We start from the raw sequence: 57,127 nt of genomic DNA on the forward strand, positions 1-57,127 counted from the left end.
TCTACGACACCCGGCACCGGTTTTACTCTTCCACTATTGAATAACTTGGCACTACATTGCGATTTTCGGCCGGCGTGTACATAAAGATCAGATGGTTAGATGCCATCTGGGGGTGTTTATCAATGGGTTATGTTAAAGATGGGTTAGGATGACAGCCACGTTCAGGGATACGCCGTTGTCCCGGGATCGGCTGACCTGTTAGCCTTGCCGACCGCCTTCGCTGACGCGGTCTATTCTTGGAGAGTATGAACGATCGATCGTCCCTGCCGCAAAATCCTCGCCTCCCGCGACGCCCCTTCGCCATCGGCCCTTACCAGTTCGCCAACAATCTGATTCTGGCGCCCATGGCGGGGATTACCGACCGCCCCTTTCGCACCCTCTGCCGGCGACTTGGCGCGGGGCTGGCGGTCGCCGAGATGGTCGCCGCCAACACCGCGCTCTGGGGCAGCCGCAAATCGCTCCGTCGACTCGATTATCGCGGCGAGCAAGGACCGATCGCGGCGCAGATCGTCGGTTCCAACCCAGCCGAGATGGCCGAGGCTGCGAAGGTCAACCTGGGACTGGGTGCGCACATCATCGACATCAACATGGGCTGCCCAGCGAAAAAGGTCTGCAAGGTCGCCGCCGGCTCCGCCCTGCTACGCGACGAGATCCTGGTGGGACGGATTCTGGACGCAGTGGTCGCCGCCGTCGACGCGCCGGTGACGCTCAAGATCCGCACCGGTTGGTCGCCCGAGAACCGCAACGCGCTCCAGATCGCCCGCATCGCCCGCGAGGCCGGGATCGCCGCGTTGACCGTGCATGGCCGTACGCGCGCCTGTCACTATGGCGTCCCCGCCGAATACGACACCATCCGCGCCATCCGGGAGTCGGTCGCTCTGCCGCTGATCGCCAATGGCGACATCGCCACCGCCGAACAGGCCAGACGAATTCTGGACTACACCGGCGCCGATGCTATTATGATCGGACGCGCGGCCCAGGGACGCCCATGGATCTTCCGCGACATCGCCGCCGGCCTCGCGCCCGACGCGCCCGACGCGCCCGCAAGTGACGGGATCCATGCACCATCCGGGATCCCACCAAAAGACTGGATCAAGGACATTCTGAGCGCGCACCTCGAAGAGCTGTACATGTTTTATGGTTCCCACGGGGTCCGCATCGCTCGCAAGCATATCGCCTGGTATTGCCGGCACCTGCCCGGCGCGGCGGGCTTTAGAGAAGACATCAATCGAACGGAGACCCCGACGGACCAGTTGTCCAGGGTGCTCGCGTTTTTCGACCAATGCCCCGACACGGAGAACGAAGCAGCATGAAGACAGCGGCTGCGCAACACGCATCGGAACCACCGCAGTCGGCGGGGCTGCGGGTGGTGGAGACGGATCGCACGGACCCCCTGAGCCTGTGCGTTCGGAGCGCCCTGCGGTTTTACCTCGACAACATGGCGGATCACGAGATCACCGGACTTTATGGTCTGGTCATGGAAGAGGTCGAACGGCCGCTCTTCGAGACCGTCCTGAACCATACCGACGGCAATCTGAGCCACGCCTCCAGAATGCTCGGCATGACGCGCAGCACGCTGCGCAAGCGACTCAGCGACTACGGCATCGAACGCTGAATGGAACTTTAAAAGTAACCCCAAACCCGGACCTCCCAAATGCAACCCATTCATCGTGCCCTGATCAGCGTTTCCGACAAGACCGGCCTGGTCGACTTTGCCCGGGCATTGGCCGCTCGTGGCGTGGAAATCCTTTCCACCGGCGGAACCTCGCGACTGCTCATCGAGCAGGCCATCCCCGTCATCGAGGTCTCGGACTACACCGGCTTTCCGGAAATGATGGACGGGCGCGTGAAGACGCTGCATCCGCGCATCCATGGCGGGATTCTGGGGCGGCGCGGCATCGACGAGCGGGTGATGCGCGAGAACGAGATCAAGCCCATCGATCTGGTCGTGGTCAACCTCTATCCCTTCGAGCGGACGGTCGCGAATCCGGACTGCGATCTGGCGACTGCCATCGAGAACATCGACATCGGCGGTCCGACCCTGTTGCGCGCCGCCGCGAAGAATCATGCCAGCGTGACCGTGGTCGTGGATGCCGCCGATTATGCGCGGGTACTGGCCGAGATCGCGGAGACCGGCGGGGTGAGCGACGCGACCCGCTTCGATCTGGCGGTCAAGGTCTTCGAGCATACCGCCCGCTACGATGGCGCCATCGCCAATTATCTCGGCACGCTGACCGCGACCGACGCGGACGCCACTTTCCCGCGCACCCTGAGCCTGCAATTCAAGCGCCAGCAGTCGATGCGCTATGGCGAGAACCCGCATCAGAACGCGGCCTTCTATGTCGAGCACGAGGTGGTCGAGGCGGGGATCGCCACCGCCCGACAGATCCAGGGCAAGGAACTTTCCTATAACAACATCGGCGATACGGATGCCGCGCTGGAGTGCGTCAAGCAGTTCGACGAGGCGCCCGCCTGCGTGATCGTCAAGCATGCCAATCCCTGCGGCGTGGCCTTCGGGGCAAACCTGCTGGAAGCTTACAACCGCGCCTATCGGACCGACCCCGAATCCGCTTTCGGCGGCATCATCGCCTTCAATGGCGAACTCGACGGCGAGACCGCGCGCGCCATCGTCGAGCGTCAGTTCGTCGAGGTCATCGTCGCCCCGCGCCTCTCGGCGGACGCCCGCACGGCGGTTGCGGCCAAGCAGAATGTAAGGCTGCTCGAATGCGGCGACTGGAACGCGGAGTCTTTACATCGGCTGGATTTCAAGCGCGTCAATGGCGGACTGCTGGTGCAGGATGCGGATCTGCGCCTGACCGAAAACGTGCGGACCGTCTCCAGCCGCGCGCCCACGGACCAGGAACTGGGTGACCTGCTCTTTACCTGGCGCGTGGCCAAGTTCGTCAAGTCCAACGCCATCGTCTATGGACGCGAACGGATGACCGTCGGCGTGGGTGCCGGGCAGATGAGCCGGGTCAATTCGGCGCGGATCGCCCGCATCAAGGCCGAGCAGGCCGGGCTCGCGGTGGCCGGCGCGGTCATGGCATCCGACGCCTTCTTCCCCTTCCGCGATGGCATCGACCAAGCCGCCGAGGCGGGCATCACCGCCGTCATCCAGCCCGGCGGCTCGATGCGCGACGAGGAGGTCATCGCCGCGGCCAACGAGCACGGCATGGCCATGGTCTTCACCGGGATGCGGCATTTCAGGCATTGAAACCGCGTCCGGTCTGGCATGCGCGGCTTTGCGCATGCATTCCAGCTTCATCCACACCAATACAGGTCGTCACTGACGCGGTTTGAATGATTGATCAACTTCATTTTTTGAACCGCGCCAGCGCGGACCTTCATTGGCGGGCGCAAGACCGCTCCAGCGCTCGGGGCCAGCGGGTCACGGAGGGTGTGGTTCAATGAGAATCCATCCGACGGCCATCATCGAGGATGGCGCCCGCCTGCATGAATCCGTGACGGTCGGTCCCTATTCGATCGTCGAGTCCGGGGCTGTGATCGGCGAGGGTTGCCGTCTCGAAAGCTGCGTGCGCATCTATGCCAACACCCGCATGGGCGCGGAGAACCGCGTCTGTCATGGCGCGACACTCGGATCCGAACCGCAGGATCTCAGTTACACGCCCGACAAGGCCCGTCCGCTCGTCATCGGCGACCGCAATCACTTCAAGGAAGGGGTCAACATCAGTTGCGGCATCAAGTCTGAGGAAGGGACGCGCATCGGCGATGACAATTATTGGATGACTTTTTCGCACGCGGGCCATGACTGCGTCGTTGGGAACCGCAACATCTTCGCCAACACGGCCACGCTGGCCGGACACGTCGAGGTCGGCGATCGCGTCTTTCTGTCCGGTCAGGTCGCCGTGCATCAATTCTGCCGCATCGGCTCCTATGCCATGGTGGCCGGTGTCACCGGAGTGGCTCAGGACGTTCCGCCCTTCGCCCTGGCCGACGGTCATCGCGCCAGAATCCTTGGACTCAATGTCGTTGGGCTCAGACGCAACGGTTTCAGCCAGGAACAGCGCAAACGAATCAAGGAGGTCTATCGTCTGGTCTTTCGCTCCGGTCTGCGGTTGGCCGAGGCGCTGGTCCGCGCCGAACACGAGTTCCCCGGACCGGAAACCGAACAGATCGTGCAATTCATCCAGTCCAGCCGGCGCGGTCTGATTTCGTTTGCTTAAATTCGAGCATTACCGGGGCATTCCGGAGCTACGTTACTATTTTCTGCTCGATCAGGAGCGCCCCCACGCCGAGCTGTTCACGCGCGCTTCCGAACCGGATCGCTGGGTGTTGAGCGAGGCGAACGGGATGGATGGAGGCATCGATCTCCCTGACTGGAACCTCCGCCTGCCGCTGGCCGATCTCTACCGGGATGTCGAGCTAACCCCTGAAATCGCATGAGAGCAACCATGAACATTCTGATCGTCGGCAACGGCGGACGCGAACACGCGCTGGCCTGGAAAGTCGCGCAGTCAACCCTGGCGGACCGGATCTTCGTCGCGCCCGGCAACGGCGGAACCGCCCGCGAACCCGGCGTGGAGAACGTGTCGATCACTGCTGACGACATCCCAGCCCTGCTGCGTTTCGCCACCGAGCAGGCGATTGGACTGACCATCGTCGGCCCCGAGGCACCGCTGGTCGCCGGCATTGTCGACGCCTTCGAGGCCGCCGGCCTGCCCTGCTTCGGACCGAGCAGGGAGGCCGCTCGGCTCGAAGGCTCGAAGACCTTCGCCAAGGATTTTCTCGCCCGCCACGCCATCCCCACGGCGGCCTATGGCGCCTTTACCGAGCTGGAACCCGCGCTGGCCTATCTGCGCCAGGTCGGCGCGCCGATCGTGGTCAAGGCCGACGGACTGGCAGCAGGCAAGGGCGTCATCATCGCCGCCGATCTAGCGACCGCCGAGAGCGCGGTGCGCGACATGCTCGATGCCGGCCGTTTCGGGCAGGCCGGCGCGCAAGTGGTGATCGAGGAATTCCTGACCGGCGAGGAGGCCAGTTTCATCGCGATGGTCGATGGCGGGGATATCCTACCGCTGGCGACATCCCAGGACCACAAGGCGCGCGATGACGGTGATCGCGGACCCAATACCGGTGGCATGGGTGCCTATTCGCCGGCGCCGATCGTCACCCCCGAGATCCACGAGCGTATCCTGCGCGAGGTCATGCAACCGACCGCCGACGGACTGGCCGCCGAGGGGATCCGCTATCGGGGCTTCCTCTATGCCGGTCTTATGATCGGCGCCGACGGCACGCCCAGGGTGCTGGAGTTCAATTGCCGACTGGGCGATCCCGAGACCCAGCCGTTACTGATGCGTCTGCAATCGGATCTGGTCGAACTCTGTCTGAGCGCGCTCGCGGGCCGGCTCGACGAGACGGCGGCCGTATGGGATCCGCGCCCCGCCGTGGGCGTGGTGTTGGCGGCTGGCGGCTATCCGGACCGCTATGAGGTTGGACGCATAATTTCCGGACTGGATGAGGTGTCGCCTGCCGAGGCCAAAGTCTTTCACGCCGGCACCCGCCTGGAGGGCGACGCCGTGCTGACCAACGGCGGGCGCGTACTCTGCGTGACGGCGCTTGGCGACAGCGTGTCGGCGGCGCAGCGGCTGGCCTATCGGGGGGTCGATCGCCTGCGCTGGGATGGCGGCTATTGCCGGCGCGACATTGGCTACCGCGCCATTGCGCGCGAGACAAACCAGCCGCCAGCGCGCGATGTTTCTTGATGGCGACCGACAGGGAGGGGTAGCATCCAGGCAATCGGTGGTCGGGACAGGCGGATTGACGAGCGCGCGGAACGCAGCAAGATGGCAGATGTATTTTCCCAGAAGCATTACCTGGTCATCGACGACTTCAGCGATATGCGCGCGGCGATCAGAAGTATCCTGCGCTCGCTCGGCGTCAATCAGATCGATCAGGCCCGAGATGGGAATGACGCCATCGCGCAGATGGCGAAAAAGCGGTTTGATGTCGTGTTATGCGACTACAACCTGGGGCCCGGCAAGGATGGCCAACAGGTACTCGAAGAAGCGCGGCATCGTCAACTGATCGGAGTCGACTGCATCTTTATCATGGTCACGGCCGAAAACACGCGCGAGATGGTCATGAGCGCGGCGGAATACGCGCCCGACAGTTATCTGGCCAAGCCGTTCACCAAGGAACTGCTGAAAAACCGTCTCGACAAGCTCTTCGAACGCAAGGCCCACCTCGCCAAGGTCAATAAGGCGCTGATGTCCAAGGATTATGGCGCCGCCATCGGCGAACTGGATCAATTGATCGCCTCCTCGCCCAAAAACCTCGCGGATCTCCTCAAGCTGAAGACGGAAATCTGTCTCACGGCAAACCGTTATGACGAGGCCAGGGCAGTCTATGAACAGGTGCTGGCCGCGCGGGAAATCGTCTGGGCCCGCCTCGGGATGGGCAAGGTTCTCTACTGGGGAAAAGAATATGCCCAGGCCCAGGAAACCTTCAGGCAGTTGATCGCACTCGATCCCAACTTGATCGCGGCCTATGACTGGCTGGCGAAAACGCAGACCGCCCAGCAACAGTTCGCCGCCGCCGAACAGACTATCCAGAATGCCATCCAGCTCTCGCCGCGCGGACTCAAACGCCAACAGCTACTCGGCGATCTGGCACTGAGCAATGGGCACATCCAGGAGGCGGAAACCGCATTCGGTCACGCCGTGGCGCTGGCCAAACACTCGATTTTGAACCACCCGTCGCTCTTCGCGAGTTGGGCGAGATCCAAGTCATCGAACAAGAAACATGTCGAAGCACTGAAAATTATCGGCGAGATCGATAAGAAGTTCCCGGACATGCCCGAGGCGACCTTTTACAAAGCCACCGCAACGGCTTCGGTGAAACAGCATCTGGGCGACTCCACGGGCGCGCAGGAGGCGCTGCGCACTGCCGAGCAGGTCATGGCCCAATTCAGCGAAATATCGAACTCCAGACTCGCTCTCGACATGGTGAAGACCTATGCCCAACTGGGCGAACAGGAAAAGGCCATATCTCTGTTGCAAGCCTCCATCGCTAACAATCACGACGACGACGAGTTCCTCACGGAAGTCGTGCGGGTTTGCCACGAAGCCAATGTGGAGTATGACGCCGAGAAAGCCATTCGCGACATCCAGCGCAACGTCGTCAAGACCAACAACGCGGGAGTCCGACTGATCAAACAAGGTGAATTCGATGCGGCCATAAAGCTTTTGCGCGAAGCGGCCGAAGAGATGCCTGGCAATAAGACCATCAACCTGAACGCAGCCAAGGCCATCATTATGAAGATGGAAAAAATGGGCTCAGCCAACGAGGATATCCAAACCATCCTCCGCTATGTCGGGAGGGTGCAATCAGTCGCTCCGAACGACTGGCGGCTGAACGACATCCTCTCCCGCCTGCGCAAGCTCGCTCCAAAAGTTTAGCTCCGGTCGACACCATGGACTTTTCCGACATTCTTGCCTCTTCCATTCACGACATCAAAAACTCGCTCGGATTGATCCTCAACAATCTCGACGAGCTGATTGCCGATCCTGACAATCACCTCGCCAATCCACGGCAGGCCAGCCTGTTGCAACATGAGGCGCAACGGGCCAACAGCAACCTGATTCAACTGTTGAACCTATACAAGCTCGGGAATGGACAGCTTGCGGTGCACATCGCCGAACACAACCTCGACGATTTCCTCGAAGAGGTCATCGCCGACAGTCAGGCCGTCTGCAATGCCCTCGGCCTCGACCTGAGTTACACCTGCGATCCGGGGCTGACCGGCTATTTCGACGCAGAGCTGATTCGGAGCGTACTGGATAGCACGATCGGCAACGCGCGACGCTATGCTCGCCAAACCATTCTGCTCAGTGCCGATTCGCAAGACGGCTATCTGGTGATTCGCGTGGAAGACGACGGTGCAGGCTTCCCAGGCCAACTCCCGCAATGGCTATCCGATGAAAACGAGCAGACGCTGAATTCGACCGACCCATCGAGCGACCCATCCAGGACGCGTCTGGGGATCTATTTTGCCGCCCGCATCGCCCAGCAGCACAAGACTCCTGAACGAATGGGGAAAATATGCCTTAAAAACGGCCACACCCTGAAGGGCGGTTGTTTCGAATTGTGGCTGCCTTGACCTAAAGCTGGGCCAGCAGCACTCAAGGTTTGCTGCGGTCGGCCGCTAATCTCATGATGCGCGACATTCCTGTTCACCTCCCCCTCCGGCCATTTCTCATGGCCTGTTTGCTAGCGCTGCTGGCGACCGCCGGCACCGTGTTCGCCGCGCCGCCGGAGGTGCGGATTCTGGTCGATGTCTCAGGCAGCATGCGACGCAATGACCCCCAAAATCTACGGATTCCGGCGCTACGACTGGTGAACGAATTGCTGCCGGACGGAGCCAGCGCGGGCATTTGGCTGTTTGCCGAGAAACCCGAAATCCTGGCGCCTCCCGGAAAGGTCGATCAGAAATGGAAGACCCGGACAGGCGCGCGTCTCGAACGCGTGCATTCGCGCGGCCTGTTCACCGACATCGAACAGGCGATCGCCGCCGCCATCGCCGGCTGGGATGCAGCGACCGAGGCCAGCGATCGCCATCTCGTCCTCTTGACCGATGGTCTGGTCGATGTCTCCAGGGAGGCGGACAAAAGCGCGGCGTCCCGCGAACGCATCGTCTCCACCCAGCTCGAACGCCTGAAGGCATTGCATGTCAAGGTACACGCCATTGCCCTGTCGGATGAGGTCGATGCCGAACTCATGCGCCTGCTCACCAGTCAGACCGACGGCTGGCTGGAATCCGCCAAGGACGCGGATACACTGCAACGTGTCTTTCTGCACATGATGGAGCAGGCCGCGGCGTCAACGACGGTCCCCCTGGAAGGCAACCGTTTCGAGATCGACGATCAGGTCTCCGAATTCACCCTGCTTGCCTTCCGCGGCGCCGAAGGAGCGACAACCCTGGTCTCTCCCGATGGCGTAACGATCTCCGCCACGCAGCAGCCCGCGGGAACCATCTGGCGTACCGAGGCCGGCTATGATCTGGTGACTCTGACCAAACCCCAACCCGGACAATGGCAACTCCAGGGCGTGGAGGATCCGGATAACCGAGTGGTGGTCGTGACCGATCTCGGGATCGCACTGACTCCCCTGCCGAGCGCCCTGCGTCACGGCGAAATCCTCCGCATCGAAGCCTGGCTGACCGATCACCAGGAACCGGTCACGCACAGCGATCTCCTGCGGTTGCTGACCGCCAAGGCGATGCTGACGCCCATCGCGGAAACGATCCCGCCACAGAAGGAAGGGGCGGAACAGACGCCGCTCCAAGAGGCAGGAGAGAATCGGCAACCGCTCGAACTCGCCCTTGAACTCGATCCGGAAAGCGGACGTTATCGAGGCGGCCTGGAAACGCCTTCGTTGGCCCCAGGCGTCTATCAATTGCAAGTCACGCTCGATGGGGGCACCTTCAAGCGCCAAGCGGCGAAGCGGATCAAACTCGTCGGTTCGCCCGTGACCATTCGGTATGCTCAACAGCTCCCATCGGAAGCGACACCAGCCGCGGCGCTCATCCCGACCTTGGACGCCGAACCCGACCTGATCGATCCGAGCAGTCTGTCCGGCTACCTGCTGATGCGCGGCCCCAAGGGCAACGATTCGGTCATCGATATCCCCAAAACGAAGACCTTGCCCCTGGTGCTGACGATTCCGGTCAAAATGCCAGGCGACTATCAGATCCAGGGACGCCTGCTGGCGCGCACCCTGACCGGTGAAACCATCGATATCGAGCCAGAACCCAAACACCTTGTCTTCGAGTTCGACGCGTCATCTCTGCTTGCACACGACGACAGCGAGCAGGATGTCGCCGGCCAGTCGATCTCGTGGATCGAGCTTAGTGTGTACGTACTCGTCGGCAACGCCATCCTGAGCTTGCTACTGGGACTCACCTGGTGGTGGCTGCATCGATCGAGAAACAGCATCGTTGCCGTCAAGGCGAAGCAAACATCAGGGCAACCGGCATGATGAGCGCACTCGAACTTGGTAGCCTCATCCTGGCGGTGGAATTCGCTCTGGTTGCCTGGGCGATTCTGTTTTTCCTGCTGCGTCGACAACGCCAGCAGCTCCACTCCGATCAGACCCATGCCGGCGCGGCGATCGAAAAACTTGCAAAGACCGAGACATCGCGACGCGATGACTTGACAGCCCTGTTCCAATCGAACTATCAGTTGGAAGGCGAGGAATTGGCGGCCCGGGTCGACGAGTATGTCGCGCGCGAGAAAGCCTTTTACAATGCGATGCTAAGCCTCTATCTGGAGCGCGATGGCGCAAAACTGAAGGACATTCCAGCGGAGTTGACCAAGGTACTGAGCCCCTGGACAAATTTGACGCCCAGCGGACTGGTGCCGGCGGGCGAACTCGATCATCTTGAAAGCGAAAAGTCCGAACTCGCCGCGGAACTGGAAAGCACGCAACGGACCTTGGATGAATTGATGCAGGAATATTCGGCCGCCTTCAGCCGATCCCACCAACCGCCCGAGTCAGCACCGCCTCAAGCGGCTCCGCCAGACAAATCCATCGCGGATATCGTGATCGAGGAAGAAGCCATGGACATGGACCAGGACGGTTTCGACGTCCGGGCGGAAGAAGAGGCTGACCAGCACGAGTTCGAGATCGCAGACACCCTCGCGGAGACGCCATTCGCAGCACCCGAGCCGGAGAAGACTGCCCCGGAATCAGTTGTCGACAGTGCGCAAACACCAGCCCATCCATCCGGCGACAGCGACCCTAACGACGACGCCGATGAGGCGCTTGCGTGGGAAGAGCTGGAAGGACTCGCCGATCTTTTCGAGCCCCCGTCGTCATCGAAGAACGGCGCGTGAAGTTGACCGCTAGCGACTGACCGAGTTTTCCAGGGTCAGAGGCAAGACCCGCTCCGACAGAAATCGGCAAAACTCGTCTAGTTCTCCGTATTTACCCGTAACCTCGATCACATATTCAAGGGTTCGGGGAATATCGCCCAGATAGTGCGGTTTGCCGTCGCGGAGATTCAAGCGCGCAAAGATCCCGCACGCCTTCAGGTGCCGTTGAATCCCCATGAGGTCGAACCAGCGCGGGAAGCGTTCGGCATCACTCTGGCGCAGGATTCCCGACTGAATGGCAAGCTGACAATAGCCCAGCGCCCAGTCAGCAACTCGCTCCGCGGGCCAGGCGATGTAACAATCCCGAAGCAACGAGACCGGATCGTAGGTGACCGGACCGATCACCGCGTCCTGAAAATCCAGAACCCCGGGGTTTGCCGTGTCGCTCAACATCAGGTTACGGGAGTGGAAATCACGGTGCACGCAGACCCGCGGCTGCTCCAGTGCGCTCGCGACCAGAAGCGCATTGGCCCGAGCAAGCGTCGACAACTCCTCTGCGCCGAGACTCAGGCCAAGCTGTTTCCGCACAAACCATTCATGAAACAGATCCAGTTCGCGGTGCAAAAACGGGGCATCGTAAAGCGGCAGGCCATCGAGCGGTCCGCAAGCCTGAATGACCGCCAGCGCGCCCAGGGCATCGCCATACAGGCGGTCGGCATTGTTGGCGTCAAGCTGATTCAGATAAACGCGGTCTCCAAGATCGGCGATCAGCAGAAAACCCTGGTCACGATCTTCCGCGTGGATCTCAGGGGTATTAATGCCGATGGCGCGAAAGCGCCCGGAGAGATCGGCGAAGCGACCGCAATCCTCGAACGCCGGTGGCGCATCCATGGCGATCAGGGTTCCGCCGGCATGACTCACTCGCCAATAGCGCCGAAAGCTCGCATCCGACGAGGCGGGCGCGAGTTCGAATGACTCACCATCGAGCTGAGTCGCCAGCCAGTTTCGCAACCTCTCATTCCGATCTGACATATCCACCACTCACGACACCTAAACCACGTCCGCCGTCATGCGCTCCGCGACACGCCGACTCAGACGCGGGCGAACCGCTCGCCATGCGAGACGCGGTTTCAATGATCACCAATAAAAAACCTGACCTGCGTCAACCGCGACGCCGGTTCGGTTCGTTGAGTCCAGGCCGGTGCGCTAGCCATCCATGCCACGCCGAACGCGATTTGGCGCATGTCAAGATTGCTGGCAGAGCCTGGATATGACATGGTTACAGGTTGAAACCAACTCGTCCACTCATTCAGCCTCGTGTTCATTCAGCCGCGTCAGTGACGAAGCCTGTCGATTCAGGCGGGACCGAGCCGTTGCAGAAACTACGTATGCCATGCTGGACGCGGTTTAGACGGATGCCAACCATGGCCGATCTTACGTGCGGCGTGCGCGCGGCCGCGCTGCCGATTCTCATCGCGCTGTCGACGTCAACCTTCGCGGATGTTCCGAGCGCCGCCAGCGCGGCTCCCTGCCCCGATCGACCCAGTCGTCGCGCGGGCGATGACTGCCAACCGCCATCAGGCCCGCACGAAGCCGTAGCGCCGGTCTCCGCTCAGCCTCCAACCCCACAGAATCAAACCGCCGCGGCGGATGACGCGTCACGGCGGTCGGTGTCGGAGACGCACGCCGACCTTTTCGTTCCGTCGACCATCGAGCCGGATCGCCCATCTCCACCAGAACTGCTGCCGAACAGACCAAGCTCCAATGAATCCTTCACGGAGTTACGTCGGCATGGACCGGCTGGAGAAGACGCCCAGCTGCCGCCGCCCCGAGACACAGGAGAACACGAGGGTACGATCTCCCGCGACATCGATCCGAACAAACCCATCGGCGCCGGAGATGTGGAGCGCCAGGAACGGCGCCTGCATGCCAATCTGACCTGGGACTATTGCGGACCTCGGCCCGGCTCAAGCGGGATCGACAGCGCGGCCCCATTGGACAGTGCCAACGCCATGCCGATCGATATGACGGCGGATCGCGTCGACGGCGACCAGCACACCACGCTCATCCAGCTACAGGGGAATGTCGAAATACTCCAGAACGATCGACGTTTGGAGGCGGATCGCTCCACTTATCATCACGGCAGCGGCGAGATCAAGGCATTCGGCGACCTCTATCTCGACTTTCCAGGACTCCGCCTGACCGGGAACAGGGCCGAATACAATCTGGAGACCAAGCAGGGAACCATCGAACAGGTCCGCTATCGCGTGTCGGGCAATGCCAATCTGCGCGGCGAGGCAACGCGCGCCTGGATGCTCTCGGAACAGTTGAGCCGCTACCAGGACATCATTTACACCACCTGCCAGCCCGGCCATGCGGACTGGTCCATCAAGGCCAGCGAACTCGAACTCGACCAGGCGAGCGGCATGGGCACGGCCCGTCATGCGCGCATCCGCATCGCCGACATCCCGGTGCTCTACAGCCCCTATCTGTCTTTTCCCATCGATGGCCGGCGCCGCAGCGGCTTGCTGATCCCGACCTTCGGCTCATCGGACGAGACCGGGACGGATATCACCCTGCCCTATTACTGGAACATCGCCCCCAACCTGGACGCCACCCTGATCCCCCGCTACATGAGCACGCGGGGACTGATGCTCGGAGCCCAATTACGCCATCTCGCCAGTTTTCAGGAACTGGAAGTCAACGCCGAGGTTCTGCCAAGCGACCAAAAGGCGCCCGATCAGGGCGCGAGGGGCGCGCTGCGGGTCGAACAGCAGGGTCATTTCGGCACGCGCTGGTTCTCCGCCGTGGACTATGCCGCCGTTTCCGACGACCAGTATCTTCAGGATTTCGGCAATCGGCTGGATGTCACCAGCCTCCGCAATCTGAGCCGACGCGGCGATCTCGCCTATGCCGGAGACGGCTGGCGCCTGCTCGGACGGGTCCAGGAATTCCAGACCGTCGACACCAGCGTCGCGCCCGCGGATCGACCTTACGGCCAGTTACCGCACATCGAGCTGAACCTGGACCCGAAACACTGGAAACAGCTTCTCGAATACCGCTTCGAGAGTCAATACGACTACTTCGATCATCGCTCGGCGGTGCATGGCAGCCGTCTGGTCGCCATCCCCTCCGTGCGTATTCCGTTGCGGCGCAGCTTCGGCTATCTCATCCCGCGCGCGCGTCTGTTCTACACCGACTATGATCTCATCGGCCAGACCGAGGGATTGGCGGACCGGCCGTCGCATCTGATCCCGAGTCTCGACCTCGACGGCAAGCTCATTTTCGAGCGCACGACCAACTGGCTCGGCACCCAGGCGCTACAGACCCTGGAGCCGCGTCTGTATTATGTCCTGACGCCTTTCGAGGACCAGTCGGAGACGCCGCTCTTCGACACCACCGCGCTCAATTTCAGCTTCGCGAGCCTCTTCCGACCGAACCGCTTCACCGGCTATGACCGCATTGGCGACGAAAACCGCCTCACCCTCGGTCTCACCTCGCGTACCATCGCCAATCGCACCGGCGACGAATTGTTCCGCGCGAGCATCGGTCAGGTGTATTACTTCGACAACCGGCGGGTGCAACTGACCGGAGACAGCGTCGAAACCGACCTCAGTTCCTCGGTCGCTGGCGAACTCGCGGCACGCCTGCATCCCGACTGGGCCGCCCTCGCCAGCGTCCAGTGGAATCCGAACCAAACCGAGCAAGTCTGGGAGAAACAGATTCTGCAACTTCGCTATGTCCCCGATGAAAACCGCCTGCTCAACCTGGCCTATCGGTACAATCTTGGCACGCAGGCCGCCGAGCAATACGAAGACACCGATCTCTCTTTTCAGGTACCGATCGGTTCGCAGGTTAAACTCGTCGGACGCTGGCTCTATTCGCTACTCAACCACGAAACCGTCGAGGCCTTTGCCGGCCTCGAATTTGGCCGCTGCTGCTGGCGTCTGCGCGTGCTGGGACAGCACCTGAAACGGAGTTCCGACAACACGGGCAGCACCAGCGTCATGCTACAACTTGAGTTGGCCGGTCTCGGTTCATTCGGCAACCGGATCGACAAACTCCTGGAACGAGGAATCTATGGTTATCAAACGGACTAGCCGCCGAGCGCCGCGGCCTGCAACTCTTGGCCGCCTGGGGGCCATCCTGATCCTGTCGATGAGCGCCGTCCTCGCCCAGCCGGGCGCCGAGGAGTTGGACGCCATTGTCGCGGTCGTGAACGACGATGTGGTCGTGCGCAGCGAACTCAGCCGGGAGGTCAGCCTGGTCCTCCCGCAGTTGCGACAACAGGGCACCGCCGAGCCCCCGCGCGCGCAGTTGGAAAAACAGGTGCTCGACCGGCTCATCCTGAAGCGCTTGCAGCGGCAACGGGCCAAGGAGTTGGGGATCGAGGTGGATGAAGCCACCCTCAACGAGGCGCTGACCAACATTGCCGGCCGCAACAATCTGTCGCTGGAGGAATTGCAAACCACCCTGGAGGCCGGCGGCATCCGCTTCGCGGATTTCCGCGAGGATACCCGTACCCAGATTCTCACCAGCCGTTTGCAGAGTCAGGAGGTCGTCAACAAAATCACGATCACCGACCAGGAAATCGACCGCTTTCTGGCGAAGGAGTCGAGTCGCCTGATCGAGCGCGAACAGGTCAGATTGCAACACATCCTGGTCGCGCTGCCGGAAAATCCTACGCCCGAGCAGGTCAAAACCGCCGAGGCCAAGGCCAATCGCCTGGTCGCACAACTGCGCCAGGGTGCCGACTTCGGCGAGATGGCGGTGCGCGAATCGGACGGCCGCAACGCGCTCGAAGGCGGCGATCTCGGCTGGTTCGAGATGGGCGCGGTGCCGGTCCTGATCGGCGATCTGGCCATTTCGATGGCCGAGGGCGAGATCAGCAATCCGCTCAGTAACTCCAGCGGTTTCCACATCATCAAGATGCGCGAAATCAAGGGCGCCGCCGCCCAAAATGTCACCCAGACCAAGGCGCGTCACATCCTGATCCGCACCAATGAAATTGTCTCCGACGACGATGCCAAGCGGCGTCTCGCGCAATTGCGCGAGCGCATTCTGGGCGGCGAGGATTTCGCCACCCTGGCGCGCGCGCATTCCGACGATACCGGATCGGCGCTCAAGGGCGGCGATCTTGGCTGGGTCAACCCCGGAGACACGGTCCCCGAATTCGAGGAGGCGATGACGGCGCTCGCGATCGGCACCACGAGCGAGCCCTTCAAGAGTTCGTTCGGCTGGCATCTCGTGCAGGTTCAGGAGCGGCGCAGCCAGGATGCCAGCATCGACATCCTGCGGGTCAAGGCACGCGAGGCCCTGCAGCGACGCAAGGCGGAAGAGGCCACGGAAGAATGGCTGCGCCGACTGCGCGACGAGGCCTATGTCGAGATCCGGCTCGATCAGGCGTCATGACGCGGCGTCTTGCCATCACGCCGGGCGAGCCGGCGGGGATCGGTCCCGATCTGGTCGCACGGCTCGCGCAACGCCCGCAAGCGGCCCAACTCGTTGCCGTGGCGGACCCGGACCTGCTGGCGGCGCGTGCCCGCAACCTTGGCATCGACCTCCGGCTCCAGACCTTCGATCCGCGCGCCACGCCCGTCGCCTCGCCGCCCGGCCATTTGACCGTTCTGCCGGTGACGCTGCACCAGCCGGCCATCGCTGGCCAGCTCAACGCAGCCAACGCGACCTATGTGCTGGAAACGCTGGCAAGCGCCTGCGATGGCTGTCTTGACGGCACCTTCGACGGACTGGTCACGGGGCCGGTTCACAAGGGCGTGATCAACGACGCGGGACTGCCCTTCACCGGACACACCGAGTTTCTGGCCGAGCGCTGCGGCGCGGTTCCGGTGATGCTGCTGGCCACTCCTGGTCTGCGCGTCGCGCTGGTCACCACCCACCTGCCGCTCTCGCGGGTCAGCGGCGCGATCACGCGCGAACGTCTGACGGAGGTCATCGGCATCCTGCATCGGGATCTGTCGCGACGTTTCGGCATCGAGCGGCCACGCATTTTGGTCTGCGGTCTCAATCCGCACGCCGGCGAGGGCGGACATCTGGGGCGCGAGGAAATCGAGGTCATCGCCCCGGTTTTGGACGAACTTAGAAAGCAAGGGATGCGGTTGACCGGCCCCCTGCCGGCCGACACCGCCTTCGTGCCGGAACGGCTCGCAAGTGCCGACGCCGTGCTCGCCATGTATCACGATCAGGGGCTGCCGGTCCTCAAGCATCTGGGGTTTGGACGCGCCGTCAACGTCACGCTCGGCCTGCCCATCGTGCGTACCTCGGTCGACCACGGCACCGCCCTGGATCTGGCGGGAACCGACCGCGCCGATCCCGGGAGCCTGCTCGCGGCGGTCGACATGGCCCTCGCGATGATACGAAACGCACGGAAAGTGCATTCAACCTCATCACAGGATGTGGTTTAAGGCGTTTCGCGCCGCCGTCTGGCGCGGCTCTGCCGGAGCCGCAGCAGGGTCCAGACCGGTCCGGAAAGGGCATAGGTCAACGCGAGCAGAAACAGCACCAGCGGCGGATAGATAAAGACCACGGCGAATCCCAGCATGACGCCCACCGCCAGCAGAAAGGGCACCCGCCCCTGCAGATTCAGTTGCTTGAAACTCAGATAACGGAAGTTGCTCACCATCAGCAGACCCGCGCCGGCGGTCAGAAAGGCGGCAAGCCAGGAAACATCGGCCCCATCGATTCCCAAATCGCTGGCGGTCCAAATACCGCTGGCGACGATCGCCGCCGCGGAGGGGCTGGCGAGACCCTGGAAATAGCGCTTGTCGGCAATCCCGATCTGCGTATTGAAGCGGGCCAGCCGCAGCGCGGCGGCGGCGGTGAAGACAAAGGCCGCGAGCCAGCCGACCTTGCCGAGTTCGCCCAGCGCCCAGTGATAGGCGACCAGCGCGGGCGCCACGCCGAAGGCAACCATGTCGGAGAGACTGTCGTACTCGGCGCCGAAATCGCTCTGGGTGTGCGTCATGCGGGCAATCCGCCCATCGAAACCGTCCAGGACCATGGCCGCGAAGATCGCCAGGGAGGCGGCCTCGAAACGGTTCTGGGTGGCCGCGAGCACGGCATAGAAACCTGCGAACAAGGCCGCGGTCGTGAAAAGATTCGGCAGCAGATAAATGCCGCGCGGGCGTTTACGGGGAGGTTGTGTTTCGTCCATAGTCTTTCCAAACAATGATGATGGCCGGCGGCAGTCATGAGTATATCGCCGCCACGAATCTGTTATACACTCGGGTCAAGATATCCGCTGTCCGAACTGACCGATTCTCCGAACATTCGCCAAACAGGCTGTCAGACGCCAGCAACCGGGCCATCAACCTGGTAGCTCGCGGATCTTTCGCGCCCAAAGACCGTCCGCCAAAGGAGGCGACATGACCCAGCAGCAAGCCAAGCCGCCGTTGCCGAGCGATGACAAACGCTGGAAGCTCGTCAACGCCACCATGCGCCGCAACGGCTACGCGGATCACGCGCTCATCGAGACCCTGCACAGCGTCCAGGACGCCTTCGGGTTTCTCGACGAAACCTCGCTGCGCTTCGTTGCCGCCTCGCTCGATCTGCCCTTGAGTAAGGTCTATGGCGTCGCGACCTTCTACCATATATTCATGCTCAAGCCGAAGGGCCGGCATGCCTGTGTGGTCTGCACCGGCACCGCTTGCTACATCAAGGGAGCTGGAGCACTTCTGGAAGGCATCCAGGGGCGCTATGGCGTCAACCCCGGCGATACCACCGAGGACGACCGGCTGTCCGTACTCACCGCGCGCTGCGTCGGCGCCTGCGGTCTGGCCCCGGCGGTGGTCCTGGATGGCGATGTGCTGGGCAAGCTGGCCACCGATACCCTGATCGCCAAGCTGGAGGAGCTGAACTGACATGCACCTGGAAGATCTTGCCGAGAAGGCTGCGGAATACCGCGCCGAAGAGGCCGCTGTCCGGCGCGAGGTTCGCGTCTGCGTGGCGGCCAGTTGCCAGTCCTCCGGCTCCCTGCCCGTTCTGGAGGCGCTCACCCAGGCGTGCGGGGACGGCGGCGGCACCTGCCGGGTCAAAGGGGTCGGCTGCATGGGGCTCTGCTCCGCCGGCCCGCTGGTCGCGGTGGCGGACAAGGACTGCGGTCTGGCCGATTCCGTCCTGTATCGCGACGTGACTCCCGCCGACGCTTCCGACATCATTGGGAGCGTGTGCGGCGCTCCTGTGGAACGTCTGCGCTGCCCGACCGACCAACCCTTCTTCGCCCGTCAGCAGAAAGTCGTGCTGGAAAACTCCGGGGTCATCGACCCCGACAGTTTCAAGGGCTATGTCGCCGTGGGCGGCTACGCGGCTCTGGTCCAGGCGCTGAGCGAGATGACGCCCGCCGATGTGCTGCGCGAGGTCACCGCCAGCGGTCTGCGCGGACGCGGCGGCGGCGGCTATCCGACCGGACTCAAATGGTCGACCGTCGCCAAGATGCCGGCCGCTCAGAAATATGTCATCTGCAACGCCGACGAGGGCGATCCGGGCGCCTTCATGGATCGCGCGGTGCTGGAGTCCGACCCCCATCGGGTGCTCGAAGGCATGGCGATCGCCGCCTATGCCATCGGCGCCAACAAGGCATATGTCTATGTCCGCGCCGAATATCCGCTCGCGGTGGAAAGGCTTCAGACCGCGATTCGCAAGGCCAAACGGGCGGGTTTCCTGGGAACCAAGGTCGCCGACACACAGTTCGCCTTCGATGTCGAAATCCGGCTCGGCGCCGGCGCCTTCGTCTGCGGCGAGGAAACCGCCCTGATGGCCTCCATCGAGGGTCTGCGCGGCCAGCCGCGGCCACGCCCGCCCTACCCCGCCGAATCCGGCCTCTGGGGCTGTCCGACCCTGATCAACAATGTCGAGAGCTTCGCCAATATCGCCCCCATCATCCGCAACGGGGGCGACTGGTTCGCCGGCATCGGCACCGAGAAATCCAAGGGCACCAAGGTCTTCGCGCTGGCGGGCAAGATCCAGAACACCGGCCTGATCGAAGTCCCCATGGGCACCAGCCTGCGCGACATCATCGAGACCATCGGCGGCGGCATTCCCGATGGCAAGGCGTTCAAAGCGGTCCAAACCGGCGGCCCGTCCGGCGGCTGCATCCCGGAACAACATCTGGATATTGCGGTCGATTACGACAGTCTCAAAACGCTGGGCACCATGATGGGCTCCGGCGGCATGATCGTCATGGACGAGACCTCCTGCATGGTCGATGTCGCGCGCTATTTCATGGAATTCTGCATGACCGAGTCGTGCGGCAAGTGCATCCCCTGCCGCGCCGGAACCCAACAGATGCACGGTCTGCTGGACAAGATCGCCAAGGGACAGGGCGCCCACGCGGATCTCGCCCTGTTGGAAGAACTCTGCGAGGTGGTCCAGGCGACCAGTCTCTGCGGACTGGGTCAGACGGCGCCCAATCCGGTGCTGAGCACCCTGCGGTATTTTCGCGATGAGTATGAGGAGAAACTGGCGGGCGGTTGACGGCGAGGCAGGGATGTGACGGCTCCTGGCCTGACAAAAGATCTGATTGCCCGCTCCAGGGTCATCGCCAAGGGACAACGCATTCGCGATACGAGGTCAAGCTGAAAAGGTTGCCCCAATGATTGTAAAACTGAAGCAAGCCAATCCCGACTACCCCGATCTAACCGCCGGGCAGACGTACTGCGTGATCGGAATCGAGGCCGATGACTATCGTGTGCTGAACGACCGGGGCTTGCCCTATCTGTTTCCAGCGTCGCTGTTCATGCTGATCGATGCCAACGAACCCACGGATTGGGTGAGCGATGTCGGCACGGACGGCGAGCGCTATGCTTACCCACCGCTGCTGAACGAACCGGGTTTTTTCGAGGACTTTTTCGATGGGGTCCAGTCATCGGTCGCCACCTTCTGGCAGGTCGTCAATCAGCGATTGTCGCGTGCGGCTTGAGCGCGACCCAGAGAAACTGACGATGGCGACTCAAACCAATATTCCAGCCAGCCACGACCGGGACTTCTACGCCTGGGCGCTGGAGAGCGCCAACCGATTGCGCGCGGGAAATCTGGCGGGCCTGGATCTGCAACGCATTGCCGAGGAAATCGAAGACATGGGTCGCGCCGAAAAGCATGCGCTCGCCAGTCATCTCAAGATCCTGATCCTACACCTGCTGAAATGGCGTTATCAACCGACCTTGCGAAGCCTGAGTTGGCAACTTTCGATCACTAATGCCCGCGACGAGATCGCGGAATTGCTGGAGGACAGTCCCAGCCTGACAGGGAAACTGCCCGAGATTCTGGCGAGACGCTATCCGGCCGCGCGACAAGGCGCCATCCTCGAAACCGGATTGCCCGCGGCGACCTTCCCAACCGAATGCCCGTTGACCATCGAGCAACTGCTCGATCCTGAATACTGGACCTGACGACAGAGGCCGTCTAACGGTATCCCGACGACCACCCTGGAGGCACAATGGCTCAACCCGCCACCATACCCAACGTTCGCGTCGTCACGCTCCGGATCGACGACCGGGATCTGTCCGCCCGCGAGGACGAGACCATCATCGAGGTCTGTCGCGAAAACCGCATCCCGATCCCGAGTCTCTGTCACCTCGACGGGCTCTCGGTGTGGGGCGGCTGTCGCCTTTGCATGGTCGAGCTGGAGGGACAGAGCCGACTCTACGCGGCCTGCTCGACCCGCGTCGCCGAGGGCATGCGGATCCAGACCAATACCGAGCGGCTCCAGCGCTATCGGCGCACCATCATCGAACTGCTGTTCGCCGAGCGCAATCATGTCTGCTCGGTCTGCGTCTCCAACGGTCACTGCGAACTGCAATGGCTCGCCCAGAAATGCGGCGTCGACCATGTACGCATCCCCTACCGACAGGTCGCCTATCCGGTCGACAGCTCGCACGAGATGTTCCGACTCGATCACAACCGTTGCATCCTCTGCACCCGCTGCGTGCGGGTCTGCGACGAAATCGAGGGCGCCCACACCTGGGATGTCATGAGCCGCGGCAGCGACTGCCGGATCATCAGCGACATGGCGCAACCCTGGGGCGACAGCGACACCTGCACGAGTTGCGGCAAATGTGTGCAGGTCTGTCCCACTGGCGCCCTGGTCAAACAGGGCACCTCGGTGGGCGAAATGGTCAAGGATCAGCACTTTCTGCCAATTCTCGCGCGCCGGAGACATCTCCAATGACCGCACCAACCAAGATCACGGTCGCCACCACCTGGCTGGACGGCTGCTCGGGCTGCCATATGTCCTTTCTGGATCTGGACGAGCGGCTGATCGAACTCGCCCAGAAGGTCGACATCGTCTACAGCCCGCTGGTCGACACCAAGAAACTGCCGGATCGAGTCGATGTCGGCATTCTGGAAGGCTCCATCAGCTCCGAGGACGATTTGGAAAAAGCGAAGCTGTTCCGCGCGCATTGCAATCTGCTGATCAGTCTCGGCGACTGCGCGGTCACCGGCAACGTCCCGGCCATGCGTAATCATTTCAAACTCGCCGATGTGATGGATCGCGCCTATCGCGAAAACGTCACCCTGCAACCTCAGATCCCAACGCGCGGCGTCCCGGCCCTGCTCACGCCGGTCAAGCCGATCCATGGCGAGGTCAAGGTCGATGTCTTCGTGCCGGGCTGTCCGCCGAGCGCGGATGCCATCTGGTATGTCCTGAACGAACTGATCGAAGGACGCACCCCGGACCCGAGTTCGGTGACGCGCTTTGGGGCCTGAACGGCGACTTAGGTGATTTCCTGAAAACAACAAACTTTCCCGGAAATCGCCTTACACATCAAGAGGCAGAGGCTGCTCGCATGAACGACACAAACGACGACGCTGGCATTATCGTGGCTCTGCTGGACCGGATGCGCACTCAGCGCCTGCCGCGCGCCCTGGACATCAAGTCAAAAGTCGACCGCGGCGAGCGGCTCGACAGCTTCGACATCCAGTTTCTCCAGGAAGTCTTTGAGGATTCCAAAGCCCTACAGCCTAAATGGGAGCAACACCCCGAGATGAATACGATCATCGGCACCATCATTCATCTCTATCACGAGATCACCGCCAAGGCGTTGGAGAACGAGGAGCGGGCCGCTCCTGCGTGAAGTCGTCGCTTTCCGCGCGAGAACGGGCAGTCATCCTTGAGCACCATAAACGAAGGAACACAAGCATGGAACTTTCCGCGATCCTGACGCCCGCACTGGAAGGTGGATATGTCGCCTTCAATCCTGAAACAGGAACGACAACGCAAGGCGAAACAGTCGAGGATGCTCTAGCGAACTTGCGCGAGGCTACCTCGCTTTATCTCGAAGAATTTCCGCTAACCAATCTGCGGCGATCGCTGTTGACGACCTTCGAGGTTGCGGAATATGCCTAAACTGCCCCTCGTTTCAGGGGCGGAGGCGATACGAGCGTTGGAGCGGTTGGGGTTCGTCACGTTACGGCAACGAGGAAGTCATATTGTGCTCCGCCGGGAATCGTCCGGTTGTGTTGTACCAAACCACCGAGAGATCAAGCCTGGTACCCTCCTCGGAATTCTCAAACAAGCCGGCGTATCGGTCGAGGATTTCGTCACGGCATTGCGTACGTAACCGACGGTCGACCGGGAGACTCCGGCCAATCGCAACCCACAGGGGACTTTCCACCATGAGCCGCACCATCGCCATCGAACCCGTCACCCGCATCGAAGGCCACGCCCGCATCACCCTGCAACTCGGCGATGATGGCGCGGTCGAGGACGCGCGCTTCCACCTCACCCAATTCCGCGGCTTCGAGAAATTCTGCGAGGGCCGCCCCTACCGCGAAATGCCCGCGCTCACCGCGCGCACCTGCGGCATCTGTCCGGTCAGTCACCTGCTCGCCTCCAACAAGGCGTGCGACCACCTGCTGTCGGTCCGCATCCCGCCGACCGGCGAGCATCTGCGCCGGATCATGAATCTCGCGCAGCTCACCCAATCGCATGCGCTATCTTTTTTCCATCTGTCCTCGCCCGACCTGCTGCTCGGCTGGGACGCGGATCCGGCCACGCGCAACATCTTCGGCGTGATGCGTCAGGATCCCGCGCTCGCTCGGGATGGCATCCGGCTACGCCAGATCGGCCAGAGCATCATCGAAACGCTTGGCGGCAAGAAGATTCATCCCACCTGGGTGGTGCCCGGCGGCGTCAACGAGCCGCTGACCCTGGAGAAGCGTGACGCCATGCTCAAGCTGCTCCCGGAGGGGTTGGAGATCGCCAAGCGCACCTATGACTTCTTCAAGACCCTGGTGCCTAAGTTCAAGGACGAGGCGACGCACTTCGGCAGTCTGCCGACGATGTTCCTGAGCCTGGTCACGCCCCAGGGCAACTTCGAGCACTATGACGGACTGCTGCGCATCAAGGACGCCAAGGGCCGCATCGTCGAGGACATGGTGCCGCCCGAGGACTATGAACGGGTGATCGGCGAGGCGGTCGAGGACTTCAGCTACATGAAGTTCCCCTACTACAAGCCCCAAGGCTATCCCAAGGGGATCTATCGGGTCGGACCCCTGGCACGGCTCAATAACGCTCAGGCGTGCGGTACGCCCTATGCGGATGTCGCTCTCGCCGAGTTCCACATGCTCCAGGAGGAATCCGGCCCCATTGCCAGCAGTTTCCACTATCACTATGCCCGGCTGGTCGAGATCATCCACGCACTGGAAATGATGGAACGCCTGCTCAAGGATCCGACGATCCTCGATCATCGGGTGCGGGCGCGAGCCCGCAGCAACCGCGACGAGGGGATCGGTGTCTCCGAGGCACCGCGCGGCACGCTCATCCATCATTATCGGATCGACGACGATGGACTCATCACCTGGGTCAACCTGATCATCGCCACCGGTCATAACAATCTCGCCATGAACCAGTCCATCCGGCAGGTCGCGGATGCCTATGTCGACGGCAACAACCTTCAGGAAGGCATGCTCAACCGGGTCGAGGCGGTCATTCGCTGCTTCGATCCCTGCCTCTCCTGCGCCTCGCACGCCTTCGGTCAGATGCCGTTGCGGATCGAACTCAAGGACGCCGCCGGACGGGTCGTCGACACCCTGAGCCGGTCCTGAGCGCCGCCCGTGAAGATTCTGATCATCGGCTACGGCAGCCCCATCCGGGGCGACGACGCACTCGGCCCGCTGGTCGCGGACCGACTGGAAAACACCGGGGTGCCGGCGGGCGTGGAGGTGATGTCACGCCACATCCTCACCGCTGAGCTGGTCGCCGACATTGCGGAGCAGGATCGGGTGATCTTTCTGGATGCCGCCGTGGATGCCGAACCAGGCGAGGTCCGCTGCCAGCGACTCGCGCCCGACGCCCACGCCCTCTCGACCATGGCCCATTTTCTCGACCCGCGTGAACTCCTGGCCTGGTGCGAGACCCTCTACGGGCGCGTACCCGAGAGTTTTCTGGTTTCCGCCGGCGGCGACTCCTTCGACTACTCCAATTATTGCCTGACCCCCATCGGCGAGATGGCGATGGAAAAAATGCTCGATTGGGTCGACCGGCTGATGTGCGGCGAGACTTCAAAACTTGCACTCTCGTAATCCCCACCGAACCCGCGCAAAACGTCGGTGAAGCGCGAACCCGATCTACCGATCCGCCACCTCGACCTTTGGATCGCTCAACGTCAGTTCCTCGCCCAGGAATGAATCGGGGTCGCGGATCGCGGCCAGCGGCGGCAGGTCGTTCAGCGAGCGCAGGCCGAAATAGTCCAGGAATTTGCGGGTGGTGGCATAAAGCGCGGGCCGTCCGGGCACGTCGCGATGTCCGACCACTCGCACCCACTCGCGTTCGGTGAGCGTCTTGATGATGTTGGTGCTGACGGCGACCCCGCGGATGTCCTCGATCTCGCCGCGGGTGATGGGTTGGCGGTAGGCAATCAGGGACAGCGTCTCCAGCAACGCGCGCGAATAGCGCGGCGCCTTTTCGTCCCACAGACGCGCGACCCAAGGCGCCAGGCTCGCGCGCACCTGGATGCGAAAACCACCGGCAATCTCCACAAGTTCGATCCCGCGTGTCCGATAGTCGGTCTCCAGTTCCCGAATCGCGTCCAGGAGTTGGGTCCGCTCCGGGCGCTCCTCTTCGGGGAACAACTCCAGAATGCGATCCAGGGTCAGTGGGCCGCCGAAGGCGATCAGCGCGGCCTCGGCGATCTGTTTAAGCGAGGGCGAGGTCATCGGGCTCCGGGTGTGTCGACTCGCGCAGCCGGACATGGATGGGGGCGTATGGCTCGGTCTGGACCAGTTCCAAGATGCTGGATTTGATCAGTTCCAGCAGGGCCAGAAAGGTGACGACCACGCCCGGACGACCTTCGTCCAGCTCGAAAAGTTCGGTGAAACAAAGAAAGCCGCCGCCGTGCAGTCGCTCCATGACCCTGGACATGCGCTCGCGCAGCGAAAGCGATTCCTTTTCGACCCGGTGGCTGGTGAAGAGGTCGGCGCGCGAGAGCACGCCACGCAGCGCCAGCAGCAGTTCACGCAAATCGACCTCGGGCGGCACCCGTTGCGAATGGCCAGGCGGGATTTCGGCATGGACGGTGAAGACATCCCGCTCCAGTCGCGGCAGGGCGTCGAGATCCTGGGCGGCCTGCTTGAAGCGTTCGTATTCCTGAAGGCGGCGGATCAGCTCGGCGCGCGGGTCGCCCTCCTCGTCTTCTCCAGCGTCGGCGGAGCGCGGCAGCAGCATGCGCGATTTGATTTCGGCCAGCATGGCGGCCATGACCAGATACTCGGCCGCCAGCTCCAGCCGCAGTTCGGTCATGAGGTCGACGTATTCCATGTATTGCGCGGTGATGTCGGCGATCGAGATGTCCAGGATATCGAGATTCTGGCGCTTGATCAGATAGAGCAGCAGGTCGAGCGGTCCCTCGAAGGCGTCGAGAAAGACCTCCAGCGCGTCCGGCGGGATGTAGAGATCCAGCGGAAGCTTCAGGAGCGGCGCGCCCTGCACCATGGCGAAGGGAAGTTCCTGCTGGACGCCGATGGGCGGGGCATCCGGCGGACTGTCCCCATCATCCGCCGGCGGCGGCGACTCCGCCCCGGAACGGCTGCCGCGCAGCCGGGATTTGGATGGGATCTCGACCTGAATCAAGCCATGACCAGCGACATGGCGTGCCGTACCTCTTCGAGCGTCTCGCGCGCGACGTCGCGCGCCTTCTCGCAACCCTCATTGAGGACGCTACGCACCAGTTCGGGCTGGGCCTCGTACTCCAACGCGCGGGCCTGAATCGGCATCAGCTCGGCGAGCACGCCGTCAACGATGGGCTGTTTGCATTCGAGACAGCCAATCCCCGCCGAACGGCAACCCTGCTGGACCCAGTCGCGCACCTGCTCGTTGGAATAGACCTGATGGAACTGCCACACCGGACACTTTTCCGGCTCGCCGGGATCGGTGCGGCGCACGCGGGCGGGGTCGGTCGGCATGGTCCGCAGCGCCTTTTCCACCTCGGCGGGCGTGTCCCGCAATGAGATGGTGTTGCGGTAGGACTTGGACATCTTCTGCCCGTCCAGCCCCGGCATTTTGGATGCCTTGGTGAGCAGCGGCTGCGGCTCGGGCAGGATGACGCGCCCGCCGCCCTCCAGATAGCCGAACAGACGCTCGCGGTCGGACAGGGTGATATTGCCCTGTCCCTCGATCAGCGCGCGGGCGACCTCCAGCGCCTCCTGATCGCCTTGTTCCTGATAGCGGCGCTTGAGGCTGTCGAAGAGCTTAGCGTTCTTCTTGCCCATCTTGCGCTTGGCCTCCTCGGCCTTGTCCTCAAAGCCCGGCTCGCGCCCATAGAGATGATTGAAGCGGCGCGCGACCTCACGGGTCAATTCGACATGGGCGACCTGATCCTCGCCCACCGGCACCTGTCCGGCCTTGTAGACGAGGATGTCGGCGCTCTGGAGCAGCGGATATCCGAGAAAACCATAGGTCGCCAAATCTCGTTCCTTGAGCCGCTCCTGCTGATCCTTGTAGGTCGGCACCCGTTCCAGCCAGCCCAGCGGGGTGATCATGGAGAGCAGGAGGTGCAGTTCGGCATGCTCGGGAACCCGCGATTGGACGAAGATGGTCGCCGATCCCGGATTGATCCCGGCGGCCAGCCAGTCGATCACCAGCTCATGGGTGCTCTCCGGGATGATCGAGGGATCCTCATAATGGGTGGTGAGCGCGTGCCAGTCGGCAACGAAGAAAAAGCACTCGTATTCGTGCTGTAACTCCAGCCAGTTTTTCAGGACGCCATGATAGTGGCCGAGATGCAGCCGGCCCGTGGGACGCATGCCCGAAAGCACGCGCGCGTGTTGTGCGGAGGCAGAAGCCAAAGGTGTGGACCTCGCGTCAGAAATGAAAGAGCGTTTTCACAGCGCCGGCGCCAGGCAGGAGATCGACGACGCCGATCACGAGCGGCAACAAAATGGAACCGAGCAATCCAGTCACCAGCAGCGCCAGCAGGATGAGCAGCCCAAAGGGCTCCAGCCGGGAAAAATAGACGGCAAGGCGTGGCGGCAGGAGCGCATTCAGCACCCGTCCGCCATCCAGGGGCAGCAGCGGCACCAGATTCAGGACCATCAGGAAGACGTTGATCAGAATGCCTGCGGCGCCCATGTAGATCAGCGGCAACGCGACCCATTGACTGGTCGGCATGAGCAGCAGACCCAGTTGGATCATCAGCCCCCAGAGCAGCGCCATGAAGAGGTTGGCGCCCGGTCCGGCCACCGCCACCAGCGCCATATCGCGCCGGGGATGACGCAGATTGCGCCAGTTGACCGGCACCGGCTTGGCCCAGCCGAACAGCATTCCGGTGAACAGAAAGGTCAGCGAGGGCACCAGGATGGTCCCGACCGGATCGATATGCCGGATGGGATTGAAGGTCACGCGCCCGAGCATGGAGGCGGTCTTGTCGCCGAGTCGATTGGCGACCCAGCCGTGGGCGGCCTCGTGCACGGTGATCGCGAAGATGACCGGGATGGCCAACACGGCCAGAAGTTGCATCTGATTAAGCGTTTCCATTATTCCTCGAAGAGGGTCGCGTCGCCCTTGCCAAGTCGCACCAGCGCCGGGGGGTCGGCGGTCATGTCGACCACAGTGGTCGGCTCCAGGCCGCAGAAACCGCCGTCGATCACTAGATCCACATGCTTATCGAGCAGCTCGCGCATTTCATAGGGATCCGTCAGCGGCTGGTCGTCATCCGGCAGGATCAACGTGGTGCTCAGGATGGGTTGATTGAGTTCGGTCAGCAGCGCGCGGCAGATTTCATGATCGGGCACGCGGATACCGATCGCCTTGCGTTTGGGGTGCAACAGGCGTCGCGGTACCTGCTTGGTGGCCTCGTGAATGAAGGTGTAAGGGCCGGGCGTCAAGGTTTTCAGCAGCCGGAACGCCTGATTGTCGATGCGGGCATAGGTGGTGATCTCCGAAAGATCGCGGCAAACCAGGGTGAAATTGTGCTTGTCGTCCAGGCGACGGAGACGGCGAATCCGCTCCATGGCCGATTTCTCGCCGATCTGACAGCCTAGGGCATAGGACGAATCGGTCGGATAGACGACCACGCCGCCTTCCAGCAGAATCTCGACCGCCCGGCGCACTAGCCGCGGCTGCGGATTTTCCGAGTGGATTTGAAAAAATTGCGCCATATTTTAGTTATTTATCCTCCCAGCGCTGTTCGGGACGCGCCGGGGTTGGCCAGTGCCGGGTCGGAGTCGCTCGCCAGATGGCGCCAATCATGCCAGATTGGCGTACAACCCTCCGGCAGCGTGGGAAGACGCCCGAGTTCGAGCCAGGGATTCTCCGGCCCGTGAAAATCCGATCCCGCCGAGGCGAGCAGACGTTGCTCACGGGCATGGCGCGCGAAGGTAAAGGCATCATCGCGACTGTGACTTCCCGTCACCACCTCGAGCGCCACCCCGCCGTGCTCGCGAAATTCGCCCAGCAGCGCCTGCACCCGCGTGCGGGTCAGCCCGTAGCGGGCCGGATGGGCAACCACCGCCTGACCGCCAGCCGCGCGGATCCAACCGACCGCCGCATCCAGGGTTGCCCATTGGCCAGCGACATAGCCCGGTTTACCATTGGTGAGAAAACGCTTGAAGACATCGCCAGTGTCGGCGGCCAGCCGCCGATGGACCAGAAAACGGGCAAAGTGGGTACGCCCAATCAGGATGCCGTTGGAAAGCGCCTTCGCCCCTTCGTAGGCTTGCGCAATCCCATGCTTTGCAAGTCGGCGCCCGATTTCCTCGGCCCGCCAGGCACGAAAGTTCATCAAACCCGCGAGACCGGTCCGAAGCACCGGATTGCCGATATCCAGATTCAAACCCACGATATGCACGGTGCGCGCACCCCAGGTGACCGAAATCTCGACGCCTGGAACCAGCGCGATACCCAGTTCGCGCGCCACCGCGCCGGCTTCCGCCAGCCCCTCGGTCGTGTCGTGATCGGTGAGCGCCAAAACGGTTACGCCAGCCGCCGCGGCTCGCCGCACCAACAGGCCAGGTGTCAGAGTACCGTCGGATGCCGTCGAGTGCGTATGTAAATCATAGATTGGGTTCATCGGTCTAGTGTACCCGAAGGCGGGAGACCGCGTGAGCGCGGAACCCAGACGGAGACACATCGAGTTGCTATGCTTTTGCACCAAGTCCCAACCAAACGTCGTGATTAACGCAAGGTTGCGGCCACTCACAACCCTGCAATTCACTCTGGATCCGGCATAAGCTCAGGCGCAATTGTGCCGTCTTTTTGTTAAGAGATGCTCGACCATCATGCTGCCACCTATCGATATGTCCTACATCGCGGATCAGCTCGTCGAACCGGGCGACGAGATTCAACGTGCCTTCGATGAGTCGAAGACGCCCATCGAGCCAAACCCCCGGGTGCTTTTGATTGGACTCGAACGTTTATTAGACATCCTCCGCGCTGCCGAAAAGGAGAGCCTGGCGGACTCCGCCGAAGCGCTCCGCTCTGCAACCGGATCGGAACCCTCGGCTCTCCTCGATCACGGGATCGATCTGCTCCTCCAACTCGCGGAGCTTGGCAAGCGGCTCGATCTACCGCTTCAGGCGCGCACGCTTGAGCAACTCACACTCCCGCTCTGCTGTTGGATACTCCGCCGGGGCGGCGAGTTGCCGCATCCGGAACCCGTGATCAACGCTGCCGCTCAGTTGGCCAACAGCCTGCGCGAACCCGATCAGTTAGTGGAACTCTTCGGACTCATGAACGAGATCATCGACGGCATTGGCCTCGAACGCGCGATGGAGTCGGAGACGACAAATCCCGCGCGGCCCTGGCGCGTCTTACTCCTGAACCGCGGCATCGTTGCCACCCGCAGCCATCAGCCATCCCTGATGGAGAACGCCTTCGATGCCATCGTCGAGCATCTACCGGAAGACGCTCCGGATTTTTTCCGGGAAGGTATCGGACAGATGGAAGCGCTGAACTACCCGGCACAGGTGCGCGAGGTCATGCAGCGCTACTTCGATCGCTGGAGTACGAGGCAGCGGCTGCACTGACTCAAATCGTGTCCGAGCGGTTGCAACCCGCCGGCGCTGGGCGGCAAGGAGTTGGGCTGCAAGGCGCGGTTCAGGTCCGGAATCTCCCGGCCTGATCCCGCAACTCGCCGGCAAGCCGGGTCAGTTGCCGACCGGCCGCCTCCAGTTGAGTCATCCCTGCGCTGCCTTCATGGGTTGCATCGCTAATCGCGACGATCCCCTGGTTGATTTCATTGGCCACCGCCGTCTGTTCCTCGGCGGCGCTCGCAAGTTGGATCATAGTCGCGGAAATCCCGTCGACGGCCGTCGTGATCGCCTCAAGCGCCCGACCGGCCTGACCGGCCGTTTCCATGGACGCTTGGGCGCTCTGGCGACTGCTGCCCATCTCCCCGCCCGCCTGTCGCGAACGCTGCTGCAAGCGCGCCACCATCGCCTCGATCTCGCGGGCCAAATCCTGGGTGCGCTGCGCGAGTGCGCGCACTTCATCGGCGACGACCGCGAAGCCGCGTCCCTGTTCGCCCGCCCGCGCGGCCTCGATGGCCGCATTGAGCGCCAACAGGTTCGTCTGCCGGGCCACGCCCTGGATCACCTCCAGAACCTGGCCAATGCCGAGCGCGTCCTGTTCCAGCGAGTGAATCGTCTCCGCTGCGGCGGCGATTTCCCCGGCCAACGCGGACATGGCGCCGCTCGTCTCGAGAACCGCTCCCCGACCTTGAGCGGCCAGCGTCTTGGCCTGCCGCGCGGAGTCGGCCGCGGACGCGGTGTTGCGGGCTACCTCCTCGGCCGATGCGGTCATTTCCTGCATGGCCGTGGCGACCTGCTCGGTTTCCATGGATTGCCGTTGAGCCACGTCGCGGGCCGCCACCAGATTCTCCGACATCTGCCCGGTCGCCACGGAGAGCGTGATGGCCGACCCGCCGAGGCGTTCGACCACTTCCCGCAGCCGCTCAACCATTCGGTCGAACTCGCGCGCGATGTCGCCGATCTCATTGGGCGTATCCAGAATCGCGCCGGTGGAGAGATCCGATTGTTCGAGAATATGGGTCATGGCGCGTCGGAGACTGCTGAGCTGCCGTGTGATCGAGCGGTAGTAAAGCCATCCCAGGATGCCCACGAATAGCACGGCGGTGAGAGACAGACCGGCAAAGGCACGCCGGGAGGCTGTATAGAGGCCATGGGCGTCTTCCCGCTCCTGGCGGGCGACATCCAACTGCAAGTCCACCAGCGCGGCGATCGTTTGACTGATGGGGTCGATTTGATCGTATAAAGGACCGTCGAAATCCGCCAAACGGTTGGCGACCCCGCCCCGCATCCCTCGCAGTCGCTTCACCAACCTGTCGATCACGGCATCGGCCTGGACAAAACGCTGCCGCGCTTCGTCGACCAGACGCTGTTCTTCCGCCGTGAGTTGCGTCTGGAGATAGGCATTCCACCGCTCGCGAATCCGCCCTTGCGCCTGATCAATGCTGTGCAGCGCCTGCTCGGCGGTAAAGCGGCCGGCGTTGGCCTTGTTGACCGCATCGATGACGAAGACCGCATAATCGTCGGCGATGGTCTTCAGATCCTGCAACGGCACCACCCGATCCAGATAGATACGGTCGACCCCTTCATTGACCTGTCGTAAAAGATCCGCTGCCAATACCCCGATCAGGAGCATGACAACACTGGGAACCAGTGCCAGCATCGCGAGTTTCGTGCTAATTTTTGCGTGATCGATCAACTTCATGGGTAGTTCACCTAAAAAACATTTCGCAACGGCCGAAACCGCGCGTGACGCGCCCTGCATTGCCGTCAGGACGAAAGCGGTCGGGCCGCTCGCCTCTGACGAGGTGGCGCGATATCGTAAACCTTCCGCACCGCGCGGATCACACACAAATCCGTTACAGGTTGATTTGCAAGGAATCGATCACGATCTGCGATTCCTGCCGATCAAGCAAGCCCGGGACGGACCGCTGCGCCGGAGGCGCAGCGCGTCGGCATGGTGCTCCAGGATTTCGCGCTCTTTCCGCATCTGTCGGTGGAACGCAACATCGGCTTCGGGCTGCGGCACCTCCCGCGCCGCCAACGCGCCGCCCGCGTCGGCGAACTGCTGGAACTGGTTGGTCTGCAACCGGCCGCCCGCCAGTATCCGCATCAACTCTCGGGCGGCATGCAGCAACGGGTGGCGCTGGCGCGGGCCATGGCGCCGCGTCCGGCGATCCTGCTTCTGGATGAGCCGTTCTCCAGCATGGACGCGGAGCTGCGCGAGCAACTGGCGCGCGAGGTGCGCGAGGTTCTGCAACGCGAGGGGGTGACCGCCATCCTGGTCACGCACGATCAACTGGAAGCCTTCGCCATGGCCGACCAGATCGGCGTGCTGGGGCAGGGCGAGATCCATCAATGGGACACGGGTTCGAGCTGTATCACGAACCGGCCGACCGCTTCGTCGCCGATTTCATCGGACAGGGGGTCATCCTGCCCGCCACGGTGGTGGACGGGACGCGGGTCAAGACCGAGCTGGGACGGGTGGCCGGGGAGCATGGGCATGGTCTGACCACCGGCACGGACGCCGAGGTGCTGATCCGCCCGGACGATCTGCTGTATGACGAATCCAGTCCACGCCGCGCCACCGTGACCGAGCGCGCCTTCCGCGGCGCCGAATATCTCTACACCTTGCGGCTCGCGAGCGGCACCCAGGTTCCGTGCCTGGTTCCGAGTCATCATCAACATGCCATCGGCGATGAAATCGGCATCCGGCTGGAGGCCAGGCATCTGGTGGTTTTCCCACGGATGGCAACGGATCTCCAGAGAGATAAATTGCCCGAAAGACTCACCACACAAATATTTTCCGACCCTGGATATAAACCGCGTCAATTCACTTAAACTGCATCCCGAGTCCCGATTGCGAGGTATTGATCCATGTTCGAGGCAACCAAGGTCGGCCGCTCGGTCAGCAAGGAAGATTACAAGGAGCAGCAGGAAGAACTGCGCACCCAACTGCTAGGCGTGCAGAGGGATCTGAAAGCATCCAACATCCCGGTGATCGTGCTGGTCTCCGGTGTCGAGGCGGCAGGCAAGGGCGAGGTGGTCAACCGCCTCAACGAGTGGCTCGATGCGCGCGGCGTGCAGACCTTCGCCTTCTGGGACGAGTCCGACGAAGAACGCGAGCGTCCTCGCTACTGGCGTTTCTGGCGTTCGATGCCGCCGCGCGGCGAAATTTCGATCCTGTTCGGCGGCTGGTATCAGACCCCCATCGAACATCGTTTCAAAGGCCACTGCACCGATGCGGAACTGGACGGCGAACTGAATCGCATCGTGGACTTTGAGCGCATGCTGATCCAGGACGGCGCCTTGATCGTCAAGTTCTGGTTCCATATGTCCGAGCCGGATCAGAAGGCCCGCCTGAAGGAACTCTCCCGCGATGACAAGAGCCGCTGGAAGATGGTGCCGGACAAGAGCAAATTCTCCGAGCATTACGCCGCCTTCGAGCAAGTCGCCGAGCGAGTCATCCTGCACACTGACCGGGGCGTCTCGCCCTGGTACCTGATCGAGGCCGGCGACCGGCGCTATCGTGATCTCACCGTGGGCAAAACACTGTTGCACGCCATCCGCTCGCGGCTTGGCGAACCCACCGCCGAGGATCAAAACAACACGCTGACGGGGCCGGATCTGCCAAGCAGCGCGAGTGCCCAGATCACCCTGCTCGACCAACTGGATCTGTCGCTGGCCATCTCTCGCGACGATTATAAGACCGAGCTGAAACGTCTGCAGACCGAGATCAACGAACTCGCCTGGACCGCCTACAACAAAAAGCGTTCGACGGTCCTCATGTTCGAAGGGGTGGACGCAGGTGGTAAGGGCGGCGCGATCCGGCGGATCACCAACGCCATTGATGCCCGTCTCTACCGAGCGATCCCGGTCGCGGCGCCCACCGACGAGGAAAAGGCCCATCATTATCTGTGGCGTTTCTGGCGGCACATCCCGCGCGCCGGCTATATCACGCTCTATGATCGTTCCTGGTATGGCCGGGTACTGGTCGAGCGGGTCGAGGGCTTTGCCGGCGATGCCGAATGGCGGCGCGCGTACTCGGAGATCAATCGATTCGAGGAGCAACTGGTCGACAGTGGTGTGATCCTGCTCAAATTCTGGCTGCACATCAGCCAGGAGGAACAACTCAAGCGTTTCAAGGACCGGGAAAATGTCCCCTATAAACGCTACAAGATCACCGAGGACGACTGGCGCAACCGCGAAAAGTGGCCGTATTACAAAGAAGCCGTCAACGAGATGGTGGTCCGTACCAGCACCAAGCACGCGACCTGGACCCTGGTCGAGGGCAATGACAAACCCTATGCGCGCGTCAAGGTGATGCGCACCATCTGCGACAATCTGAGAGATGCGCTCCAGCGGGAACCTGTTCCCACCGTTGGTTACGTCCCTTGCGGGGACAAGCGGATCGTGGAGACGAGAAAATCAAACGGGGACTCCAACGGGGGGAAGTAACCATCCCCCGTCAGAGCGGGGGCTTTGAATTCGTGAGCCGCTCGCAGCGGCAAGGGGTCGCTAACGCGGCCCCACGGTTCTTGGGCCGCCTAAAGGCGGCAGATCAGCGCCACAGATTCAACTGTTCTAATCGCTGATCCTCGGCCTCTTGGCGCTGGATGTAGGTATCGAGGCTGCCATCAGCCTGACCGCGCCAGAGTTGAAGACGTCATTGGCTGACTGGCACGTAAGGCACATAGTAGAGCCAGGCATCCTGATCGACCTTGAGGTCGATGAGGCTGGTGTTGCGGACATCGAGGTGGACATAGATGGGTGTACCGGCCGGGATGACGATTCCATAACCGGTCGGAAAGGTGATGCTGGTGTTGGTGATATTGGAGCCCAGATAGGTGCTTCCGGAGGTCGCGCCATAGTCGAGCAACCCAGGTCCGGCGTATTTCATCCGAAAGATGCAGCCTTGAGCTTCGCCGCCGTTGCATTGGTACATTTCGGGACGGGTGCTGACTTCCAGATCCGTGTAAAGGGCGATGTCCGCCTGCTCGGCGACCGACACGCCCAGGATGGCGACCGCGGTGCTGGGGGTCCAGACGCCCGCGCGGTCAACGTGACAGGTTTCGCCGCGGTGGCACAGACCCGTGGTCGCTTTAATGACCGCGGTCTTCAGGGGTTGGATGTCTCCTGCACTGGCGATGGTCGCCAGACTGAGAAGCATCAGGGCCGCGGGAGAGACCCAGCGCGTCGCTTGAGTGGTCGTTCTGTTCTGCATCAATCTCATGTTCAGGTCCGAATGGTTTGCGGAATCAAGAGTCTGGAAGTTGCCGCACGGCAAGTCGTGTGTCTACGCTATACTGCGCCGGCAGCATAGCCACTCGCACTCAACCAGCCCGGCACCCTAACCCGAGGCGGCCCTCTCTCCTAACACTTTCTAGACTCCCGCAATGCGTACCGTCTGGTCCACTTTGAATAAACTCGGGGTACCCATCACCCCCGTCATCTGGCAACGCTTCTTCCAGATGATGCTGGATCTCGGTCGCTCCGAAGTTGGCGGAAAGGCCCGCCTTCTGTTCGCGCTTCTGATCATTTTTCTCTTTGCGATCAATGGATTGAACGTTCTGAATAGTTACGTCAATCGAGACTTCATGACCTCGATCGAAAACCAGAACATGGACGGGTTCGTCTTTTACGCCGTGATGTATCTTCTCGTCATCGGAATCGCCACGGTCGTTGCCGTACTCTATCGCTACGCGGAAGAGAGTCTGGGCCTTCTGTGGCGAAAATGGCTGACGCGCCATGCCATTGACCGATATCTGGATGACCGGATCTACTTTCGGCTGCACACCACTGGCGAGTTGACGAATCCGGATCAGCGGATCTCCGAGGACATCCGGGCGCTCACCGCCACCACGCTCTCCTTCACCCTGATGTTCCTGAACGCCACCTTTACGGTCGTGGCCTTCTCCGGGGTGCTGTGGAGCATCAGCCCACTCCTGTTCGTGGTGGCCGTCGCCTACTCCATCCTGGGTTCACTGCTCGCCATCTATCTGGGCAAACCCCTGGTCAAGCTCAATTACAATCAGCTCGACCGGGAGGCCAATTTTCGCTCGCGCCTGGTCCATGTGCGGGAGAATGCGGAGTCCATCGCCCTGTTGCGCCGTGAGGGACGGCTCAAGGCCCGTCTGCGCGATCGCCTGGATGACCTGACCGCGAATTTCCAGCGCATCATCCTGATCAATCGCAATCTGGGCTTTTTTACCACCAGCTATAATTATTTGATTCAGATCATCCCTGCACTGATCGTGGCCCCACTTTTCATCAAGGGCCATGCGGACTTTGGCGTGATCACCCAATCCGCGGTGGCATTTACGCATCTGCTCGGTGCCTTTTCGCTGATCATCACCCAGTTTCAGTCCATTTCAGCCTATACGGCGGTGGTGGCAAGGCTCAATGCACTGCGCGATGCCATGATCCAGGAGCGCCCTGCTCGCTCGCCAACCGTTGAATTCAGCGAGGACTGCGGTAGCGTGGCCTTCGAGCAACTGACCCTTTACGAGCCTCGTGACGGGCGGATCCTGGTCAAGGATCTGAGTCTGTCCATCCCCGCGGGGATCTGTCTTCTAGTCCGCTCGACGAGCGAATCCGCGGAGAAGGCACTCTTCCGGGCGACCGCCGATCTCTGGCACCAGGGCGAGGGACGTATCCTGCACCCTGGCCATGACGCGATTTTCTTCTTGCCGGAACGCCCCTATCTACCGCCGGGCACTCTGCGGGAGGTGCTGTTGCGCACCGGACAGGAAAATGGCATCCCGGACTGGAAGATCCGCGCCAGCCTGAAAAGCCTGACTCTTGAGCACGCTCTGTTAAAAGCTGGCGGGCTCGACACGGAGCAGAACTGGTCGGATCTTCTGTCGCTCAGCGAGCAGCAGCGACTAGCCTTCGCGCGCGTGCTGCTCGCCGCGCCGCGCTTCGTCTTCCTGGACCACCCCAGTCGTTCACTCAGCGAATGCGCGGTCGGCGAACTGCTGAATCTTTTGCGCTATCAGGACATCACCTATCTGACCCTGGGCGACGCGGCGGATGACCCACGTTTCTATGACCGATTGCTGGAGATCGCGGAGGACGGCTCCTGGCGGCTGAGTCCGCCCGGCGGATCGAAGACGATCGGGAATAACTCCGGCGCGGCGGCGAACGTCACGATTCCAAAGGCCTCGCCAAAACCCGATGGAGGCCCGCCATGACGTCTGAAGTCAGCTTCCCGAACGGCTTTCTGTGGGGTGCGGCCACCTCCGCCTATCAAATCGAAGGCCAACCGCTCGCGGATGGCGCCGGCCCCAGTATCTGGCACCGTTTTACCCACAATCCTGGACAGGTTGCCAATGGCGAGACCGGCGACCTGGCCTGCGATCATTATCGGCGCAGCGAGGAAGACATTGCGCTCATGGCGGACCTGGGCCTGGGTGCCTATCGCTTCAGCATCGCCTGGGGCCGTGTGCTGCCGGAAGGTCGTGGGCGCGTCAATGCCAAGGGGCTCGATTTCTACCGGCGTCTGGTAGATGCCCTGCTGGAGCGCGGTATCCAGCCCATGGTCACGCTCTATCACTGGGATCTGCCGGCCGCCCTGCACGATCGCGGCGGCTGGCTCAATCCCGACAGCCCCGCCTGGTTCGCGGACTACGCCCAAGTGCTGTTCCGCGCCCTGGACGATCGGGTGTCGCGCTGGGTGACGCTCAACGAACCCTGGGTCGTGACCGTGCCAGGCTATCTCGAAGGCGCGCTGGCGCCAGGACATCGGGATCTGTTCGAGGCACCGCGGGTCGCCCATCATCTGTTGCTGGCGCATGCCGAAGCGGTCGGGGTCTATCGATCCATGGGGCGCCACCAGATCGGTCTGGCGGTGAATCTGGAGCCTCAGCACTCCGCCTCGCCAAGCCCGGAGGATCAGGCCGCCGCCCAGCGACGCGACGCCTTTATCAACCGCTGGTTCCTCGACCCGCTCTTCCTGGGCACCTACCCGACTGAACTTGCCTCCCTGTTCGGACTCGCCTGGCCCGACTTCGCCGACTCCGATCTTGCACGGATCCGCGCCGCGATGGCGCACGGAACTGGCGCTCGCTCGGACTTCATCGGCGTCAACTACTATTCGCGAGGATTGGTTCGGGCAAATCCCAACAGCGTGCCGCTCGGAGCGGAGAGGGTCAGTCCAGCGGATGCCCTCTGTACCACCATGGGGTGGGAGGTCTATCCGCGAGGACTCACCGAAATCCTGCTGTGGCTCCGCGATCGCTACAGCAATCCACCGCTCTACATCACGGAGAACGGAGCCGCATTCAATGACCCGCCAGCGATGGACGGCATGGTTCCAGACCCGGATCGGGTGAACTATCTGCGCTCGCATCTGCACGCCGCCCACGAGGCTCTCAAACAAGGCGTGGATCTTAGAGGCTATTTCGTCTGGTCACTTCTCGATAACTTTGAATGGGCACACGGCTACTCCCAGCGCTTCGGCCTGATTCAAATCGATCCCCTAAACCAGACGCGAACCCTCAAGGCGAGCGCCCATGCTTACCGAGAAATCATCCGCGGCAATCGGATCCACTCGTCTGAAGGTTCGACTATTTGAGAGAATCCAGCCATCCAAAGGGCAAAATTACACTCAAACCTCGCCGCGATTGTAGTCGGGTTGCGCGGTGATTTTGTGGATGCTGAGATCCGCGCCGAGATATTCCTGCTCCTCGGTCAGACGCACTCCGACCGCCAGCTTGATCAGACCATAAATCGCGAAACCGCCGGCAAAGGCCACCAGCACGCCGATCGATGTGCCCGCCAACTGCGCGGTCAGGGTGACGCCACCCACCCCGCCCAGCGCCTGAAGACCGAAGATCCCGGCGGCAATCCCACCCCAAAGCCCACAAAGTCCGTGCAGCGGCCAGACCCCGAGCACGTCGTCGATCTTCCATTTGTTCTGGGTCAGGGTAAAGGCATAGACAAAGAGCGCGCCAGCGACCCCGCCCGTCACCAACGCCCCTAATGGGTGCATAAGATCGGAGCCGGCGCACACCGCGACCAGTCCGGCCAGCGGTCCGTTATGCAGAAATCCAGGGTCGTTCCTGCCCACGACCAGGGCCGCCAGGATACCGCCGACCATCGCCATCAATGAGTTGACCGCGACCAGACCGCTCACCGCCTCCACCGTCTGCGCCGACATGACATTGAAACCGAACCAGCCGACCGTCAGGGTCCAGGCACCCAGCGACAGGAAGGGAATCGACGAGGGCGGATGGGCGGTCATGCCGCCATCGTGACGATAACGCCCCGTGCGCGGACCGAGCAGCAAGACCGCCGCGAGCGCGATCCAGCCGCCAACCGCATGCACCACCACGGAACCGGCGAAGTCATGAAAGGGCGCGCCAAAGGTAGTCTCAATGAAGGCTTGCACTCCCAGGTTGCCATTCCAGATCATGCCCTCGAACAAGGGATAGAGCAGCCCGACGATCAGGAAGGAGGCGAATAACTGCGGATAAAAGCGCGCGCGCTCGGCGATGCCGCCCGAGACGATGGCCGGGATCGCCGCGGCGAACGTGAGCAGGAAAAAGAACTTGACAAGTGCGTAGCCATTCTTTTCCTGTAACGCCTCGGCGCCGGTGAAGAAGTCGACCCCATAGGCCAAACTGTAGCCGATGAAGAAATAGGCGATGGTGGAGATCGCAAAGTCGCTCATGATTTTCGACAGGGCGTTCACCTGATTCTTGGCTCGGACCGTGCCAAGCTCCAGGAACGCAAACCCCGCGTGCATGGCCAACACCATCACGGCCCCGCTCAAAATAAAGAGAACGTCGGTACCTGCCTGCAATGATTCCATCTGTCATCTCGTATTAGGATTTTGAACGAGAGCTTTAAGCAGGGATCAGGCCAAATACGAAACCGTCGGTTCGGTCAATGGAAATGGGCAGTGCTGGAACAGGGACGCTGGAAACGTGCGCGGAATCCGCGTGACAAGGGCATTTCAAGCACCAGGCTGGTTCATCGCGCACCAGAATGCAGCAGACGAAACCGAGGTCGACCGTGATCCTGGCCACTCCATAACCACCGTCGATCACGTCCATGAGTCGCCGTGCCGCCCCCCCCGAATCAACCCATCGAAGGCTCGCCGATTCCAGTCGACTTATTGCGCTTGGTCCGACTCTGGCGCACTCTTGGGCAGTGTCTGCACCAGCGTCGCCACCTCCTGGCTGAAATCGGCCAGCGTCGCGCTCAGGGCGCCAATCAATGCGTTTTCGTCACCCGGCGCGGCCAACGGACGCTGGTAGCGGCTCTCGCGCACGGCCAGCACCTGATCGAGATTGGGGTCGAGGACGACCCAGCGCACCTTGAGCAAAGCCCCAGCGTCGACGGTCCCCTGGAAGGCCAGAACCTCGGCGGCAATCCTGACATCGAGCGGATAGCGCACCTCGCTCGGCAAGATCAGAATGCGACTGGTACCGAGCAACCGTGCCAGGTTTTCGCTCCAGACCCGCATGAAATCATCCTGCAGCGTCCCGCCCCAACGATGGAACTCGTCGACCGCGAGACGATTTCCAGCCGTCTGGGTCACGATCTGCGGCCGATCCAGAAAGACCGGAAAGGACACCGGACCCAATCCGATCGCCAGTTCGCTGTCCGCGCGGATCGGCGGTCCGTCCGTGGCCGACAAGGCGGACAGGAGATAGAAACTGGACGGCGGCGTAGTCGCGCACCCGCCGAGATTCAGCACCGCCAGAACGACCAGGGTTCGCCACGGCAACCTCGGACTCATCGGCCCTTCCCCTTGAGCAGCGCCTCGGGATGACGTTCAAGATAATCGGCCATCAGCCGAACCGAGCGCGCCGCCGTGGAGACCTCCTGAAACATGCGCCGCATTTCGATCGAGAGTGCCGAATTCTCCGACATCGTCGCGCTCGTCGCCTTGAGCGTGGCCGCGGTCTGCTGGAGCGTCAGAGCCAGTTCCGGCGCGATCCGGTCGTTGAGTTGCTCGGCGGTCGCGCGCGCGCCGGCCAGCGCGCCTTCCAGCTCGACGAGCGTCCGCTTGAGTTGCGGCGAGTTGAGCAGGGCATTGGCGCCCGCCGCCGTCTGACTCAGATCCTCGCCGATCTGGTCGAACGGGAGGCGTTCGAGTTTGTCCAGAATGTTGGTGATCTGGGTCGTCAGCGCCTCCAACTGTGCTGGGAGCGTCGGGATGACCTCATAGTCGCCATGGCGCGCGACCAGCGCGGGCTTGACCTCGGGATAGACATCGAGATCGACATAGAGATCTCCGGTCAGCAGGCTGCTGGATTTGAGCTGCCCCCGCAACCCGGTCTCGACCAACCGCTCCACCATCCGCTGCCCCTCCAGTTTGCCGGAATCGCCCAGGATCGCGATGCGGTCGGGTTCGATCTCGATCAGCACCGGAAGACGGAATTGCGCATCCTCGACGCTGAACTGAAGCTGGACATCCAGCACCCTACCCAGATCGATGCCCTTCAGCAGCACCGGCGCGCCGATGGCGAGCCCGCGCACCGAGCCATCGAAAAAGAGCAGATACCGCTCCTTGCGCGCATAGGTCTTGGCGTAGGCGTCCGCGCGACTCGAATACAGCGGGAAATGCCACGCCTCTTCGCCTGGTGCCTGAGCCGGATCGCCTGAGCCGAGCGGAGTCGCGGCGATGGTTTCGGGGGTATCGAAGGAGACCCCGCCAATCAGCACCGACAGGAGCGAGAGCGTATCGACCTTGACCCCGGCGGAACTCAGCGAGAAATCGATCCCGCTCGCATTCCAGAACCGAGTCTGCTGGGACACCAGCGCATCGTGCGGCGAGGAGACGAACACTTCGATGCTAACCGCCTGGCCATCCGGGTCAAGCGCATAGCCGGCCACCTGCCCCACCTGGATCTGACGGTAATAGACCGGCGAGCCGATGTTGAGCGATCCCAGGGTCGGCGCGCGCAGAACGAAACGCCGGCCCGGTTCCGAAGTCGTGAACAGCGGCGGTTCTTCGAGTCCTTTAAAATCCCGTCTCGGCCGTCCTTCGGTGACCGGATCCAGGGCAATAAAGGCGCCGGACAACAAGGTCTCCAGCCCCGAAATCCCGCTTGCCGAGACGCGCGGACGCTCGACCCAGAAACGGGTGTTCTCGGTCAGAAAATCCGCGAAGACATGCTTGAGTTCGGCGGTGACGATCACGGTCTTGAGGTCCGCGCTGACATCGACGGCGGTGACCTGCCCCACGTCGACGTCCTTGAATTTGACCTTGGTCTGGCCCGCGGCGAGCCCCGAGGCGGTCTTGAATTCGATCTGGATGGTCGGCCCCTGTTCCGCGATGGTCTTGACAGCCAGCCAGACGCCGATCGCCACCGCCAGCAGCGGAATCAGCCAGACCAACGAAACGCCGCCGCGCCGGACCGTCGCCTCGGGGAGCGGCTCGGACGGCGCGTCAGGGGACACCGGTGGCGAGGCGGTGCGATCGCTCGGGGTTTCTGACATGCGGTTCCGGCTCCAGGACATCCCAGATCAGTCTGGGATCGAATGACATGGACGCGAGCATGGTCACGACCACGACCGCGCAAAAGAAGATGGCGCCCGCCTCCGCCTGAACGCTCGCCAGATGTCCCAGCCGCACCAGCGCCACCAGGATGGTGACCACGAAGATATCCACCATGGACCAGCGCCCAATCAACTCCAGGACACGATAAAGCCGGGTTCGCTCGCGCGGACGCCAGCGCGAGCGCCAGTGCACCGACAGCAGCAGAAAGACCAGGATCAACAGCTTCAGGAGCGGCACGACCACGCTGGCGATAAAGACGACGAGCGCCAGTAGCCACAGGCCATAGTCCAGCAGAAAGAGCACACCGCTGAAAATGGTATCCGATTGAACGTAACCGAGCGAGGTCATCGTCATGATCGGCAGCAGATTCGCCGGGAGATAGAACGCGATCGCCGCCGCCACCAGCGCCCAGGTACGCTGAAGACTGTGCGGCTTGCGCCGGTGCAGCACGTCCGCGCAGCGCGGACACCGCAGGGAGCGATTCAGCGCGAGACCAAAGGCGCGATGATCCCGAACGGCATCCGAACGGTGCATCACCAGTTCGCAGACATCGCAGGCGAGATGATCGTCGCCAGGTCGCACCGGTCGCGAAGGGTCGCGGTCCAGCGGCACCCGCGACCACACCAGATCCGGATCCAGGGCCGCCTGAGCCGCCGCCAGAACCAGAATCAGCGCCCCGAAGGCAAAGAGCGAGGCGCCCGGAACGATGGTCGCCATCTCCGACAGCTTCACCACCGAGACCAGAATCCCGAGCATGAAGACATCCATCATGCCCCAGGGCGCCAGGGTTCGTACCCAGCGATAGAGACGCGGCAGCCAGGGCGGCATGTGTCCCAGCGCAAGCGGAATCAGCACCGCCAGCAGCAGCACCAACTGCAACCCTGGCGCCAGGGCGCTGGTAAAGAGCACCACGGCGGCAATGAACCAGTTACCGCCCTGGTAGAGATCCATCACGCCGGTCAAGAGGGTCGTATTGGTCGACTGTCCCTGCATCTCGAAAGACAGGAACGGGAACGCATTGGCGACGATGAACAGCACGAACCCGGCGATCGTCAGCGCCAGGGTGCGGTTCAGGCTATCCGGTCGGTCACGATGCAGGACGCAGCCGCAGCGGGCGCACTCCGAGACGCCGCCGGGCGGCAAGGCCGGATTGCGCTGCAGCAGACCGCATTCGAGACATTCGGTCAGGGTGTCCTGGGTCATCCGATGTCATCTCATGCTCGCAAGCGCGAGCAATGAACGTGTCATTCGAGATTGAACAGACGTCGGTAATTGTCGCCTGTGATGGCCGCGATCTCCAGCGGATCCATGCCGCGAATCCCGGCGAGACAGTCCGCGACATGGCCCACATACCGCGGTTCATTGGGTTTGCCGCGATAGGGCACGGGCGCCAGATAGGGCGAATCGGTTTCGATCAGCAGCCGATCCAGCGGCACCTGACGCGCGACCTCGCGCAACTTGACCGCCGTTTTGAAGGTCAGGATGCCCGAGAAGGAGATGTAAAAGCCGAGATCCAGCCCCTGTCTCGCCATCTCCCAGTTCTCGGTGAAACAGTGCAAAACCCCGCCCACCTCGCTCGCCCGCTCTTCCGTCAGGATGCGGATGGTGTCCGCACGCGCCTCGCGGGTATGGACGATCAGCGGTTTGCCGCAGGCGCGCGCGGCAGCGATATGGGTGCGAAAACGCGCCTGCTGCCAGGTCAGATCGCCCTCGCTGCGATAGGCATCGAGACCCGTCTCCCCAATGGCGACATTGCGGGGATCGGCGGCCAGCTCGACCAATTGCTCGACGCTCGCCTCGGTCCTGGTCTCCTGATTGGGATGCACGCCCACCGAAACCGCGACCTGAGGGAAGGGATCGACCAGTTGGCGCATCGCGGGATACTGCTCAAGGTCGATGGAAACGCACAGCAATTGGGTCACGCCGGCATCGGCGCAGGCGCCCATCAGGCGTGCGAAGTCGCCGTCATAGGGCTTGAGATCCACCCGATCGAGGTGGCAGTGAGAGTCGACGAGCATCACGGTTCCTGACTGTGCGCGGTTGCGCGGTTACATGGTATGCGTGGGCCGGTCGGACGTGAGCGCACCGGCCAGATAGGCCTCGATCTTGCGCCGCGCGCCACCCTTGTCCTGCTCGCTGAACTGGACACCGACGCCGATGGAGCGGTTCCCCTCGGCGCCCGCCGGCGTCACCCAGACCACCTTGCCGGCGACCGGGATGCGGTCGGTCTCTTCCATCAATTGCAGCAGCAGAAAGATCTCGTCGCCGAGTTGATAGTTCTTGGTGGTCGGAATAAACAGACCGCCATTCTTGATGTACGGCATGAAGGACATATAGAGCGCGCTCTTGTCCTTGATGGCAAAACTGAGAATCCGCTGTTGCCCGCCCAGCGATCCCGCGGACGTCGTGGACGCAGTCATACTTTAGGGTCTCCCTTGATCGCGAACATGATTGAGAATCGACCATTCGATGGCCAGCGATTCCAACAACAGGAGTGGATTGACATTGGTTTCGGCCTGGGCGCGCCCCTCCAGAACCTGTCGCAGGAAACGATGGCCGGACGCCGGGTCGATGTGCCCCGCGAGACGCGCGAAGTCCGCGCGCCGGTCCGGGTTGTCCAGTCTGACCGGTTCATCGGCGACCATCAAGCGCAGCAGATCGCACAACCATCCCGCAAGCCAGTCCAGGATCTGCCGCGCGCCAAGCGTATTCCAGTCCGCCGCCTCGCTGACCGGATCGCGGGTTCCCGCCGCGATCGCGAGGAAGCCCGCCAATCGCGCGCGCCGCTGTTCGAGCAGGTCGTCATCGAATTCGGCGAGCGCGCGTAGCGGTGCGCCATGGGCCAGCCGCAGCCGGAGCGCCTGATCGCTCCGCGAGGTCTGTGCGTTCAGCCAGGCCAGCGCGTCCGACTCCGCCGGGATCGGCACCTTGATCTGCTGACAGCGACTGCGGATGGTTGCGGGAAGCTGGCCGATCCGTTCGCCGATCAGACAGAGGATGGTCCGGCCGGCGGGTTCTTCGAGGGTCTTGAGCAAGGCATTGGCCGCTGCGGGGTTGAGACGGTCAGCCGGATCGATCAGCGCCACCTTCCAGTCGGCGCGGCTCGGCGTGAGCGATTCGCGCCCCGCAAAGTCGCGGATCGTCCCGATCGTGATCTCGCCGGACTTAGCTTCGGGGTCCGGTCCGACCCGGATCAGATCCGGATGGCTTCCGGCGGTCACCAGATGACAATCGGCACAGCGTCCGCAGGCCATACCCTGAGCGTCGCGTTCGCGACACAGCAGCGAACGGGCAAGGCGTTCGGCAAGCTGACGTTTGCCAACCCCGCGCGGGCCGCTGATGAGCAGACCGTGTGCCAGCCGATCCGCCGCGCGCGACGCCTGGAGCCGCGACCAGATCTCGGTCAGCCAGGGCAAGGGGGTATCAGGGGTGATCGGGCTGGACACTGTCATGCGTTTGAATCCGCGCCGTGACTGTTCAATGTCAGATCGATGAAGGCGGTTGTCAGTTCACGGACATGATCGGTAACGTCCGCCAGTGGTGCGCTGGCATCGATCAATCGATACCATTCTGGACAGGCGTGCGCGCGTTCGCGGTAGACCGCGCGCGCGGACTCGAAAAAGCGCAGCGTCTCCTGCTCGAAGCGGTCCGTCTGGCCGCGACGGCTGCGCGCCCGTTCCAGACCCAGGGCCGGCGGCAGATCGAACAGCAGGGTCAGATCGGGACGCAGCGAACCCTGCACCAGATTTTCCAGAATCGCGATACGCGCGGGATCGATCCCGCGACCGCCGCCCTGATAGGCATAGGTCGCGTCCGTGAAACGGTCGCAGATCACCCAGATTCCGGACTCCAGAGCCGGGCGGATGGTCCGTTCGAGATGCTCCGCCCGGGCGGCGAACATGAGCAGCAGTTCGGCCGTCTCGCTCATCCCGGTGTTGAGCGGATCCAGCAGCAAGGCGCGCAGACGCTCGGCGATGGGCGAACCGCCGGGTTCGCGCGTCGTGATCAGGCTCAGGCCACGTTCACGCAGCAATCTTGCCAGTTGCTCGACCTGGGTAGACTTACCAGCGCCCTCGATGCCTTCGAGCGTGATAAAACGCCCTCGTTTCGTGGATTCCATCATCTCAACCGCATCGACTCCAAGGTTCGTGTCTGTCCGCCAGGCGCCATCATCGTTGTTGTCGTTGTCGTTGTCGTTGTCGTTGTCGTTGTCGATTTGATCGTAGCGGTCAGGATTCCCCCGCACCGCCTAGTTTCGCTGTCCGAGCTTTGTCAGCATCGAAGTTGGTCCGCGCGTGGCGATCGATGCCTTTCAAAGCTTTGCGGTTTCGTCAGCCCAAGCCACGGACTGGATCTAAACCCGGTCAACATCGCATTGCTCATGGCCAAATTGCATTGACTCCTCGACTAACGACAACGACAACGACAACGACAACGACAACGACAACGACAACGACAACAATTATGAGGGATGAAGATGCCCTTATCTCCGTGCCAATCCCACACAAGTAAAATTGATGACACGCTTTAGGGTTTACCCAGAATATACCGCCGGACGGCTCGATTATGCGCATCGAGCGTCCCCGAGAATTCGTGACTGCCATCCCCCCTGGCGACGAAATAAAGACTGTCTCCGTCCTGCGGCTGAAGCGCGGCGCGGATCGCCTCGCGCCCCGGCAGGGCGATCGGAGTCGGCGGCAGGCCATTGATCATGTAAGTATTATAAGGATTCGACTCGCGCAGATCGGCACGCCGAATGTTGCCGTCGTAGCGCTCGCCCAGGCCATAGATGACCGTCGGATCGGTCTGAAGCCGCATGCCCTGCTGGAGCCTGCGCACGAAGACCCCGCCGATTTGCGGACGCTCGGCGGCGACGGCGGTTTCCTTTTCGATGATCGAGGCCAGGATCAGGGCTTCGTAGGGCGTGCCGATGGGCAGACCTGGACGGCGCGTCTCCCACTCCTCCGCCAGAACCCGATCCATGCGTTCCAGCGCGCGACGCAGCACATCCAATCCACCGGTCTTGCCTGGAAACCGATAGGTATCTGGAAAGAAACGGCCCTCGGGATGCTCTCCGGCCCGCCCGAGTTTGGACATCAAGACCTCATCGGTCAGATTCGCGAGCGCATCGCCGCCGAACCGCGGATGGGCGTCGATGGTCGCGAGTGCCTGACGGAAGGTCCAGCCCTCGACCAGCACGATGGAATATTCGATCACCTGGCCCGAGGTGATGCGCTCCAGCACCCGCGGCGGGGTCATGGTGGCCGTCAGCTCGAATTCGCCGGCCTTGATGCGCGCCTGATCGCCTTGAAGGTAGGCTAGCGCGATGAAATACCAAGGATGTCTCAGGATGCCCTGGTCGGTCATGCGGCGCGCGAGCGCGCGGAGCGAGGTGCCCTTGGGGATGTCGAGGGTCGTGCTCGGCGCCGTCAGCGTGACCGGCGTGGTCACGAAGCGGCGATAATCGATCGCCAGAACGGCCAGCAGAGATCCCACGGCAATCAAGAAAACGAAGAGGCTGGTACGCCAGATCATCGAACAAAATCATCCCGGTGTTTGAGCGGCCTGCCGGACAGCGTCCAACAGAGACCAGGGCAAACAGGTTAGGTCGAAAGAATGCCCCGCGAGTTCCCGCACGGGCCAGATGCCCACGATGGCGTTGGTGAGAAACAGTCCCCGCGCGCGGCTGAGATCGTCGGGTTCGAGCCGTGACTCGAAGCAGTCAAGACCCGATCGAGCCGCCAGATCCATGGTCAAGGCCCGCCGGGTTCCGGCAATCCCGCCGCGATCGAGCGGCGGTGTCAGAAGCCGCGTCCCATCCCACAGAAAGAGATTGGTCCGGGTGCCGCCGACGACACCGCCGGACGGATCCAGCATCAGTCCCTCGGCAATCGCCGGATCGCTCCATTCGCGACTGGCCAGGACGGAATCCAGCCGGTTCAGGTGCTTGATTCCGGCCAGCACGGGATTGATGGAGGCGGGAGTGCGGCAGTAACGGACCGAAACGCCCTCCTTCCAGGATCCGAACGGATCTGGAGGCAACGGATAGGTTAGCAGGATGCGTCGCGGTTGCGGCGAGTCTGGCGGACGATAGCCTCTGCCTCCGCGGCCTCGGGTCAGGATCAGCTTCAGGACGCCGTCATCCAGTCCACGCGCCGCGTCGGCGATCTCCGCGCCCAGGCTTTCCGGGTCGGGCGATGGAATCCCCAGCCGACCAGCCCCAAACGCAAGTCGGTCGAGATGTCGGAGCCATTGACAGGGACGCTCGTCCCGAATCCGGATGGTCTCGAACAGGCCATCCCCGTACTGCAAACCCCGATCGACGACCTCGATCAGATCCTGACTCCGGCCATCGACCAACACCCGCAAGGGCCGACCGCTCTCAGCGGAAAATCCCCGCGTCGACACCATTGGCTTGGCGTTTCAATGGGTCCGCTGAAATCCGAATCAGACGCGCCGGAAGGCCAGCGTCCCGTTCGTGCCGCCAAAACCGAAGGAATTGGAGATCGCGACCTCGATCTTCATCTCGCGCGCCGTGTTGGGCACGCAGTCGAGATCGCAATCCGGGTCCGGCGTCGAGTAATTGATGGTCGGCGGCGCGACCTGATCGCGTAGCGCCAGGATGGTGAAGATCGCCTCGGCGCCACCGGCCGCGCCCAGCATGTGCCCGGTCATGGACTTGGTCGAGCTGACCGCCAGCTTGTAGGCATACTCGCCAAAGGCGCGCTTGATCGCCTTGGTCTCGGCGATATCGCCCGCCGGGGTGGCGGTGCCGTGAGCGTTGATGTAGTCCACCTGCTCCAGATTCAGACCCGCGTCGTTCAGGGCCAGCAACATACAATCGCAGGCGCCCTCGCCGGTCTCCGACGGAGCGGTCATGTGATAGGCGTCGGAGTTCATGCCGACGCCGACCAACTCGGCATAGATGTGCGCGCCACGCGCCTTGGCCCGCTCGTACTCTTCCAGCACCACGACCCCGGCGCCATCGCTGAGAACAAAACCGTCGCGTTCCTTGTCGAAGGGCCGGCTGGCACCCTCGGGATCGTCGTTGCGGGTCGAGAGAGCGCGCGCGGCGGCGAAACCGCCCAGCCCGACCGGCGAGGTCGCCATCTCGGCGCCGCCCGCGATCATGACATCCACATAGCCGTGGCGGATCATGATGGCCGCCTCGCCGATGTTGTGCGAGCCGGTGCTGCAGGCCGAGACGATGGAATAATTCGGCCCTTTGAGCCCGAATTTGATGGACAGATTGCCGGCCACCATGTTGATGATATTGGCCGGAACAAAGAAGGGCGAGATGCGCCGCGGCCCTTTATCCCGATACGCCTGGTAGTTGTTCTCGATGCCGGTGATGCCGCCGATACCCGAACCGATGGCGACGCCGATACGCCGGCGGTTGGAATCGTCGATCGTCAACCCGGAATCCGCGATGGCCTGACAGCCCGCCACCATGCCGTAATGGATGAATTTATCCATCTTCTTGGCTTCTTTTTCCGAGATATACTCGCTCGGATCGAAGCCGTAGATTGGCCCGCCGAAGCGGGTGCTGAACGGTTCGATATCGAAGTGGGTAATCGGTTTAATCCCACTCCTGCCGGCCAGGATGCTCTCCCATGAGGATTTGACATCCAGACCAACCGGAGCCACAAGACCCAACCCAGTGACGACTACCCTTCTGCCTGCCATTACGTACCTCTATCGTTCAGAACGCCACAGTCGACGCGCCCGAGCCGCGCACCGTGCATCGCACAGCCCCGCGCGGTCCGAAATCTCGAAATCAAGCCTGATGCGCGTTGATGTAGTTGATGGCCTGCTGGACCGTCGTGATCTTTTCCGCGTCTTCGTCTGGAATCTCGGTTTCGAACTCTTCCTCGAGCGCCATGACCAATTCCACGGTATCGAGAGAGTCCGCACCCAGGTCGTCCACGAAAGACGCTTCGGCGGTCACTTCCTCTTCCTTGACACCCAATTGTTCGATCACGATTTTGCGAACTCGATCTTCAACGCTGCTCATAGGAAAGATTCCTCACGGATGAATAAAAATGGCCCCTGCTGGACCACGCGGTATTCTAGTGACAAACGATGGCCGATGAAAGCTGCGCGACGAACGGCAGCCATTCCCGGTCTTTATTTCAAGTAACTGATTGAATGGCGCCAACTCACGCCATGTGCATACCGCCATTCACATGGAGCGTTTCCCCGGTGATATAGGCGCCCGCCGCGGAGGCCAGAAAGACCACCGCGCCGGCGATCTCCTCGGGTTTTCCCAAGCGTCCGAGCGGGATGGCGCCAAGCAACGTTTCGCGCTGCGCATCCGGCAGGGCACGGGTCATGTCGGTATCGATAAAGCCCGGCGCGATACAGTTGACCGTGATCGCGCGGGAGCCAACCTCGCGGGCCAGCGCCTTAGTGAAGCCCATCATCCCGGCCTTGGCCGCGGCATAATTGGTCTGACCGGCATTGCCCATGGCACCGACCACCGACGCGATATTCACGATACGTCCCTTGCGGGCCTTGGTCATGGCACGCAGGCAGCCCTTCGAGAGCCGATAGACCGAACTCAGATTGGTGTCGATCACCGCGTCCCATTCGTCGTCCTTCATGCGCATCAGCAGATTGTCGCGGGTGATGCCGGCATTGTTGACCAGGATGGTCGGCGCGCCGAGCTGCTCGGTGACCTGACTCAGCGCGGCATCCACCGAGGCCTGATCCGAGACATTCAGCACCAGACCGATGCCCGGATAGCCGGCATCGCTCAGCGCCTGCGCAATACCCGCCGCGCCGGCCTCGGTGGTGGCCGTGCCGGCGACCCTGGCGCCCTGCTCGGCCAGCGCCATCAGAATGGCGCGGCCGATGCCGCGCGAGGCGCCGGTGACGAGTGCGATTTCATCGTTAAGCATGAGCTGTCATCTCCAGTGCCGCGTCCAGTGTCTTGGGGTCGAAGACCGGCAGCGTCGTCAGGTTGTCATCGATTCGTTTGCAGAGCCCGGTCAGCACCTTGCCTGGGCCGCACTCAATAGCCGTTGTCACCCCTTGCGCCGTGACCGAACGAACCGTTTCGACCCAGCGCACGGGGCTGTAAAGCTGTCTGACCAGGAGATCGCGCAGCGCCTCGACACTGTCGGCGGGCGCGACATTCACGTTATGAATGACCGGGACGGTCGGCAGGCACAGCGGAACATCGGCCAGTCGTTGCGCCAGACGCTCGGCGGCAGGACGCATCAGGTCGCAATGCGAGGGGACGCTGACCGGCAGCGGTAGCGCTCGCTTGGCGCCCGCCAGCTTGGCGGCGGCGATGGCGCGCGTGACCGCGGCGGTTGCGCCGGCGATCACCACCTGTCCTGTCGAATTGAAATTGACCGCGGCCAGAACCGCGCCTTGCGCCTGTTCCGCGCAGAGCGCGACGACCTGCTCGTCATCGAGTCCGAGTACCGCCGCCATGGCGCCTTCCCCCGCCGGAACGGCTTCCTGCATGAACCGGGCGCGATCGGCGGCCAGACGCACGCCGTCGGCGAAGGGGATGGCCTCGGCCGCGACCAGCGCCGCATATTCGCCCAGGCTGTGCCCTGCCATCAGGGTTGCCGGACGACCGCCCGCCTGCGTCCAGACCCGCCAGACGGCGACCCCGGCAACCAACATGGCCGGCTGGGTGTTTTCGGTGCGATCGAGGTCGTCTTTCGGTCCCTGGCTGACCAGTTGCCAGAGATTATGGCCAAGCGCCTCGGACGCTTCCTCGAAGGTCTGCAGAACGCATGGATAAGTGGCGGCGAGCGCATCAAGCATCCCGACGGATTGCGCGCCCTGACCCGGAAAAAAAACCGCGAGCTTCTGTGTCATGTTTCAATCCGCGCCCGGCTTAGCCGGACGACAACTGCACGGGAAAGATCGCCCTTCCACCGCACGCATTATCCCCCTGAAGGGAGAGGTTTCAGCCGAAGGATTGCGATGAAAAACGAACCGCAAAAATCAATAACGAATCAGTACCGAGCCCCAAGTAAAACCGCCCCCGAAGGCTTCCATCAAGAGCATCTCGCCGCGCTGGATGCGTCCATCGCGCACCGCCTGATCGAAGGCGAGCGGGATGGAGGCGGACGAGGTGTTGCCATGTTCGGCCACGGTCACTACCACGCGCTCCATCGGAATATCCAGCTTGCGGGCGGTGGCCTGGATGATGCGGATATTGGCCTGATGCGGAATCAGCCAATCGATGTCGGATTTATTCAGACCGTTGGCTTCGAGCGTCTCGTCGACGATCCGACCCAGGGTGGTGACGGCGATGCGGAAGACCTCGTTGCCCTTCATTTCCATGAAGGCGGCATCCGGACGCCCGTTTCCATGCCCGCCCGGAACCTGAAGCAGATCCTTATAGGCGCCATCCGCGTGCAGATGGGTTGAAATGATCCCAGGTTCGTCGGCCGCGCCGAGCACGACAGCGCCCGCGCCATCCCCGAACAGCACGCAAGTGCCGCGATCCGTCCAGTCGAGGAGACGCGAGATGGTCTCCGCCCCCACCACAAGGGCATGCTTCGCGGCGCTGGTGCGGATGAATTTATCAGCAACGTCCATCGCGTAGACAAAGCCGGCGCAGACGGCCTGCAGGTCGAACGCCGCGCAGCCGTGGACATCGAGACGCTGCTGCAACAGACAGGCAGTGCTCGGAAAGAACTGATCCGGCGTGGTGGTCGCAACCAGGATGAGATCCAGATCCGACGCCCGAATCCCGGCCGCCTCCAGCGCCTTGCGAGCGGCGGCCTCGGCCAGATCGCAGCAGGTCTCGCCCTCGGAGACCAGATGGCGCTGCTCGATCCCGGTGCGTTCCTGGATCCAGGCGGCATTGGTATCGACGATCGCTTCCAGATCGGCGTTGGTGACGACGCGCGACGGCAGATGACTGCCCGTCCCGAGCACACGGGAATACTTCATCAGGCCGTTTCCCTGTATTGTTCGCTGCCCAGGTGGAGACCGACCTGTTCGCTGATGCGCTGTGGAATATTGGCGTGGACTTCTTTTTCGGCGATGTAGATCGCATTCTCGAAGGCGAGGACATCCGCGCCGCCATGACTCTTGATCACGATGCCGCGTAGCCCCAGCAGACTGGCGCCATTGTAACGACGCGGATCCATGGTGCGACGAAAGCTCTTGAGGATCGGCAGGGCGGCCAATCCAGCGAGACGGGTGAACCAAGTCCGCTTGAACTGGCTGCTCAGCGAATGGCGCACGAACTTGGCGACGCCCTCGCTACTTTTGAGTGCGACGTTGCCGACAAAACCGTCCGACACCACCAGATCCAGATCGCCCAGGAAAATCCCGTCGCCTTCCACGTAGCCGATATAGTTCAGACCGCTGCGCGACAGCAGTTCGTGAGCCTGCTTGACCTGTTCGTTACCCTTGATCTCTTCCTGACCGATATTGAGCAGCGCGACCCGAGGCCGGGCGATGCCATCGACCGCGGAGACCAGTTCGCTGCCCATCACCGCGAATTGAAAGAGATGCTCGGCCGTGCAATCCACGTTCGCCCCGAGGTCCAGCATATGCGTGTGACCATGGACGGACGGCACGGCGGTAATGATCGCCGGGCGATCCACGTTTGGGAGCATCTTCAGCACGAAACGAGCGGTTGCCATCAGCGCCCCGGTATTGCCGGCGCTGACACAGGCATCAGCCACGCCATCCTTGACCAGATCGATGGCGACCCGCATGGAGGAATCTTTTTTGCCGCGCAGCGCCTTGGACGGCGATTCGTCCATGGCCACTTCCTGCGTCGCCGGATGGATACGGATCCGCTCGCGGGAGGCGCCGCCCAGATGCTCGTTGATCCGGTCTTCGTTGCCGACCAGAATCAATGCGACCTGCGGATTATCCGCCTGAAACCGCAGCGCCGCCGCAACCACGACCTCCGGCCCATGATCGCCGCCCATGGCATCCAGCGCAATGGTGCAGGCCGGTGTCTGCCGAACCTGTTTATCGCGATGCGAACTCACAAGACGAACGATGCCAAAGCGACTTGGTCCGGTCACTCCGACTTGTCCACAACCTTGCGGCCACGGTAAAAACCGTCGGGGGAAACATGGTGGCGGAGGTGCGTCTCGCCGCTGGTGGGGTCGACCGACAGCGTCGGCTTGCTGAGCGCATCGTGCGAGCGACGCATGCCGCGCTTCGAAGGAGTCTTGCGATTTTGCTGGACAGCCATCTCTAAATCTCCGGGCAGGACACGGAAAGAAAAACCGCGGCCGTGCCTGCTAAACGTTCATGAAATACGGAATGGTTCTTGTGGACGGATACCGACAGCGTCTCGTCACCAGCGAACCCTACTTCGAATCGCCTTGGTTACACCTGATCCCTGCCAGTACAGCGAATGGGTGAGGTTCTTCGCGCGACTTGTCATGACCGGATGCCAGCGTCGCTGCGTTCGTCGCCAGATCCGGGGGTTCGGGATTCACGTCAACTCCCAATATCTCCAGAGGTTGGCAGAGGCCATCGCCGTGCCTCGGAAACATCGGAATCGCAAGCAGCAGCTCATCCTCGATCAAAGCCATGAGATCCATCTGCTCATCAGCCACCAGAAGCGGATCGAGATCTTCTGGAAGCTCGCCCGCCATCTGATCGGTCCTGATCAGAGCCAGACGAAGCGGGACATCGACCTCGATCTCGACCCCCCCGAGACAGCGCTGACACGGCACGCGCAGACACGCGAGGATCCTCCCGACCACAAGGTCACGGCCATCCCGTCCGCGCTCGAAGCGCAGTTGGTAAACTGCCCGAGCTTGCCGATCCTCCACGCAGCCGAGAAGGGCCGTCGCCAGCCGCGGAAATTGGCTTAAGGCAACCTCACCGGCGAACGAAAGGCCATTTTTTACCGCGCGCCAAGGATCGAGATGTACAGGTAGGTCTTCCGGCATAAGCGCGCAAATTTAACCGATCGATAGCATCTTCGTCAATTCGCCTGAGTCCTTTGTGAACGGGCAATCGAAAGCTTCGCATCGGATGCGCTCGCAAGCGGCCCCTGGGCATCCGAGCCGCCAGATGGGTCAGCCTCGGCAAGGGAGCCGACTTCATATTTTCGGATCAAACGATAGAGCGTTGCACGGGACACGTTCAGTCGCCGCGCGGCTTCGGAAACATTGCCGGCGGTCTGCCGCAGGATTCGGTTCAATAACTCATGCTCGGCGCGTGATCGAACGAAATGCAGCGAACCATCGTCGCCATCGCTCAACAGACCGTCAAGCCCAAGGTCATCCGCGCCGATCAAAGAACGTTCACAGGTAATCACCGCGCGCCGCACGCGGTTGATGAGTTCACGGACATT

The 57,127-nt window shown here is 62.3% G+C and carries 58 protein-coding genes and 1 pseudogene (1 of these 59 cut by a window edge); 30 read left to right on the top strand and 29 right to left on the bottom strand.

The annotated features are described in order from the left end of the window. Positions 1–245: 245 nt before the first annotated feature. The 10 genes from dusB (at position 246) to CCR95_RS11205 (ending at position 10,853) form a co-directional block, all read left to right on the top strand. Complete coding sequence (gene dusB / locus CCR95_RS11160; protein ID WP_201094332.1) at positions 246–1,313, top strand: tRNA dihydrouridine synthase DusB; 1,068 nt, start codon at positions 246–248, stop codon at positions 1,311–1,313. Next, on the top strand, positions 1,310–1,615 hold the full coding sequence (locus tag CCR95_RS11165) for a helix-turn-helix domain-containing protein (protein WP_201094334.1): 306 nt from the start codon (positions 1,310–1,312) through the stop codon (positions 1,613–1,615). Before dusB ends, CCR95_RS11165 begins: the two co-directional genes overlap by 4 nt. A gap of 39 nt (positions 1,616–1,654) precedes the next feature. Further along, the gene (purH, locus tag CCR95_RS11170) at positions 1,655–3,214 is read left to right on the top strand and encodes a bifunctional phosphoribosylaminoimidazolecarboxamide formyltransferase/IMP cyclohydrolase (protein ID WP_201094336.1); all 1,560 of its coding nucleotides are present in this window, start codon (positions 1,655–1,657) and stop codon (positions 3,212–3,214) included. A gap of 193 nt (positions 3,215–3,407) precedes the next feature. Continuing rightward, positions 3,408–4,184, top strand: a complete 777-nt coding sequence (lpxA, locus tag CCR95_RS11175; RefSeq protein WP_201094339.1) for an acyl-ACP--UDP-N-acetylglucosamine O-acyltransferase — start codon at positions 3,408–3,410, stop codon at positions 4,182–4,184. Continuing rightward, positions 4,177–4,404, top strand: a complete 228-nt coding sequence (locus CCR95_RS11180) for a hypothetical protein (RefSeq protein ID WP_201094341.1) — start codon at positions 4,177–4,179, stop codon at positions 4,402–4,404. Before lpxA ends, CCR95_RS11180 begins: the two co-directional genes overlap by 8 nt. A gap of 8 nt (positions 4,405–4,412) precedes the next feature. Then, a complete protein-coding gene (gene purD, locus CCR95_RS11185; protein ID WP_201094343.1) occupies positions 4,413–5,723 on the top strand; it encodes a phosphoribosylamine--glycine ligase in 1,311 nt (436 codons plus the stop codon). An 81-nt stretch (positions 5,724–5,804) separates the two neighbouring features. Next, the gene (locus CCR95_RS11190; protein ID WP_201094345.1) at positions 5,805–7,418 is read left to right on the top strand and encodes a tetratricopeptide repeat-containing response regulator; all 1,614 of its coding nucleotides are present in this window, start codon (positions 5,805–5,807) and stop codon (positions 7,416–7,418) included. Between the two features lie 14 nt (positions 7,419–7,432). Beyond that, positions 7,433–8,119, top strand: a complete 687-nt coding sequence (locus tag CCR95_RS11195) for a sensor histidine kinase (RefSeq protein WP_201094347.1) — start codon at positions 7,433–7,435, stop codon at positions 8,117–8,119. A 98-nt stretch (positions 8,120–8,217) separates the two neighbouring features. Further along, positions 8,218–9,996 carry a VWA domain-containing protein gene (locus tag CCR95_RS11200; RefSeq protein WP_207188592.1) on the top strand — a complete coding sequence of 593 codons (1,779 nt, stop codon included), beginning with the start codon at positions 8,218–8,220 and terminating at the stop codon, positions 9,994–9,996. Further along, positions 9,993–10,853, top strand: coding sequence for a hypothetical protein (locus CCR95_RS11205; protein WP_201094349.1), 861 nt, complete (start codon positions 9,993–9,995; stop codon positions 10,851–10,853). The genes CCR95_RS11200 and CCR95_RS11205 overlap by 4 nt, the downstream gene beginning before the upstream one ends. A 9-nt stretch (positions 10,854–10,862) precedes the next feature. Here CCR95_RS11205 and CCR95_RS11210 read toward each other — a convergent pair whose 3' ends face one another. Next, a complete protein-coding gene (locus CCR95_RS11210; RefSeq protein WP_201094351.1) occupies positions 10,863–11,864 on the bottom strand; it encodes an aminoglycoside phosphotransferase family protein in 1,002 nt (333 codons plus the stop codon). A gap of 392 nt (positions 11,865–12,256) precedes the next feature. On the opposite strand from CCR95_RS11210, the gene CCR95_RS11215 reads away from it, so the two are divergent. The 3 genes from CCR95_RS11215 to pdxA are packed head-to-tail and all read left to right on the top strand — an operon-like array spanning position 12,257 to position 17,254. Then, positions 12,257–14,932: an LPS-assembly protein LptD gene (locus CCR95_RS11215; RefSeq protein ID WP_242523188.1), complete on the top strand. Its 2,676-nt coding sequence runs from the start codon at positions 12,257–12,259 to the stop codon at positions 14,930–14,932. Between the two features lie 58 nt (positions 14,933–14,990). Beyond that, complete coding sequence (locus CCR95_RS11220) at positions 14,991–16,244, top strand: peptidylprolyl isomerase (protein ID WP_420825653.1); 1,254 nt, start codon at positions 14,991–14,993, stop codon at positions 16,242–16,244. Continuing rightward, the gene (gene pdxA / locus CCR95_RS11225) at positions 16,241–17,254 is read left to right on the top strand and encodes a 4-hydroxythreonine-4-phosphate dehydrogenase PdxA (RefSeq protein WP_201094355.1); all 1,014 of its coding nucleotides are present in this window, start codon (positions 16,241–16,243) and stop codon (positions 17,252–17,254) included. Before CCR95_RS11220 ends, pdxA begins: the two co-directional genes overlap by 4 nt. On the opposite strand, the gene pssA is transcribed toward pdxA, so the two are convergent. Beyond that, entirely contained in the window at positions 17,251–18,003 is a 753-nt protein-coding gene (gene pssA, locus CCR95_RS11230; RefSeq protein WP_201094356.1) for a CDP-diacylglycerol--serine O-phosphatidyltransferase, read from the bottom strand. The genes pdxA and pssA overlap by 4 nt on opposite strands. A gap of 211 nt (positions 18,004–18,214) precedes the next feature. On the opposite strand from pssA, the gene hoxE reads away from it, so the two are divergent. From hoxE to CCR95_RS11285, 11 genes are all read left to right on the top strand, one after another. After that, positions 18,215–18,709, top strand: coding sequence for a bidirectional hydrogenase complex protein HoxE (hoxE, locus tag CCR95_RS11235; RefSeq protein WP_201094357.1), 495 nt, complete (start codon positions 18,215–18,217; stop codon positions 18,707–18,709). A gap of 1 nt (position 18,710) precedes the next feature. Then, positions 18,711–20,321 (top strand): NADH-quinone oxidoreductase subunit NuoF, encoded by a 1,611-nt coding sequence (nuoF, locus tag CCR95_RS11240; protein ID WP_201094358.1) that lies wholly within the window; start codon positions 18,711–18,713, stop codon positions 20,319–20,321. Positions 20,322–20,439: 118 nt separating this feature from the next. Then, the gene (locus CCR95_RS11245) at positions 20,440–20,766 is read left to right on the top strand and encodes a hypothetical protein (RefSeq protein ID WP_201094359.1); all 327 of its coding nucleotides are present in this window, start codon (positions 20,440–20,442) and stop codon (positions 20,764–20,766) included. Between the two features lie 22 nt (positions 20,767–20,788). Then, entirely contained in the window at positions 20,789–21,235 is a 447-nt protein-coding gene (locus CCR95_RS11250) for a DUF29 domain-containing protein (RefSeq protein ID WP_201094360.1), read from the top strand. Positions 21,236–21,282: 47 nt separating this feature from the next. Next, positions 21,283–22,014 (top strand): bidirectional hydrogenase complex protein HoxU, encoded by a 732-nt coding sequence (gene hoxU / locus CCR95_RS11255; RefSeq protein ID WP_201094361.1) that lies wholly within the window; start codon positions 21,283–21,285, stop codon positions 22,012–22,014. Continuing rightward, entirely contained in the window at positions 22,011–22,553 is a 543-nt protein-coding gene (locus CCR95_RS11260) for an NADH-quinone oxidoreductase subunit B family protein (protein WP_201094362.1), read from the top strand. The genes hoxU and CCR95_RS11260 overlap by 4 nt, the downstream gene beginning before the upstream one ends. A gap of 80 nt (positions 22,554–22,633) precedes the next feature. Next, entirely contained in the window at positions 22,634–22,921 is a 288-nt protein-coding gene (locus CCR95_RS11265; protein ID WP_201094364.1) for a hypothetical protein, read from the top strand. Positions 22,922–22,986: 65 nt separating this feature from the next. Further along, positions 22,987–23,193: a type II toxin-antitoxin system HicB family antitoxin gene (locus CCR95_RS11270; RefSeq protein ID WP_201094366.1), complete on the top strand. Its 207-nt coding sequence runs from the start codon at positions 22,987–22,989 to the stop codon at positions 23,191–23,193. Further along, complete coding sequence (locus CCR95_RS11275; protein WP_201094367.1) at positions 23,186–23,407, top strand: type II toxin-antitoxin system HicA family toxin; 222 nt, start codon at positions 23,186–23,188, stop codon at positions 23,405–23,407. The genes CCR95_RS11270 and CCR95_RS11275 overlap by 8 nt, the downstream gene beginning before the upstream one ends. Positions 23,408–23,462: 55 nt before the next feature. Beyond that, a complete protein-coding gene (locus tag CCR95_RS11280; protein WP_201094368.1) occupies positions 23,463–24,893 on the top strand; it encodes a Ni/Fe hydrogenase subunit alpha in 1,431 nt (476 codons plus the stop codon). A gap of 9 nt (positions 24,894–24,902) precedes the next feature. Next, the gene (locus tag CCR95_RS11285) at positions 24,903–25,370 is read left to right on the top strand and encodes a hydrogenase maturation protease (protein ID WP_201094369.1); all 468 of its coding nucleotides are present in this window, start codon (positions 24,903–24,905) and stop codon (positions 25,368–25,370) included. A 45-nt stretch (positions 25,371–25,415) separates the two neighbouring features. Here CCR95_RS11285 and scpB read toward each other — a convergent pair whose 3' ends face one another. The 6 genes from scpB to CCR95_RS11315 all read right to left on the bottom strand — a co-directional run bounded on the left by scpB (position 25,416) and on the right by CCR95_RS11315 (position 30,352). Next, entirely contained in the window at positions 25,416–26,003 is a 588-nt protein-coding gene (gene scpB, locus CCR95_RS11290; protein ID WP_201094370.1) for an SMC-Scp complex subunit ScpB, read from the bottom strand. Continuing rightward, positions 25,984–26,778, bottom strand: a complete 795-nt coding sequence (locus CCR95_RS11295) for a segregation and condensation protein A (protein ID WP_207188595.1) — start codon at positions 26,776–26,778, stop codon at positions 25,984–25,986. Before CCR95_RS11295 ends, scpB begins: the two co-directional genes overlap by 20 nt. 134 nt (positions 26,779–26,912) lie before the next feature. Continuing rightward, positions 26,913–28,130, bottom strand: coding sequence for a tryptophan--tRNA ligase (locus CCR95_RS11300; protein ID WP_201094371.1), 1,218 nt, complete (start codon positions 28,128–28,130; stop codon positions 26,913–26,915). Positions 28,131–28,146: 16 nt separating this feature from the next. Beyond that, positions 28,147–28,818, bottom strand: a complete 672-nt coding sequence (locus CCR95_RS11305; RefSeq protein WP_201094372.1) for a site-2 protease family protein — start codon at positions 28,816–28,818, stop codon at positions 28,147–28,149. After that, a complete protein-coding gene (locus CCR95_RS11310; protein WP_201094373.1) occupies positions 28,818–29,441 on the bottom strand; it encodes an L-threonylcarbamoyladenylate synthase in 624 nt (207 codons plus the stop codon). The genes CCR95_RS11305 and CCR95_RS11310 overlap by 1 nt, the downstream gene beginning before the upstream one ends. 11 nt (positions 29,442–29,452) lie before the next feature. After that, entirely contained in the window at positions 29,453–30,352 is a 900-nt protein-coding gene (locus tag CCR95_RS11315; RefSeq protein ID WP_201094374.1) for a PHP domain-containing protein, read from the bottom strand. A gap of 208 nt (positions 30,353–30,560) precedes the next feature. On the opposite strand from CCR95_RS11315, the gene CCR95_RS11320 reads away from it, so the two are divergent. Then, positions 30,561–31,307, top strand: coding sequence for a hypothetical protein (locus CCR95_RS11320; RefSeq protein WP_201094376.1), 747 nt, complete (start codon positions 30,561–30,563; stop codon positions 31,305–31,307). A 70-nt stretch (positions 31,308–31,377) separates the two neighbouring features. On the opposite strand, the gene CCR95_RS11325 is transcribed toward CCR95_RS11320, so the two are convergent. Further along, positions 31,378–33,012 (bottom strand): methyl-accepting chemotaxis protein, encoded by a 1,635-nt coding sequence (locus CCR95_RS11325; RefSeq protein WP_201094377.1) that lies wholly within the window; start codon positions 33,010–33,012, stop codon positions 31,378–31,380. 252 nt (positions 33,013–33,264) lie between these two features. Between CCR95_RS11325 and CCR95_RS26100 the strand changes: the two are divergent. The 3 genes and pseudogenes from CCR95_RS26100 to pap all read left to right on the top strand — a co-directional run. Further along, positions 33,265–33,549 (top strand): annotated as a pseudogene (locus tag CCR95_RS26100) (ATP-binding cassette domain-containing protein); the annotation flags it as partial. 116 nt (positions 33,550–33,665) lie between these two features. After that, complete coding sequence (locus CCR95_RS26105; RefSeq protein ID WP_338115385.1) at positions 33,666–34,148, top strand: TOBE domain-containing protein; 483 nt, start codon at positions 33,666–33,668, stop codon at positions 34,146–34,148. 36 nt (positions 34,149–34,184) lie between these two features. Next, complete coding sequence (gene pap / locus CCR95_RS11335) at positions 34,185–35,765, top strand: polyphosphate:AMP phosphotransferase (RefSeq protein ID WP_201094379.1); 1,581 nt, start codon at positions 34,185–34,187, stop codon at positions 35,763–35,765. Positions 35,766–35,973: 208 nt separating this feature from the next. Here the strand turns inward: pap and CCR95_RS11340 are convergent, their stop codons facing one another. Then, the gene (locus CCR95_RS11340; RefSeq protein WP_201094381.1) at positions 35,974–36,531 is read right to left on the bottom strand and encodes a hypothetical protein; all 558 of its coding nucleotides are present in this window, start codon (positions 36,529–36,531) and stop codon (positions 35,974–35,976) included. 172 nt (positions 36,532–36,703) lie between these two features. On the opposite strand from CCR95_RS11340, the gene CCR95_RS11345 reads away from it, so the two are divergent. Together CCR95_RS11345 and CCR95_RS11350 are read left to right on the top strand one after the other, a co-directional pair. Then, entirely contained in the window at positions 36,704–38,500 is a 1,797-nt protein-coding gene (locus tag CCR95_RS11345) for an ABC transporter ATP-binding protein/permease (RefSeq protein WP_201094382.1), read from the top strand. Beyond that, positions 38,497–39,882, top strand: coding sequence for a GH1 family beta-glucosidase (locus CCR95_RS11350; protein ID WP_201094384.1), 1,386 nt, complete (start codon positions 38,497–38,499; stop codon positions 39,880–39,882). The genes CCR95_RS11345 and CCR95_RS11350 overlap by 4 nt, the downstream gene beginning before the upstream one ends. A 33-nt stretch (positions 39,883–39,915) precedes the next feature. On the opposite strand, the gene CCR95_RS11355 is transcribed toward CCR95_RS11350, so the two are convergent. From CCR95_RS11355 to CCR95_RS11445, 19 genes are all read right to left on the bottom strand, one after another. After that, positions 39,916–41,121: an ammonium transporter gene (locus CCR95_RS11355; RefSeq protein ID WP_201094386.1), complete on the bottom strand. Its 1,206-nt coding sequence runs from the start codon at positions 41,119–41,121 to the stop codon at positions 39,916–39,918. A gap of 303 nt (positions 41,122–41,424) precedes the next feature. Beyond that, a complete protein-coding gene (locus CCR95_RS11360; protein ID WP_201094388.1) occupies positions 41,425–42,054 on the bottom strand; it encodes a PqiC family protein in 630 nt (209 codons plus the stop codon). Next, on the bottom strand, positions 42,051–43,760 hold the full coding sequence (locus CCR95_RS11365; RefSeq protein WP_201094390.1) for a PqiB family protein: 1,710 nt from the start codon (positions 43,758–43,760) through the stop codon (positions 42,051–42,053). Before CCR95_RS11365 ends, CCR95_RS11360 begins: the two co-directional genes overlap by 4 nt. Continuing rightward, positions 43,711–45,024, bottom strand: a complete 1,314-nt coding sequence (locus tag CCR95_RS11370) for a paraquat-inducible protein A (protein ID WP_201094392.1) — start codon at positions 45,022–45,024, stop codon at positions 43,711–43,713. The genes CCR95_RS11365 and CCR95_RS11370 overlap by 50 nt, the downstream gene beginning before the upstream one ends. A gap of 41 nt (positions 45,025–45,065) precedes the next feature. Continuing rightward, entirely contained in the window at positions 45,066–45,839 is a 774-nt protein-coding gene (locus CCR95_RS11375) for a TatD family hydrolase (protein WP_201094394.1), read from the bottom strand. 30 nt (positions 45,840–45,869) lie between these two features. Beyond that, positions 45,870–46,241: a PilZ domain-containing protein gene (locus tag CCR95_RS11380; protein WP_201094397.1), complete on the bottom strand. Its 372-nt coding sequence runs from the start codon at positions 46,239–46,241 to the stop codon at positions 45,870–45,872. Positions 46,242–46,244: 3 nt separating this feature from the next. Further along, positions 46,245–47,273 carry a DNA polymerase III subunit delta' gene (gene holB / locus CCR95_RS11385; RefSeq protein ID WP_201094399.1) on the bottom strand — a complete coding sequence of 343 codons (1,029 nt, stop codon included), beginning with the start codon at positions 47,271–47,273 and terminating at the stop codon, positions 46,245–46,247. After that, on the bottom strand, positions 47,270–47,941 hold the full coding sequence (gene tmk / locus CCR95_RS11390) for a dTMP kinase (RefSeq protein ID WP_201094428.1): 672 nt from the start codon (positions 47,939–47,941) through the stop codon (positions 47,270–47,272). Before tmk ends, holB begins: the two co-directional genes overlap by 4 nt. Before the next feature lie 407 nt (positions 47,942–48,348). Next, entirely contained in the window at positions 48,349–49,356 is a 1,008-nt protein-coding gene (gene mltG, locus CCR95_RS11395; RefSeq protein ID WP_201094401.1) for an endolytic transglycosylase MltG, read from the bottom strand. Between the two features lie 9 nt (positions 49,357–49,365). Continuing rightward, the gene (gene pabC, locus CCR95_RS11400; RefSeq protein WP_338115386.1) at positions 49,366–50,184 is read right to left on the bottom strand and encodes an aminodeoxychorismate lyase; all 819 of its coding nucleotides are present in this window, start codon (positions 50,182–50,184) and stop codon (positions 49,366–49,368) included. Between the two features lie 84 nt (positions 50,185–50,268). After that, positions 50,269–51,507: a beta-ketoacyl-ACP synthase II gene (gene fabF, locus CCR95_RS11405; RefSeq protein WP_201094406.1), complete on the bottom strand. Its 1,239-nt coding sequence runs from the start codon at positions 51,505–51,507 to the stop codon at positions 50,269–50,271. Between the two features lie 91 nt (positions 51,508–51,598). Next, positions 51,599–51,835, bottom strand: a complete 237-nt coding sequence (gene acpP / locus CCR95_RS11410; RefSeq protein WP_014776620.1) for an acyl carrier protein — start codon at positions 51,833–51,835, stop codon at positions 51,599–51,601. Positions 51,836–51,980: 145 nt separating this feature from the next. After that, positions 51,981–52,721 (bottom strand): 3-oxoacyl-ACP reductase FabG, encoded by a 741-nt coding sequence (gene fabG, locus CCR95_RS11415; RefSeq protein ID WP_201094408.1) that lies wholly within the window; start codon positions 52,719–52,721, stop codon positions 51,981–51,983. Then, positions 52,714–53,658: an ACP S-malonyltransferase gene (gene fabD / locus CCR95_RS11420; protein ID WP_201094410.1), complete on the bottom strand. Its 945-nt coding sequence runs from the start codon at positions 53,656–53,658 to the stop codon at positions 52,714–52,716. The genes fabG and fabD overlap by 8 nt, the downstream gene beginning before the upstream one ends. A 129-nt stretch (positions 53,659–53,787) precedes the next feature. After that, positions 53,788–54,744 (bottom strand): beta-ketoacyl-ACP synthase III, encoded by a 957-nt coding sequence (locus CCR95_RS11425; protein WP_201094412.1) that lies wholly within the window; start codon positions 54,742–54,744, stop codon positions 53,788–53,790. Further along, positions 54,744–55,802: a phosphate acyltransferase PlsX gene (gene plsX / locus CCR95_RS11430; RefSeq protein WP_420825654.1), complete on the bottom strand. Its 1,059-nt coding sequence runs from the start codon at positions 55,800–55,802 to the stop codon at positions 54,744–54,746. The genes CCR95_RS11425 and plsX overlap by 1 nt, the downstream gene beginning before the upstream one ends. Before the next feature lie 32 nt (positions 55,803–55,834). Beyond that, positions 55,835–56,011: a 50S ribosomal protein L32 gene (gene rpmF, locus CCR95_RS11435; RefSeq protein ID WP_014776615.1), complete on the bottom strand. Its 177-nt coding sequence runs from the start codon at positions 56,009–56,011 to the stop codon at positions 55,835–55,837. 118 nt (positions 56,012–56,129) lie between these two features. After that, positions 56,130–56,720, bottom strand: a complete 591-nt coding sequence (locus tag CCR95_RS11440; protein ID WP_201094415.1) for a YceD family protein — start codon at positions 56,718–56,720, stop codon at positions 56,130–56,132. Positions 56,721–56,755: 35 nt separating this feature from the next. After that, positions 56,756–57,127, bottom strand: partial view of a sigma-54 dependent transcriptional regulator gene (locus CCR95_RS11445; protein ID WP_242523190.1) — the end only. It continues 1,089 nt past the right edge of the window; 372 of the gene's 1,461 nt are visible here — the last part of the coding sequence; its start codon lies off the right edge, out of view; it ends in the stop codon at positions 56,756–56,758.

This window comes from Thiocystis minor, from assembly GCF_016653465.1.
Lineage (GTDB): Bacteria > Pseudomonadota > Gammaproteobacteria > Chromatiales > Chromatiaceae > Chromatium > Chromatium minus.

Coding starts and splice junctions, on each gene's coding strand:
- CCR95_RS11350 (WP_201094384.1), top strand. CDS start 38,497: ATGACGTCTGAAGTCAGCTTCCCGAACGGCTTTCTGTGGGGTGCGGCC.
- CCR95_RS11295 (WP_207188595.1), bottom strand. CDS start 26,778: ATGGTGCAGGGCGCGCCGCTCCTGAAGCTTCCGCTGGATCTCTACATC.
- CCR95_RS11215 (WP_242523188.1), top strand. CDS start 12,257: ATGGCCGATCTTACGTGCGGCGTGCGCGCGGCCGCGCTGCCGATTCTC.
- CCR95_RS11375 (WP_201094394.1), bottom strand. CDS start 45,839: ATGCTCGTCGACTCTCACTGCCACCTCGATCGGGTGGATCTCAAGCCC.
- CCR95_RS11360 (WP_201094388.1), bottom strand. CDS start 42,054: ATGAGTCCGAGGTTGCCGTGGCGAACCCTGGTCGTTCTGGCGGTGCTG.
- dusB (WP_201094332.1), top strand. CDS start 246: ATGAACGATCGATCGTCCCTGCCGCAAAATCCTCGCCTCCCGCGACGC.
- rpmF (WP_014776615.1), bottom strand. CDS start 56,011: ATGGCTGTCCAGCAAAATCGCAAGACTCCTTCGAAGCGCGGCATGCGT.
- scpB (WP_201094370.1), bottom strand. CDS start 26,003: ATGACCTCGCCCTCGCTTAAACAGATCGCCGAGGCCGCGCTGATCGCC.
- fabG (WP_201094408.1), bottom strand. CDS start 52,721: ATGCTTAACGATGAAATCGCACTCGTCACCGGCGCCTCGCGCGGCATC.
- CCR95_RS11210 (WP_201094351.1), bottom strand. CDS start 11,864: ATGTCAGATCGGAATGAGAGGTTGCGAAACTGGCTGGCGACTCAGCTC.
- hoxU (WP_201094361.1), top strand. CDS start 21,283: ATGGCTCAACCCGCCACCATACCCAACGTTCGCGTCGTCACGCTCCGG.
- CCR95_RS11220 (WP_420825653.1), top strand. CDS start 14,991: ATGAGCGCCGTCCTCGCCCAGCCGGGCGCCGAGGAGTTGGACGCCATT.
- CCR95_RS11280 (WP_201094368.1), top strand. CDS start 23,463: ATGAGCCGCACCATCGCCATCGAACCCGTCACCCGCATCGAAGGCCAC.
- pssA (WP_201094356.1), bottom strand. CDS start 18,003: ATGGACGAAACACAACCTCCCCGTAAACGCCCGCGCGGCATTTATCTG.
- CCR95_RS11270 (WP_201094366.1), top strand. CDS start 22,987: ATGGAACTTTCCGCGATCCTGACGCCCGCACTGGAAGGTGGATATGTC.
- purH (WP_201094336.1), top strand. CDS start 1,655: ATGCAACCCATTCATCGTGCCCTGATCAGCGTTTCCGACAAGACCGGC.
- CCR95_RS11365 (WP_201094390.1), bottom strand. CDS start 43,760: ATGTCAGAAACCCCGAGCGATCGCACCGCCTCGCCACCGGTGTCCCCT.
- CCR95_RS11260 (WP_201094362.1), top strand. CDS start 22,011: ATGACCGCACCAACCAAGATCACGGTCGCCACCACCTGGCTGGACGGC.
- nuoF (WP_201094358.1), top strand. CDS start 18,711: ATGCACCTGGAAGATCTTGCCGAGAAGGCTGCGGAATACCGCGCCGAA.
- CCR95_RS11380 (WP_201094397.1), bottom strand. CDS start 46,241: ATGACTGCGTCCACGACGTCCGCGGGATCGCTGGGCGGGCAACAGCGG.
- CCR95_RS11320 (WP_201094376.1), top strand. CDS start 30,561: ATGCTGCCACCTATCGATATGTCCTACATCGCGGATCAGCTCGTCGAA.
- purD (WP_201094343.1), top strand. CDS start 4,413: ATGAACATTCTGATCGTCGGCAACGGCGGACGCGAACACGCGCTGGCC.
- CCR95_RS11245 (WP_201094359.1), top strand. CDS start 20,440: ATGATTGTAAAACTGAAGCAAGCCAATCCCGACTACCCCGATCTAACC.
- fabF (WP_201094406.1), bottom strand. CDS start 51,507: ATGGCAGGCAGAAGGGTAGTCGTCACTGGGTTGGGTCTTGTGGCTCCG.
- pdxA (WP_201094355.1), top strand. CDS start 16,241: ATGACGCGGCGTCTTGCCATCACGCCGGGCGAGCCGGCGGGGATCGGT.
- CCR95_RS11200 (WP_207188592.1), top strand. CDS start 8,218: ATGGCCTGTTTGCTAGCGCTGCTGGCGACCGCCGGCACCGTGTTCGCC.
- CCR95_RS11325 (WP_201094377.1), bottom strand. CDS start 33,012: ATGAAGTTGATCGATCACGCAAAAATTAGCACGAAACTCGCGATGCTG.
- CCR95_RS11205 (WP_201094349.1), top strand. CDS start 9,993: ATGATGAGCGCACTCGAACTTGGTAGCCTCATCCTGGCGGTGGAATTC.
- CCR95_RS11345 (WP_201094382.1), top strand. CDS start 36,704: ATGCGTACCGTCTGGTCCACTTTGAATAAACTCGGGGTACCCATCACC.
- CCR95_RS11340 (WP_201094381.1), bottom strand. CDS start 36,531: ATGCAGAACAGAACGACCACTCAAGCGACGCGCTGGGTCTCTCCCGCG.
- acpP (WP_014776620.1), bottom strand. CDS start 51,835: ATGAGCAGCGTTGAAGATCGAGTTCGCAAAATCGTGATCGAACAATTG.
- CCR95_RS11305 (WP_201094372.1), bottom strand. CDS start 28,818: ATGGAAACGCTTAATCAGATGCAACTTCTGGCCGTGTTGGCCATCCCG.
- CCR95_RS11195 (WP_201094347.1), top strand. CDS start 7,433: ATGGACTTTTCCGACATTCTTGCCTCTTCCATTCACGACATCAAAAAC.
- holB (WP_201094399.1), bottom strand. CDS start 47,273: ATGACAGTGTCCAGCCCGATCACCCCTGATACCCCCTTGCCCTGGCTG.
- CCR95_RS11190 (WP_201094345.1), top strand. CDS start 5,805: ATGGCAGATGTATTTTCCCAGAAGCATTACCTGGTCATCGACGACTTC.
- lpxA (WP_201094339.1), top strand. CDS start 3,408: ATGAGAATCCATCCGACGGCCATCATCGAGGATGGCGCCCGCCTGCAT.
- CCR95_RS11370 (WP_201094392.1), bottom strand. CDS start 45,024: ATGACCCAGGACACCCTGACCGAATGTCTCGAATGCGGTCTGCTGCAG.
- CCR95_RS26105 (WP_338115385.1), top strand. CDS start 33,666: ATGGGACACGGGTTCGAGCTGTATCACGAACCGGCCGACCGCTTCGTC.
- CCR95_RS11265 (WP_201094364.1), top strand. CDS start 22,634: ATGAACGACACAAACGACGACGCTGGCATTATCGTGGCTCTGCTGGAC.
- mltG (WP_201094401.1), bottom strand. CDS start 49,356: ATGATCTGGCGTACCAGCCTCTTCGTTTTCTTGATTGCCGTGGGATCT.
- CCR95_RS11355 (WP_201094386.1), bottom strand. CDS start 41,121: ATGGAATCATTGCAGGCAGGTACCGACGTTCTCTTTATTTTGAGCGGG.
- tmk (WP_201094428.1), bottom strand. CDS start 47,941: ATGGAATCCACGAAACGAGGGCGTTTTATCACGCTCGAAGGCATCGAG.
- CCR95_RS11250 (WP_201094360.1), top strand. CDS start 20,789: ATGGCGACTCAAACCAATATTCCAGCCAGCCACGACCGGGACTTCTAC.
- CCR95_RS11275 (WP_201094367.1), top strand. CDS start 23,186: ATGCCTAAACTGCCCCTCGTTTCAGGGGCGGAGGCGATACGAGCGTTG.
- CCR95_RS11165 (WP_201094334.1), top strand. CDS start 1,310: ATGAAGACAGCGGCTGCGCAACACGCATCGGAACCACCGCAGTCGGCG.
- CCR95_RS11310 (WP_201094373.1), bottom strand. CDS start 29,441: ATGGCGCAATTTTTTCAAATCCACTCGGAAAATCCGCAGCCGCGGCTA.
- CCR95_RS11315 (WP_201094374.1), bottom strand. CDS start 30,352: ATGAACCCAATCTATGATTTACATACGCACTCGACGGCATCCGACGGT.
- CCR95_RS11440 (WP_201094415.1), bottom strand. CDS start 56,720: ATGCCGGAAGACCTACCTGTACATCTCGATCCTTGGCGCGCGGTAAAA.
- pap (WP_201094379.1), top strand. CDS start 34,185: ATGTTCGAGGCAACCAAGGTCGGCCGCTCGGTCAGCAAGGAAGATTAC.
- fabD (WP_201094410.1), bottom strand. CDS start 53,658: ATGACACAGAAGCTCGCGGTTTTTTTTCCGGGTCAGGGCGCGCAATCC.
- hoxE (WP_201094357.1), top strand. CDS start 18,215: ATGACCCAGCAGCAAGCCAAGCCGCCGTTGCCGAGCGATGACAAACGC.
- CCR95_RS11425 (WP_201094412.1), bottom strand. CDS start 54,744: ATGAAGTATTCCCGTGTGCTCGGGACGGGCAGTCATCTGCCGTCGCGC.